This window comes from Rheinheimera sp. KL1 (assembly GCF_001275035.1).
Classification (GTDB): domain Bacteria; phylum Pseudomonadota; class Gammaproteobacteria; order Enterobacterales; family Alteromonadaceae; genus Pararheinheimera; species Pararheinheimera tangshanensis.
The window spans coordinates 1-57671 of the sequence record NZ_LAMX01000023.1 but is presented as its reverse complement, the minus strand read 5'-3'; the positions used below and the strand labels follow the sequence as shown (position 1 = coordinate 57671).

Below are 57671 nucleotides of genomic sequence, written 5' to 3'. Positions count from 1 at the left end.
TGTACCAGTTGGAATTGGCCTTGCGCATCTTTTTTGATATGGGCCACAGTCACACCGTGTGCAGCCACTTCTTTGCGTACTTCATCTGCTGGGCGTGGTAAACCTGTAGGACCCATAGGATGCAAAACGTTGGCATCCAGGTATTCATGGTTAAATACCAACAAACCTTCGTCGCTGTTTTTATTACTGCTGCGGGCATCTAACGGGAAAAAGTGCATCCCATCATGATGTGCGCCCACTTGCTGTTCCATGTCAGCACCGCTGTTGCTGCCATCTGCCAGATAAGCAGGGTAGCGACCCAATAGTGGCGTACCCATAGGTAAAAATGGACGGGCTGTATAACCTGCAGGAACAGTTACTGTGTCTAAACGGTTTGCGGCTATCGCAGTAAAACCTAATAAAACCGGTGCAGGTTCAGGTTTTACTGCCACAGGGCCAGTTGTGGGTTCGGCGGTATCACTGCTGCAAGCCACTAAAGAGGTGCCCATAATAGTAGCTATGGCGGCGCCTAAAGAACCTTTTAAAAAGCTGCGGCGGGACGCTAATACCGACTGAAAATCCGGGTTATCGGAAAAGTTGGTTTGTGGATCTATACCTGAATTGTCGATCTCGAAATTTTTGTTATGCATTTTGACTCCGATGTCGGTTTAATTAAAAATCTGCACGCGACATTAGAGCTGTTGCTTGTTTCAGTAAGGTTACTTTTTATTGATAAAATAAAGACAGCTATTCGACATTTATGTGACAAGCGGCAGCTGTGAATTTAGTCTGGGAAAACGCAGTGTGAACATGGTCACACTGCGTTGCGGATTTTAGTGATGGCCTTTACTGACTCCACCACTGGCGTTCGGCAGGCTAATCCGCACATTTTGCATCATGCCCTGATCCTCGTGATCCAAAATATGGCAGTGTAAGACAAAATCACCTATATAACGCTGGTATTTAGTGCGGACTATCACAGTGTAAGATTTGCCCATGGCATTTTTCACCCATAAAGTGTCCTTCCATTTTCCTTTTAAGCCTCTGTATTGCGGATCTGGGAGTTGTTTCGTGGTGTCAAAATCGTCCACTGCATCGTCGGTGCTGACGTCTTTGTTATTCGGATCCAACACCGCCACGACCTGAAATGGATTCACATGAATATGAAAAGGATGACTTGCCAGTTTTGACGTTAAAATCCACTCGTCGGTATTACCTAAAATCAACTCTCTGTCGATACGACCAGGCTGATAAGGTTCGCCGTCAATTTCAAAGCGGACAGGGCTGGCTTGGGTATCAATATTAAACTCCAGTTGCTGCTTATTAGGCGTGTCTGGCAAATCCTGATGTGGCACAAAATGACTTAGTTTCAAACCGGCCTGTAAGTCGTGTATCACCGCATTTTGCATATCGGGGCTGATATTTACTTTGGCGCTTTGGATCAGTTGCTGCCCTATAGTGGATGTGACTGGTCCGGCAGAGTTTTCTACTTGTACTATGCCCAGTAGTTGTGGTTCTGACGGGGTCTGATCGACGTTGGCTGATGCTGCTGCTGCATCGTCTATAACGCAATATTGTCCGCCTTCAGGAAACATCATTAGCGTATCCCAGCGGTAACCCGGCTGGAATACAGTGACTTCTGTGGAGTCTATTTCGCTGAGCGTTAAACCATCTGCTGCAATTTGATGTTGTGGCACTAAAGCGCCGGTGCAGGATTTTTGTAGTAGCTTTTGCTCACCAACAGCCGATACTGGGCCTTGTAATGGTTGGCCAGTCAGTTTTACCACTTTTAAGTTGATACTGTCGCGCACCCCGGCATGCACCATACGCCAGCGTTCGACCTGACCTGCCTTGGCATCGGCAAAAAAAGGCTGCACTGCGCCATTGATACTGGTGTAACGGCCAGATTTACTCCAGCCACCCGGGCCAAAACCTGAGTAATCCAGTATCTCACCGACATCGGTTGGGTCACAGATATAAGCACCATTAGCATCCATTTTCAGTACAGGTTTTTCACCCGGTTTGGTCGGTTTGGTGTAACAGCCGTACTGAATTTGCTGAAACACCATGGTGCGCTCTTTAAAGCTTTGGTTAGCAGAACTGGTTAACAACAGATCGATATCCCCAGTGCGCTCTTTTGTCGGCTGTCGGGTGCCCTGAATAATTAAAGCTCCGGCCATTCCGCTTGCCACCTGAATAGCGGTAGAGCCATGACGATGCGGGTGATACCAGAAAGTACCTGCCGGATGGTCAGCCGGAATATTGTATTCGTACTGAAAAGACACTGTCGGGTCTATCGATATCAGCACGTTGTCACTGTTACCGGCCGGGTTAATCCACAAGCCATGGGTATGCATATTGGTGCCGTTAAAACAGTGGGGGACATTGACGCCTTTCTGATGACTGATACAACTAGGATCGGGCAGGAGCTTGTTATTTAAGGTGGCTCTGATGGTTTCGCCCGGAAATACCCGCAAAGTAAGGGCAACAAAAGGTGCGTTAGTATCAGTCTTGCTGCCTCGATAGCTGCGTAAATTCACCTGATCCCAGCTGTTGGTATTGGGATTCCATAATTGACTGCGGGTAAACACAACATCCCAGTTCAGACTGGCTTCATCAGGTTGAGGCGCTCCGGCTTGTTGTTGGGCTTTGGTCAGTGGAGCATGTATCGCCCTTTTAATCTCCAGCAAAGGGGGATCTTGTAGCGGACGGGGTTGAGCTACCACAGCAGCCTCACTCGCTGTAACCGTTACGAGCAGTGTCAGAGGGATAATACGACGAGAGATAAAGTCAGACATAGGGAAGTCCTCACTAAAAGTCATAGGATAAAACCCGGAGCATTCCGGGTTTTATTTGGGATTTCTATTGGCGAGTTGGTGTAGTTTCCAGTCGGATTTGACCTACGGTGACGCCAGTTTGACGGGGCTTTTCTGCGACTTCTGTCGTGGTTAAATTGGTTGGGACAAAGTGCACCATCAGATCTGCAGCATCAGCGTGGCCCAGTTGTTGCGCCAGATCTGTCACTTTATAGACTAAGTCTCCCATATCTCCCATCGCATGGCCGGCATGCGCATGGTCTGTTACACCAAAGTAGTTGATAGTCGCGACATACAACTTTTGCTCAGGCTGTTGTTCAGTACTCAGGTAGATTTTATAGGTAGTAGCAGGGGCTCCGACCATTTTCACATCTTGCAGGACCAGATAAGTATCTCCTGTGCTCTGAGACAGCAGCTCTATTTTGTCTGAAGCCTGTAATTGAGCCGGAACTTGTGGATCCAGTGCCACTTTGGTCGTCGTGCCGCGTAAATCCACAGTTTTATTGCTGCTGACCGGGGCATGAGCTTTAAACTTAGTAAGGGTTTTCTCAGGTTGAGCTTTGGCCAGTTGCTGTGGTGCGACTTTTTGTATGTCGCAGGCGGTTTCGTTGCTATAACGTACCGGAATTTTTCCTGGCGTAAATACATCTGCGATGGTCATGGTTGCCTGATTACCATTTTCATCAGCAAAGCTGTAGCTGGTTTGATACCAGCTTTCCGGCATACCAAGGTTGGCTTTAGCCCATGCCAGATCAATGGTTTTGCCCGCGGCTTTTTTATTCAGCCAGCACTGCCATAAACGGTCTATATTGGCATGATGCATATAAAACACTGGGTCTAAACCAGCAATAGGCACAAAGCCCATATTAGGTGTGGCACAGCCTGTCCCTACAGCACAATGCATAGCCCCATGGGGCTGTCCTTGCAGCTGGTTAGAGAAATGAGTGAAATCTGTAAAAGAAAAAGCCTGAGCTGCACTGGCACTGTCTGGATCTATGGCTGTTTTATTGTCATTTAGCCCCGGAGTGCGGAACTGGTCGTATAGTGAGCCTGCAGCTTGCCCTCTGACCAGTTGCGGTAACGCTAAACCCTTGCCGTCAGGGCTGCGCTCCTGAAAATAGTCCCAGTAGGGTAACGAAAAGTTCGGATCGCCTACATGTTTTCTTAAGGTTTTTTCGTAAAAAAATAAAAACATCCTGTGCCAGGGTAAAAAGTTCAGGTTACCGTGCTGGCAGGTTCCCCATACATTGTCAGTAAAGCCATCGTTAGGCACTGTGGAGTTATTCATATGCTGGTAGTAAGCATCACAGGTGGCTTTATCCAGCACTTCTAAACAGCCCGGCATACGATACGCTATGTAGGCTTTCAGATCTGTGGCATTTTTCCCTGTACCAAAAAAACCATGGGTATTCGACCAATAGGCAAAGCTGGTACGAAAATCTGCTGACATGGGATTGGCCTGACTTTTGGCTTTCATCCGCTCTATGCCTTGTTGCAGAGCTTTTACTTTGGCCGGATCGGAGGAGAAGTCTTTTACGCTAATGCGGTAAGAGGCTTCGGCCAATGCGTAACTGCTGCATAACAGCAAAGAGAGGGCGATGGTAAATGTTTTTTTGGTATGGGACGATTTTTTGGACAGAGCGGCTGGCATACAAGGATCCTTTTTGTAGTCTGAACAACAGGCTGTAGTTCTATATTCGAGATTTATTCAAACGGGCTACACAACCATAGTCCCTTTTTTAGATAAATCAACGTCGGACCAATTTATTTTGGTTATGGTGCTGGCGTGCTATGACGGAATTAAATGCAGAGGCAGGCCGGAAGATGAGTGGCAGCGAAAGAGGGGGACTGCTTTTGTTGCAAGCTGTCAGGGGCCGCTGAAAAATCAGCTCAGCTTAGTTTAGAAAGATAAGCGGGTACAATTTTTGCAGCCGGACCGTAATACCCTTCAGCAAAATCACCCCGGGTCGCTTCCATATTCAGCTCCACGGTATGAGCGCCTGATTCTGCGGCAATCTTTACAAAACCAGCCGCAGGGTAAACCTGACCTGAAGTGCCTATAGAGATAAATAAATCTGCTTGCATCAGCGCATCTACGCAGTCATCCATCAGATAAGGCATTTCACCGAACCAGACAATATCGGGTCTGAGTGGTTGTGGATTTTTACAGCAGTGACAAAGATCGGCTGCCGTTAAATCCTTTAGCCAGCTCAGGTTTTTCCCTGTAACTGGGCATTTTACTTTTTGTAATTGGCCGTGCATTGCAATCAATGACTCAGAACCCGCTCTTTGGTGCAGGTTATCGACATTCTGGGTGATCAGTAAAAAACGACCCCCTTTGCTTTTGTGCTGAAGTTCAAATTGCGCCAATGCCTGATGAGCCGAATTAGGTTTTAATTTCGGATCCAATAACTGAGCACGGCGCTGATTATAAAATTGATGCACTAAAGCTGGATTTCGCTGATAGCCTTCAGGGGTAGCGACGTCCTCTATCTGATGGTTTTCCCAGAGGCCATTACTGTCTCTGAAGGTTTTAATACCTGATTCAGCAGAGATACCAGCTCCGGTCAACACTACTATGTTGTTAAATCTCATCGAACTAAACCTTTGTTACGACTAACACTATTGCCTTTGGGTCAGGCCAGCAGAGGTGCTGAAGCCACAAGTCTTCCATGCTACTGCGAACTATTGTGAAGAGCCAGTACATCTGTACTCAGATCCAAAAGACTACTTCAGTAACTGGGAGCATAACTTCCTAACCACCTCTCCTTTGTAACGGAATAATAAAAATGATGAATTTATCAAATTTATCATTTTTATTGATTTTTCGTTCACCTGCTGATATTCTTACAAAGTGGATTAGTAATACAGGCTAATTATTTTCTCGCCATATTGCCTGTTTTGTAAGGTCAGCAGGAACTTGATCAAAGCAAAAGCGTAAGTGGATTCATTATGTCGATATCGACATGGCTCCAACGTTTTATCTCAGCAAAGTGGGGTGACCTATGATTTTTGGCCGCAAAACGAAAGAACTGATTGAAAGCTTAGCAACACGTGTCAGTTTAGCTACTGCTGACCTTAGCGCTATAGAGCACTACTTAGCAGTGATTGAGTTTAGTCCCGAAGGCTATGTGCTCAAAAGCAATGCTTTATTCAACTCAATGATGAGAGTGCAGCCAGAATCCATTATAGGACAGCATCACAGTAAATTTTGTAGCAAAGACTATGTAAATTCGCGTGAATACAGCCAGTTCTGGTTAAGGCTAAAACAAGGAGATTGTTTCGGCGGTCAGTTCCCAAGAGTGCGTGGAGATGGTCAGGTTGCTTGGTTAGAGGCAACTTATTTCCCTGTCAGAAATAGTGATGGAATTGTTGAGAAAGTGATCAAAATTGCATCCGATGTAACGGCCTCAAAAATAGAGCTTGATACAAAAAACGCCGTTTTTGATGCCATAAACCGCTCTATGGCTGTTATTCACTTTGACCCACAAGGCAATGTGCTGGAAGCCAATACTAATTTTCAGCAGGTCATGGGGTATAACGAAACTGAGCTGGTTGGCCGGCATCATCGAATGTTTTGTGATGATGAATTTTACAAGGATAACCCACGATTCTGGACTGATTTGGCGGCCGGTAAACATTGTTCGGGACGGTACAAACGTTTCGCTAAGAATGGGCAGATTGTTTGGATTGAAGCAACCTATAACCCTATTTTTGACAGCAGCGGTAATGTAGTCCGGGTGATAAAATTTGCTTCAGATGTGACGGTCGCCGTGAATAAAGAGCATGCAGTGCGGCATGCTGCAGATATGGCGGGTAACACATCCGAAGAAACTTCGGTTATTGTCGCCACAGGCGTCGAAAAGTTACAGGAAACGGTCAGCGTCACCAACGCTATGGTAAGCAAAATAGGCAGTGCTTACCAGCAAGCTGAAACCTTAACTTCACATGCAAAAAACATAGGTGCGATCGTAAGTACTATCCGCTCCATTGCTGAACAGACTAATTTGCTGGCTTTAAATGCTGCTATTGAGGCGGCCAGAGCCGGAGATTTGGGGCGAGGTTTTGCGGTTGTTGCGGACGAGGTTCGCAGCCTTGCTTCAAGAACCGCGAATTCAACATCGGAAATTGCGACTGTGATTTCTGCAACTCAGCAGATTGTGGACTCTATGATGACTGTGATTACTGATGTAAATCAGTCAGCTCAACAGGTCAACGAGCGTATCAGTGAAGTTGAAGATGTTATGTCTGACATCAAAGCCGGAGCTGATAATGTAGTTAGCCAGATTTCTAATGTGATTCTTACCTCGTAAACTGTAAGTGGTCGTCTAACTAAATTAGATTTTGTATCAGATTTGGATGAATGTGGTAAGTATGAAATAGCTAAATACCAGGACAAAGAAACTACTATCAGTTTCTTTGTCTGAAAAAGCTTTGCCCACCTCAGTTTGAATTTGTTTCACTTTTATCATATTTGTTGTGTCTTTATTTTGACTCTGCTATTTTCTTGCTAATGAGCACAGAGGCTGACCTATAGTTACAAAGCTTTAAGCAATTTTGGCTTAGCTTTTAAAAACGTCTGACGTTACAGATCAAGCAGGAGTTGTATGCCAAGCCCGTCGTTAGCCTCGTTAAGTGATTACATTGATCAGTTACTTGAAGCTATTTGTGTGGTGGATGCCAATGGCCACTTTTTGTATTTGAGTTCCGGTTGTGAGCGGATTTTTGGTTATCAAAGCAGCGAAATGATTGGTCGTTCTATGATTGAGTTAGTGCATCCGGATGACAGAGAACGCACTTTGTTGGCTGCCAGCGAGATTATGTCGGGCGATGAAAAAATTGATTTTGAGAACCGTTATATCCGCAAAGATGGTCAGATTGCTCATATTCAATGGTCGGCACGTTGGTCTGAAGATCATAATGTACGGGTCGCTGTGGCCCGAGATATCACTAAACATAAACAGTTATTAGAGCAGTTACAGCATATTGCTTTTTACGATCCGCTGACGCAATTACCCAACAGAGCTTTGTTTGAAGACAGGCTACAGCAATCACTGGCGCGGGCCAGACGAGAGCAGGGAATGCTGGCTTTGTGTTTTGTTGATTTGGATAAGTTTAAAGAAGTGAATGACCGGTATGGTCATGCTGCTGGCGATTTATGTTTGAAGAAAGTAGCAGAGCTTCTGTTGTATTCAGTGCGGGAAACCGACACTGTAGCCCGTTTAGGTGGTGATGAGTTTGTCATTGTAATGGATGCGGTAGCAGAGCAATCAGCTGTTATGGGCACCTTACAGCATCTTTTAACTAAACTGCAGCAGCCGTTTTTATTTGAACAACATCAGCTACAGCTCTCGGCCAGTATAGGCATAGCGTTGTTCCCTGTGCATGGTCAGGACCAGGTTAGTTTGTTAGCTGCGGCTGACCGGGCTATGTATAAGGCTAAACACGCCGGTGGTCATCAACTTGCTATGGCTGCTGAGCTTTCACGTTCAAGCGGGAAAAATTACGGTTAATTTTGCTTTTATAGCTGTTAAACTTTTGTTTTCCATGCAGTTGAGCTCTGTATTCCTATGTCCTTACCCCGTCGTATCCATCGCTTTTTGGGCTGGTGTTTGATTCTGCCATTTTTTGTCTGGGCTTCCACTGGCCTGGTGTTTTTTATAAAACCCGGTTATCAGGTTGCTTTTTCCTACCTGACGGTCAAAACCTATCCTATCAGCAACGCAGTTCAGCTCATTCCACAACCAGAGTGGCAGGAAATCAAATTACTGCAAACCGTGCTGGGACCACATTTGATGGTGAAACAATCAGATAGCTGGCAGCAGTTAAATCTGACGGATTTTACAGTGCGACCACAACCTTCGGCTGATGAGTTACAACGGCTGATTAAAGACGCAATGAGTGTCAATTCGAAGCGATATGGCGAACAATTGCTGAAAACAGAGCAGGGTTTTGTCACTGATACCGGAGTGCAAATTCAGCTGGATTGGGCCAGCTTAAGCCTGTCGCAACAAGGTAAAGATACGGAATTAATTAACAATTTATACAAAGCTCATTACCTGCAATGGACAGGACAAAAAACTCTGGATCAGGTACTGGGTGTGATTGGCTTAGTGCTGTTGATGTTGACCACAGTAGTGGGAGTCAGGTTACTGATCCGTCGTCGTTAAAGGCGCTTTAATTGCTTCATCGCAGGAGATTATAAAAAAGTTCCATCTCAATGAAAATTGTTTGCAAATAAGAATGATTCTCGATAGCATGCGCAGCAGGATCAGCGCCGATACCGAAAAACTTGTTGTTAACACTCTATTTTCATTAGAAGGACTTTATTCGATGGCTTTTATCACCGCTAAAAAACATCAGCAGGTGGCCCGTTTTAATACCACTTTGTTAGCTTCAGCTTTCGCTTTGGCGTTACCGGCAACAGCAACTGCTGATCAACAAAATACTGCAACGCAAAATGACACTCAACTGGATGCTGTGGTGGTTACCGCTGATGCAGTGGAAGCAAAATACAAAGCTGAAAAAGCCAGTTCAACCAAGCTGACTCAGCCTTTAGTGAACACGCCACAAACTCTGGTTGTAGTGAAAAAAGAGTTGTTCCAGCAACAGGCTGCAACGACTTTGTCTGATACCTTACGCAATACACCTGGTATCACTATGTTGATGGGTGAAAATGGTAATACAGCCACTGGCGATTCCATTTTTATGCGTGGTTTTGATACCCAAGGCAGCATTTTTGTCGATGGTATCCGTGATTTAGGCACCATCAGCCGTGATACCTTTAATACAGAGCAAGTTGAAATCGCTAAAGGCCCTGCAGGCGCAGACAATGGCCGTGGCGCATCCTCTGGTTATATCAACTTATCGAGCAAGCAGGCTACACAAGAAGAATTCACGACAGGCAACCTGACTTTAGGTTCTGGCTCGCACAAAAGAGCGACTGTCGATATGAATCGTCAGTTATCTGACACTTCTGCCATTCGCGTGAACCTGCTCAAACAGAATTCAGGCGTCGTTGATCGTGATGAAGTGGAAGACAATAAAACTGGTATTGCTACCTCTTTGGCTCTGGGTTTAGGCACAGCAACCCGCGCTTATTTAAACCTGTTTCATGTTGACCAGAAAAACCTGCCGGATGGTGGTACTCCAACTGTAGGGTTAGAAGGTTACTACAACGCTGCTTTTGATGCGGACCCAAGTACTAATTTTCCCAATGGTGGCCCTAACGCCGGTAAAACACTGGCCCCTGTGGATACCAGCAAGTTTTACGGCTCAAGAAATGACTTTGATGACGTCAAAGCCACTATGGTTACTGCAAAAATTGAGCATGATTTAGGCGATAAAACCACTCTTCGCAACACCTCACGTTTTGGCCAATCCACGCAGGATTACTTGCTGACGGGTGTGAATGCTATTACCACTACAACAGGCATCGGTGCTGCTGCTGTTGCCATCCCGGATCCAGCCAACTGGACTATTTCCCGCAGCCGTCAGGGCAAAGATCAACAAAACCAGATCTTAACCAACCAGACCCAGTTAAATTCTTCTGTTGAAGTGGCTGGTTTGACCCACGATATCAGCTCTGGTATTGAGTTTATTTATGAGAGTCAGCGTAACAATACTTTGGCTTTACCTGCAGGTACCACTCAGGTAGCGGCTAATTTATATAACCCAAGCATGGATGATGCTTTTGTTAATCCGGTTCATACTGGCGCCAGCACAGATGGCAGTACTTTAACCTCTGGCGTTTATCTGTTGGATACCATTCATTTAAGCGAGCAATGGCAATTAAACGCCAGCGCCCGTTTAGATCATTACAAAACAGAAACCGATACAGTCACTATTCAGGGCACCTCAACACCACAGATTATTCCTGTAGGCACTAAGTTAGGTTCGTCAGTAGAAGCATCAGACAACCTGGCCAGCTACAAGCTGGGAGCCTTGTATAAACCTGCAGCAAACGGCAGTGTGTATTTGTCCTACGCTACCAGCCAGTTACCACCAGGCGGTGCTAATTTCACCTTAAGTGAAACGGCTGGCAACATCAACAATCCAAACCTGGATCCACAAAAAGGCACCAATTTAGAGTTGGGTACTAAGTGGGATCTGCTGGATAACAAACTGGCGTTTACAGCAGCAGTGTTTGAAAGCACCAATAAAAACGAAATTGCCACTGATCCGGATGGCACTGCACTGCAAGTCGGTGAGCGTGAGGTACGTGGCGTTGAGTTAGGTGTGGTCGGAGCTATTACTTCAGCCTGGCAAATCAGCGCTGGTGCTGCTTACATGGACTCTGAGATCACCCGGGGTAATCAGGCTGGCACCAACCCTACAGACGGTGGTGTGATCCAGTGGACCCCTGAAATCACCTTTACCCTTTGGAATACCTACGAGTTGCCACTAGGTCTGACTTTAGGTGGCGGCGTGCGTTATGTCGATACAGTGGTTCGCTCCAGCAGCACCACCTTAAATCTGGCAAAAACTGCTGTGGTTGAAATGCCGGATTATTGGGTGGTCGATGCTATGGCCTCTTACCCTGTCACCCCATATGTCGACGTACAACTGAACGTCTATAACCTGTTAGACGAAGAGTATATCGCCAAGTTGAATAACGGCGGCTCACGGTATTTTGCCGGTACTCCACGTTCGTTCCGTTTGGGTGTCAATGTACAGTTCTAAATAACAATACCCTTCCTGCGTGAAGCTGCAGCTTTGTTGACTGCGCTCACTCGCCCCAGTCACATAGGATCTCTATGCTCCTGGGGGCTTGCGAGCTTGTCGCCGCCCTGCAACATCACGCAGTTTGGGTATAAGCCTCACTATTGTGAGGCTCTTTGCAGGATTTTTTATGCTAATCCATATTCCGCAAGTATTAACCAAAGACCAGGTGGCGCAATTCAGGCAGTTGCTTGATGCCGCAGACTGGACTGACGGTCGTGCTACTGTTGGGCCACAAGGTGCTTTGGTTAAACAAAACAAACAGTTAGCTGTCGAATCCCCGCTGGCGAAACAACTTGGAGCTGTGATTTTACAAGCCCTTTATCAGCACCCGCTTTTTATGGCAGCAGCTATTCCGCTTCGCACCGTGCCACCGCTATTTAACAGCTATCAGGGCGGTGAACATTATGGTTTGCATGTAGATGGCGCTATCCGCGGTTTGCCGGGTTCTGGTTTAAGTTTACGAACAGATCTGTCTTCGACCTTGTTTTTGTCTGAACCTGATGACTATCAGGGCGGCGAGTTACAAATCATGGATACCTTTGGTTTGCATGAAATTAAGCTGCCAGCAGGGGATTTAATTTTATATCCGTCCAGCAGTTTGCATCAGGTATTGCCTGTCACGAGTGGTGAGCGGGTATGCAGCTTTTTCTGGACCCAAAGTATGGTGCGTAACGATCAACAGCGTTCCATGTTATTTGAACTGGATCAGACCATACAGCAGCTACGATCACAGCATGGCGACACAGCAGAAGTGCTGGCGCTCACCGGGCATTACCATAACTTAGTGCGTTTATGGGCTGAGCTGTGAAACGATCCGCCTCGTTGTTTTTGCTGGTGCTGATGGTGCATCTGAGTTTGATTGCTGCTGTGGTCAGTCAGACCAGCGAACCTCAAGCCAAAGCGGTCGAAAAAGCCATTGAAGGGGTTATTATTCCAGCCCCTATAGCGCCACAGCCAGAAAAACCTAAACCTAAGCCAGTTCAGCCAGAACCTGTGAAAAAGCCAAAAACCAAACCGCTGAAACGACAAAAAGCGCAAGCGAAAAAAGCAGTAGCGAAGCCAAAACCTGTGCCGCTAAAACCAGCTCCAGTGGCTGAAGCATCACCTACAGCGGTTAGTGCCCCAGAACCTGTGGCGCAAACGGCAAATAACAAAGCTGTAGCCAAAGCATCAGAGCCTGAACCAGCGGCAACACCGCCTGTGGCCTCAGCCAATAAAGCTCTGAACAAGGCACCACTTTATCCGACTTTATCGCGCCGTCTGAAAGAGCAGGGCACAGTCTATTTACAGGTGTTGGTGCTTAAAAATGGCAAAGTAGGGCAGCTAAAACTGAAACAAAGTTCGGGTTTTGCCCGACTGGATCAATCGGCATTAAACGCAGTACGCGCTTGGACCTACCAACCTGCGCTGAAGTTGGGACAACCAATCGACTACTGGTTTGTGCAGCCTGTGGTTTTTAATTTAAATTCAATTCATTAGCGAGTAAATCATGCAAGAAAATCCCTATGGTATTGCCGCACTCTGGGCACAAGGTGACTTTGTTATCAAAGCCGTGGCCGTGATGCTGCTGTTGATGTCTGTCGCCAGTTGGTCTGTGATTGTGATCCGGGCTATTAGTTTATGGCGCTTAAAACGCATCAGCAGAGCCAGCAATGATTTTTGGCATGCTCACAGTTTTACTGAAGGTTTGCGGATTTTAAGTTCGGCAGACTCAGCAACAGGCCCGATGAACCCGTTTCGCTACATGGCTGATGAAGGCCAGGCGGCTTTGGATCATCATCAGAGTCATCAGCAAGATTTACATGGTAATTTGCCTTTAGCCGAATGGCTTACCTCTTGTTTACGCGGCGCTATTGATGAAAGTGCTGAGCAGATGCAAAAGGGGTTAGCCATCCTGCTTCTGTTGGTTCCACTGCGCCTTTTGTCGGTTTATTTGGCACTGTCTGGGGGATTTATCATGCACTGGTGGGGATAGGTGTTTCGGGGCAAGCCAGTATCGACAAAGTTGCAGGCCCTGTTGGTGAGGCTCTGATTATGACCGCCTTTGGCCTGGCTGTGGCTATTCCTGCTGTACTTGGTTACAACGCTTTGCAGCGTGGCAACAAAGATGTGTTGAATAAAATGCATCGGTTTGCCCATCAACTACATGCCTATTTTCTGACCGGTGCAGCACCAAAAAGCAGCAAAGTGGTAGTGCCATTAAAGGAGGCAAAATAAATGGCTTTTGGTGGTGGTTTAGATTCAGACAATGAAGTGATGAGCGAAATTAATATGACACCACTGGTGGATGTGATGCTGGTGCTGCTGATTATTTTTATTATCACAGTGCCGGTATTAACCCATAGCGTAAAAGTCGATTTACCCCGGGTCAGCAACGAAAAGCAGGAAATTAAACCTCAAACTGTCACTTTAACAGTCAAAGCTGACGGCGCCGTATTTTGGGACGACACGCCTGTTGATGCAGCTGCACTTGAGCTCAAACTTACTGAACAAGCTCAAAAACAGCCACAACCCGAGGTACATATTCGGGGAGATAAAGCAGCTCCTTATGAGCATGTATTGAAGACAATGGCCGCTGTGCAGCAGTCTGGTTTACTGAAATTAGGCTTTATCAGCGAACCTGCGGCTTAAACTTTGTTGTTCGGTTTTTTGCATAAAGTACATCGATAAAATTAAATTGCATGCAATTTAATTGTTAGGCATTATGTTTGCACTTTGGAATTATACCCCCAGTAATTGTAATTGCAGCGAGACGACAAGAGTGAGCGGCCTCAGGAGCATAGTTTAGCTATGTGAATGAGGCGAGAGCTCGCGGTCAACAAAGCTGCAGCTTCAAGTACGACGGGTATATCACTGAAACCAGAACAGCAGAGGAGCAAATAATGTCGAACCCAATTTTTGATTTAGCTGTGACCAATATCAAAGGCCAGCAGGTAGAGTTAAAAGACTATCAGGGTAAAGTGCTGCTGATTGTCAATACGGCCAGTAAATGTGGTTTTACGCCGCAGTACAAAGGCTTAGAAGAGTTGTATCAAAAGTACAAAGATCAGGGCCTGGAAATTTTAGGTTTCCCTTGCAACCAGTTTGGTAAACAAGAGCAAGGCAATGAAAGTGAAATCAGCCAGTTTTGTGAACTGAACTACGGTGTGTCTTTTCCAATGTTCGCCAAAATTGACGTCAACGGCCCAGAGGCTTCGCCTTTATTTAAAAACCTGAAACAACAAAAACCAGGTTTATTAGGCTCAGAGTCGATCAAATGGAACTTCACGAAATTTCTGATCGGCCGCGACGGCAAAGCGATTTTACGCGCAGCACCACTAACCAAACCAGAAGATTTAGAAGCAGAAATTCAACAGGCGCTAGCAGCAAAATAAGTGCAGAGAAAAATTGTAGGGGCGACCTTTATGGTCGTCCTTTTTTATGCCAATCTGCTTTTTGCAGAAGTGTAAAAAAGCGCCTGAAAACAGGCGCAAAATACACAAGGCTGGGATCGGTTGCGAAAAGACCTGCTTTTGGACAACCAGTTCATCCTACTGTGAGAACGAAGCTCAGTGTGCGCCAGTTCTGCTGGCCTTGCCTTGATTTAAAACAATAAAAAGCCAAGCTTTGTTTTTTAGCTGTCTTTATTTTTTCCTTTCATCTTTAGCTCTGCTGCGGTTAAAAAAGTAGGACGCAAAAGCTAACTGTATTTTCTTTCGCACTGAAAATTGCGGTAGCCACCAACTTTTTCGCACAACAGATTTGCATTGCTGCGCCAACCTGACCGGAAAACTTTGCAGGCTTTTATTATCCAGCTGCAATTTATAAAGCAAATAGGCCAGATTCAATAATAAGATATGCCGCCACTTTGGCTGCAAAGCCGGATATGCCTGCTTTTGCTCTAACGCTGTGAAGAAATTATGCAGTTGCTGCTGATGCTCAGCTTTGACATTAAAAGAGGCACTGGCCTGATGTTCACGATACCCATAAAGGGGTAAACGCAGGTGGTACAAGCGCTGCGCTGCCAGATATAAATCGGGTAATGCCATTACATCTTCGCAAAAGGCGACCCCCACAGGAAACTGAAAATTCATGGCTATTTTTTTACGATAAATTCTCAACCACGAAAACCATTGATTTATTTTAAACACATTCGTCACTGCTTTGTCTTTTGCTAACCAACCAGAATTCTTATGCAGGTAACGGGCTTTACTCTGTGCTATGGCGGCCTCATCTATAAATCTTTTATAACCTAGTTCAATCAGGTCAGGCTGATGCTGTTGGATGACCTGTAATACGGCCTCGACATAACCTGGCAGCAGCACATCGTCCGCATCAACAAAACCAATATAGTCACCAGTTGCATGCTTGATACCGTTGTTTCTTGCCACACTGACCCCTGAGTTGTGCTGACAAAGCAGTAAGTAGCATTCCGGCATTGCAGAGCTGGCCATATGCAGTTTGGCGATCTCCAGACTGCCATCGGATGCACCATCACAGATCAGCACAATTTGTACCTGCTCTGTTAGCTGAGCTTCGATAGAGCCCAGTAACTGAGCAAAATAGTCTGCTACATGATAAAAAGGCACAACAAGTGACAATAAGACACTGGATTGCATAAAAGGAAGACCCGCTGGCGCTATATAAAAATGACTTCCATTTTATCAGGATCGATACGCAACTCAGCAGCAGTTTTACATGTAGTAACAAAAAGCCTGAAGATCTGGAATCATTGAGTTTCTGTTTGAACTCTAATAAAACGCTGATTTTCGAGGTTTTCGGCTTGCTTTCATTGAGGAATTTCTAAAGACTGACGCCAGTTCATTCTGTTGTTCAGGTTGTTATAGGACCTTATGAAAAGTCTGGCGCACTCTGCTTCTGATCATCCCACGAAAGGGATCCTTTTTATGTTGCTGGCGGTTGGTATGTTTTGCGCTATGGATGCTTGCATGAAGCAACTGACAAAGCACTATGGCCCCATGCAAATTACCAGTTTGAGGGCTTTATTTGCCTGGCCATTAATAGTGTGCTGGTTAATAACAACCAACAGAGTGCAGCATTTACTCAATTCACGCTGGTCTTTGCATCTGCTAAGAGCTGTGCTTGGCATAGTGATGTTGTCCGCTTTTGTCTATGCCATTCAACCCTGTCGCTCTCCGATGCTTACGCTATCTTTTTTGCTGCGCCGCTTCTTATCACTGCTATGTCAGTGTGGTTTTTAGGTGAACATGTACAGCTGCGGCAATGGGTGGCTATAGGCATTGGCATGCTGGCTGTGGTCTTTATGCTCAAACCTGAAGGCGATCAATTACTGAGTTTAGGCGCGCTGGCTGCTTTGGTGTCGGCACTTTGTTATGCCATTTCGGCTATTACGGTGCGGGTGTTATCCCGCACCGACAATAGCGGCAATATGGTGTTTTGGCTGATGACCATGATAGGGGTGGGGGCCGGAGCTTTGGCTTATCCGGACTGGGTGGCTTTATCGTCCGATCATCTGTGGTTATTTGCGCTGATGGGATTAAGTGGTGCTGTAGGTCAGGTGTTTATTACTGAAGCCTTTCGTTTAGCTCCGGCTTCTGTGATTGCGCCTTTTGAATACACTGCGCTGGTTTGGGGTTTAGGTTTTGACATTTTGTTGTGGCAGTTGTACCCGGATTTCTCTTTGCTAATTGGTGCAGGGGTCATTATGGCCAGCGGTCTTTATCTTTGGGCACAAGAGCGGCGTTGATTTTCCCTTCGTGAAGCGGCCGCTTCACGAAGGGCTGAAGAATAGGTTGTCTGTTGTCATGCCAGTGTCATTCAGGCAGTTTAGGATAAGACTTTTGCAAAAGGTATACATACTATGCTGAAACAAAAAGGGTTTTTCCTGCTGCCTCTGAGCCTGCTGTCTTTGACTATAACCCCTGAACTGGCTGTTGCAGCAGACAACTGTGCAACCCCACCTCTGGTGATCGCGCATCGTGGTGCCAGTGGTCATTTGCCTGAGCATACGCTGGAAGCTTATCAGCTTGCGATGCGAATGGGTGCCGACTTTATCGAACCGGATTTAGTGCCAACCAAAGATGGTCAGCTTATCAGCCGTCACGAAAATGATTTAACCAACACTACTAATGTGGCTGTACTAGCGCAGTTTGCCGATCGCAGAACTACCAAGCGTATTGATGGCATTCCCGTCACCGGCTGGTTTAGTGAAGACTTTACGCTGGCTGAAATTAAGCAGCTCAAAGCCCGCGAACCTTTGCCTGCACTTCGCCCTCAAGGTGCGGAGCATAACGACCAATACTCTATTGCTACTTTGGCTGAAATTGTCAGTCTGGTGAAGCAATTTGAAGCGGATACAGGCCGTAAAGTCGGGCTTTATATTGAAACCAAACACCCGACTTATTTTCGTTATGAAGGCCAAACTCTGGACGGCAAAGCCATAGCGCTTGATACCAGCAAAAAGCTGATCCAGCAATTAAAGCAACTGCAGTTTACCGACCCAAATCGGGTGTTTATTCAGTCCTTTGAAGTGCAAAATCTGCTGGAGTTAAAGCAACACTGGATGCCGGCTATGAAGCTGAAATTTCCACTGATCCAGCTGATAGGCGATACAGAAAAAGCCTATTTACCACCCAAAGACAGCTTCTCTGTGCCTTATGATGTGTTTTATCACCAGCAACAAGGGACTGATTTAAAAGCTATCTATCCACAAGACACTGACTTTTTATCGGCCGCAGCTAAGCCTTTGGATTACTCCGCATTACTGAATGAGAAAGGACTTAGCTTTGTGCACAGCTACGCCGCAGGTATAGGGCCATGGCGTAGCAGTATTTATCAAAAACACAGTCTGACGTTAAAGCCTTTTGTTAAAGCTGCACAGCAGCAGGGCTTAAAAGTGCACCCTTATACCTTTAGGGCTGAAGCCAATTATTTAATGGCCAAAGACGCCAAAACTACATTCAGCTTTGATGAAGAAATGCAGGACTTGTTTAAACAGGGCATAGACGGCGTATTTTCCGATTACCCTGATTTAGCGTTGAAAAACAGAGCTTTGTTTCTGCAGGGGTGTAAACACTAACCTAGCAGTTTTGTGATCCAGCGAAAACCAACCAAACTGCGCATCACTTTGATGACGCTGTTGTGGCGTAGCTGAAACAGGCAACCGACGCTAAAGCTCAGTAGTAAGCCTGGTGTGGAGCCGATAAATGCCAGGGCATTTTGCGACAGTTGCTGTTTTCTGAGCAACAGTTCCTGCTGCTGCAGCTGGCTTTGTTCTGTCAGGGCCGCCAGCTGTACTTGCTGCTTTTTAATCAGCTGTTGAATTAGCATTTTTGTCCTCCGGTTTGGCTGCAAAAAACAAAAGACGTAATTGCTGCAACGTATTTGAAAAGCCCACTTGCGACAACACATAACCCAGGCTGCGCCAACACCAATACAACAAGCCAAACTGCAGCAACACTAAGGCACCAGCTGTGACCAAGATTGAGCTGCTTAACTGAAACAGCAGATAACCCAGCACTAATAAAATGCTGCCCCAGAGCAAAATCAAACCAGCACCAAAACAGACGACCAGAGCAGCAGCTATGGTCAGGCTGCGTCCGCTCAGTTGCCATTCTGCGTTAGCTATTTGTCCTGTCAGTTTCAGCTGACCGGCGTAAACCTCTTTGACTGAATGGCCAAGAGCTGCCAGATGCGCCAGTTGATCTAAAGCCTGTTCTGCGCTTTGACTAAGGGCAGCCGATGCAGGCTGCCCAGGTTTTTGTGCAGGAGCTTCAGAGCTCTCGCGATGTTGCATAAATCCGCCTTGCTCGAGTCAGGTCTGTTGAAAGGCTTAGTTACGACGTAACAGAGCTGTCAGCAGTACACCAGCAGCAAAAGCTATACCAGCGGTAGCAAGCGGGTTTTGCGCTGCCAACTCACGGGTTTTGCTGTATGACATTTGCAGTTGCTGTTTAATTTCTTCCTGCTTATGCGACAGCGTTTCCTGTGAGCTGGCTGCTGTTTTACGAAGCGTGTCTTCAGCTACAGCGGCTTTACTCGCTACGGCGTCCACTGCATGATGGGCAGCTTCAACCGCTTTTTCCGTCACTGGCGAATTTAACGCGCTGTTGCTTTTTGCCTTCGCTTGTTCTGTTGCACTTTGTGAAGTAGCCATAATAAATCTCCTGAGGAAGAGTGTGAAATGCAGCAAGACGCTACACTTTGCATCTTAATTAAAGCACTTGCTGTGCCAAATAGATATAAATCAATAAAAACAATAATTTATCAGTTTTTCACTATTGGTGAGGCTTTGGGTTGGCTGTAGAACTTACCCGTTGCTGGTAATTTTTACATGCCTTGTCTTCAGGGCATGATCTATGAAAGAAATGAAAAAGCCGGGGCATTTGAAACCCCGGCTTTGTGTCACTCTGAATTTTGTTAGAAATCCAGTTTTAACGTCACAGTTGCTGTACGTTCAGCACCTAAGTAATAAGCCCCTTCCTGGCCGCCTGCTAAGTAATCTTCGTCGTTTAAGTTATTCAGCACTAATGAAAGATCTAGGCCTTTAAACATGTCTTTAGACGACAAATCTTTACTGTAACCGACGTAGAAATCCATCACAGTAGAGGCTGGGATTTCATCTTTATTGCCACCTAAAGCAGCGCCAAAGTAAGTGTCAGTGCGCTTGGCGGTTAAACCTGCACGGTACGCTTCACCCTGATAACGCAGTGACAAGCTCAGCATAGTTTCTGGTGAGCCTGCGACTTTATCGCCCTCAAAAATAGCAGCAGGGTTAATGGCTGGTTTACCGTCTGGGCCTGTCACTACATTGCCATCGTCATCCAAAACCAAGGTATTAATACTTTGGCTGTATTCGGCGTTATTGCTGGTCAAAGCACTGTAGAGGCTCCAACCTTGCATAAATTCCCAGTTTAAGCTGGCTTCTAAACCGTTCGATTCGATACCACCTACGTTGACATAAGTACCGTCTAATTCGTTCAGATAATCCGGGCCAGCGCCATTGGCACCGGGTTGCAGGAAGGTAATACGGTTATCAAACTGGACGTCGTAATAAGTCAAAGACAGGCTTAAGTCATCGCCAAAGTAGCGTAACCCTAAGTCGATATTCTCTGCAGTTTCAGCCTCCAATGAACCAAAATCCTGATCGGTTTCTAAAATCGCATCGCTGATAGCTTTGAAGTTTTCGGCGTAACCACCAAAGACTTCGTAGCTTTCGTTTAAGCGATAAACAAAACCCAGGCTTGGCAATAAATCTGAATCGCTGTCGAGTTTACCTTCGTTACCTGCCACTATATTGTCTTTGCGGCTGACATCGACATAAAACTGCTTCACGCCCAAAGTAACAGTTAAATCGTTCCAGCTGATTTGATCCTGCAGGTAAATTTTCTGAGTGTCAGTTTCATAAGTCCGATCGTAGTGCACCCAGTACGGTTGATTGTCGAAGTAGTGATACTGTTTCGGGTCAATCACGTTGTGCCAGTCGCGGCTTTCGTCACGGTCTTGCTGTTCCAGCCAGGCACCTAAACGCAGCTCGTGGTTTTCCATCGCCCATTTGAGTTCTGACGTCAGACCGTAACGGTCTTTTTCATAGTGGGTATGGCGGTAAGAGGATACGCGGGTGGCACCTGTTAAATCGGCATTTGGATCCAGAATCGGCTGACCTTCCGCATTGACGTACTGATAAGGCGTTAAAGTACCGTTACCTGTACCACGACTGACGCGGTTACCGGCAGCATCTTCCACATAGACCTGATACGGCGGCATCCAGTCACCACGGCCAGATTGCATATGCACATAAGGCGTTACAGTCAGATTCAGGCTGTCGGATAAATCAGTGTCAATTTTCACGTAGGTGAAGCTGTTTTCGCGCAAGGTCGACCAGACTTCAGCAAAGTTTTGATCGACATCCGGGTTACCTGTCCACACATTGGTCAGACGATCCCACTCCGGGTTTTCGAAAAACTGAGCTAAAGAGACGGTGTTGTAGTTGTCTTCTTCAGCGTCATCGTAAGAAAAACGCGCGGTGATAGTGGTGTTTTCCAATTCGGTCACAGTTTTAACTTCACCGTGCAGACGGTCAGTAAAACCATTGCTGCCTGAACCTATCCATCTGTTGTTAAAGCTGTCTGACAAGCTGAAATAGGCTGTGGTATTGCCACCTATCTGGCCTGTGTCAAAACGGGTGTAATAACGACGGGCATTATGATCGCCGCCTGTCACCCCTACAGATAAGTTTTCTTCGGCCAGCGGGTTGTTGGACACAAAGTTTAAAGTACCGCCCAACGCATCTAAAGAAGCAGAGGCGATATCGGATGTGCCTTGGCCTACTTCGACAAAAGCGGTGTTTTCTGTGTCCAGGTAACGGTTGGCTTTACTGCCACCGCCATAACCAGAGCCACCATTAGGTAAACCATCTACGGTAATACCCAGTTGTTGCTCGTTCAGGTTGACGTTAAAACCGCGCATTGAAATAGTTGTTGACCAGTCGTCACCACCAAAAGCGTCGCCTTGGCCGACGCTAATGCCAGGCAGTTGGCTGACTAAATCAAGCACATTGCCTATTGGCGCTTTGGTATTTTTAATGGCTTCGTCTGTGCTGTTATTGGCGTAGCTAATACGTTTGCCGGTAATGGCCAACACTTCGACTTCCTGCTCTTCAGCCGCTGCCGCTGCGGCTTCTTCTGCGACAACAGGTACCGATAAACCCAGGGCTGAACTCACTGCCAAAGCGAGCAGATGTTTGTGATGTAATGCCACGTGAAACTCCATATTGTTGTTTGAATTGAAGAAAATGCCATCATTCTGGAGTGGTCTGATGACATTGCAGTGAAAGGGCGATGACAAAATGAAGTAATTGATATGTAAGTTTTATGAAAGGCTAAGTGGCTGTTTTGTGAACAGTTCAAAGAAAAAACTGGAGTTCAAACAAGAGTTTGGCCTATGCTGAAGTGAGGTTGTAGAAGGTGAAGTCGATGCAACAACTGCTGTATTTAGGAATGCTCTGTGTGGCCTTCATGGCTGTTCCTGCAAAGGCGCAGCAGCTACAGCTTTTAGTTGGGGTGGAAAAACCTCCTTATATCAAAGTATCGACTCAAACCGGCTACGAACTGGAATTACTCAGTGCTGTGGTCAAACGTATGGGCTTTGACTGTCAGTTTATTCATGTACCTAATGGTCGATTACTGGATGTATTTAACGAAGGCCAGGCTGATTTAGTGTCACTGCAACGTAGTGCCCCAGAGGGGCTGTTCGCCACCGAATCCTACATCAGTTATCAGAATATTCTGATAGTACGCCAAGACTTGTATAAAGAGATCCTGAGCTTAAGCGATTTGGTGGGGCTTAGAGTGATGGCTTTTCAAAACGCCCTGAAGTTTTTGCCGCCAGCTTATGCCGACGCCATTAATAAAACCAGCAGTTATCTCGAAGTGGTGGAGCAACATCAACTGCCGGCTTTATTATTAAAAAACAGGGTGGATGTATTGGTGATGGACAGAAATATCTTCTGGCACTATTACCGCCTGACAGCCCCTGATGACAGGAGTCTGAGAGTCCTGAGCTTGTTCCAGCCGAATCACTATCATATGTTAGCCCGCACTCCAGAGGTCGCTGAACGTTTTAATAAAGCACTGATGGAGTTGAAACAGTCGGAGTTATTTAGCCAACTGCAGCTAAAGTATTTTGCGGAGTTGAGTCAGTAGCTGGAAGGCAAGGATGGACGGCAGTTCACTGCTAAAAACTGTTGAAATCGGTGCACCTTAGGCATAACTTGATAGATGGGCGCACCATAAAACAAGGAGAACAGCTGTTCGACTTGCCAGACGAACATTGTTTGCATAGACGCTGTTATTTAATGTGAGGGCATGGATATTCTTAAGGTCATTTTTTGGCTGCTTTTGATATGGCTTTTGTTCACTTTAGCTACCCGGATTTATTGGTATAAAAAAGAAGGCTATGGTTATGCAAGCTGGTTTTTCGAGTGGTTATTAGCTTGCTTTTCTTGTGCTGGCGTTTACGTGGTTGCCTATGATACTCCACTGCTCGAGCAAAGAGTGTGGTGGTTTGTCCTTTTCTTGGTTCTCGTGTCAACAATCTATAGATTAAGAAGCCAACGGTTCAACGCCCAAATGATACAACTTAATAGGGCACAAGTTCTTTTGGTTAAATCGCTTATGGCTCTTTTTACTGTACCAGTAGTCGCTATTCTGTTAGTAAATGCCAGTAACTTGACTGGTGTATGGACCCCAGGATCTTGATATCCTCTTGAGCTGCTGGCTGATCTGGTCCTACTGGAGCAACTTATTTTCGCTTCACTCAGTGAAAGCTGAGCTTTAGCTCATTTAGCCTGCAGAGCAAAAGAGTTGTCGGCCTGACGGAGTGAGTATGAAATACCTTGTCATTATTCTGCAGCTTTGTTTTAGTCTCTGTGCTTATAGCAATCAGCTAACTCCGTTATCCGGTTTTGAAGCGTTGCAATGGCAGCAACGTATTATTCTGGTCAATAACCTTCAAGACCAGCAGAGCGTATTGACTCTTTTTGAGCAAAACAAAACTGAAATTAAAGAGCGGGATATTATCTGGTTTGTGTTTAGTGCAGATGAAATCCAGACAAATTATCAAGGTGTGTTGTCAGCAGATTTTATAGCCAGTACAAGAACGCGGCACCGGCTGAAGCCTGGACAAATTATGTTGATAGGTAAAGATGGTGGCGTGAAAATTTTGCTTAACCGTATGGATTTAGAGGCGATATTTAACGAAATTGACGCTATGCCGATGCGACAAAACGAGATGGTGCATTAAGTGTGGTGACTTGTGGTTGAATGCTTTGATGTGCGCCCGGCATTAAAAAAGGACCCGAAGGTCCTTTCTAAACAAGGTCAGATCAATATTTAGCAGCTTGATCCGGCTTAGGTAAAGTTGCTTTGATAAAGTCACGTAAGTCCTGGTTCGACTGACGTAAATCGTCGTAACGCAGGTACATCATATGACCGCTGCGGTAGCCTTTGAAGCTTAATCTGTCTTTCATTTTGCCACTTGGGTCTAACTGCCACATATTGTATTTGGCATCAAAATAGTTGGTGGCGCCGTCGTAGTAACCCGATTGCGTCATCACATGCAGGTAGGGGTTTTGCGCCATGGCCTGACGCAGGTTTTCACCAGTATTGTCATTACTTCTGTCCCATGGATGTACGTTACCAAACATATTGTATTTCACGTCGGTTTTGTAATTCAGCTCGTTTTTCAGATAGTTATTAATAGCTGGAGTAAAAGAGTGCAGCCATGACGTCAGCTCGGCGTTGTAATCCGGCTCTGAGCCTGCATCTTTTTTATCTATACCCAAATAACGTGAGTCTAAACGGCCAACGGTCTGGCCACGCTCACGCAGCAACTCTTTCCAGAAAAAGTCGGTATTGATATCCAGATTATTTTGCAACACAGCTTTGACTGATAAACCTGAATACTTCGCCACTTGCTCAGCAATCTGTTGTTTTTCAGCTTGAGGTAAAGAGTTGCCTTTGGCTAAAGCAGGTAAGTAAGTGTTCAGGGTAAACTCTTCGACTTCTGGCAGATAGTCGGTTAAGTCTTTTTGCTGTAAATCGCTAGAGAGCACTTTGTGATACCAGGCTGTGGCGGCAAAGTAGGGCAGACGGTTAGCCACATCAACAGGGCCATCACGTTTAATACCTATCTCAGTTGGGGACACCAGCACTACACCGTTTAAGTACATCCACTGCTGGTTTTGCAGCGCTAAAGCTAAACCCGACACCCGTGTTGTGCCATAGCTCTCGCCAATCAGGTACTTAGGCGATTCCCATCTGTTGTAGCGGCTGACAAAGGTGTTGACCCACTCGGCCAGGTATTTGATATCCGCATTGACACCAAAAAACATTTTTTGTTGCTGATCCGGGCTTGGCATTTTGCCATCTTTACCAGGCAATACGCGGGAATAGGCGGTGTTCACTGGGTTTACAAAGACGATGTCTGCAGTATCCAGCACTGAATAAGGGTTTTGTTTTACGCCATAAGGTTGCAGCGGGTAGCCTTCGCTGTCGACATTCAGCGCTTTGGGGCCTGTGTAAGCAATTTGCATCCATACCGATGCTGAACCAGGGCCGCCGTTAAAGGAAATCAGCAAAGGGCGGCTTTTTCTGTCTTTTACATCCTGACGTTCGTAATAGGTATAAAAAATGGCGGCCGTTGGATTGCCTTGCTCATCCCATACCGGCTGAGTGCCAGTGTAGGCTTTGTAACTGAAATTCTGATCCAGCACTGTGGTTTCATGTTCTGTCACCACTACTGAATCCGCGTCTATTTGTACACTGGCATTTTTTGCAGTTTTGGCATCTTCAGCCTGAACAGCAAAGCTTAAACTGGTTGCACTCAGGCATAAGCTGAGCAACAGAAGTGGACTGATTTTCATAGAGTTCCTGCTAGTTTTTGTTGTTTATAGTGCTGGGGATTGTCATTCAGCTTACTGTTTAACTCACAAAACACAAAATAACCATCTGTGTTGAGACTAATTCACCTGAACTTGGGATACCGTGCTTTGTCTGTTGCTCCGCACTTCTTGCCTAAAAGTCCAGCAGGCTGATTTGAACGGTGCAGGGCTGTTGCTTTGCTTTTATACTGGTTTTAAACATCTGTGAAGGAGAACGTAGTGAGTATTGAACTGCAACTTGAACAACTCAAAACCCAGCTTTCGTCTCATATGCCTGCTGATGGTGTTAAAGAATGTATGATTCCTGACTTGCATTTATACCGCACCGAAGTGACTACCGACGTGACGCCGGTGGTCTATGACCCTTCTCTATGCATTATGCTGCAGGGCGAAAAAGAGGTGTATTTAAACAATGACAAGCTGGTGTATGACCCCTTAAGTTATTTGCTGGTGCCTGTGACTGTGCCTGTCAGCGGCAAAGTCACCAAAGCTAGTGTCGATAAACCTTATCTTGCACTGAAGATGACTATTGACCTAAAAGAGTTGGCTGATCTGGTGATTGATTTAGGTGGCAGGGTCGAACGTAGTCAATATCAGGTGAAAGCTATGTCGGTTGGTCGGGTGGATGAAGCTTTATTATCTGCGGTCAGTCGTATGGTTCAACTGTTAGATAAACCGTCCGATATACCAGTGCTTTATCCGCTATTAAAACGCGAAATTTTATACCGTTTATTATTAGGCGATTTAGGCAGTCAGTTACGTGATTTTATGCTGCTGGATAGTCAGGGACACCGGATCAGCAAAGTGATTGAAATACTCCGTAAAAAATTCAATGAGCCACTGCGAATTAAAGATTTAGCCGATGAGGTACATTTGAGTGAGTCCGCTTTGTTTCAGGCTTTTAAAGCGGTGACTACTATGTCACCTTTGCAGTATCAGAAAAAATTACGCCTGAATGAGGCGCGCCGTATTATGTTGCAAGAAGGCATTGAAGCGGCCACTGCCAGTTATAAAGTAGGTTACGAAAGCCCTTCGCAGTTTAGCCGTGAGTACAGCCGATTATTCGGTGCTCCACCTAAAGCTGATATCGAAAGAGTGCGTTTACAGGGCAGCTGATGGCTCAGAACTTGTGTAGCTGCTAAATCCTCTATGTGGGTCAGGGCTGACAGCTCTGACCCACAGTCGCTTACTGCTGCAACCACATCCGTGCACTGCGGGCCGGAATAGTCACTTTTAACCACTGCGTATTGACCTGAAAGCTATTGCCACTGATCACATCAGTGTAGTTGACATACCAGTTCAGCTCGTTGGCGTAGGTATCGACCCAATACTCCTGTGGCGTATCACATTTGTTAATGCCGACTATGCCCTTTTTGTCACGTTTAAACAGCAGGAAGCACTGGCCGTGTCCCAGCACCTGCATACCGCTGCCTTGGGTGCTGTTATGAAAACGGATCATATTTTTAATATCTGCTCTTTTATAAAAATCCTGCCAGCGGTAGCCATCTAAATTGGCCGTCTCACCGTGATCCGAATAAATCATTGGTGTGCCACCGTTTCTTCCCAGAATGTAAGCATGAGCCAGCGTCTCATCTGTGCTGTTCATGATCTGATAACGAAAACCATCGTTGGTTGGAATGTCATGAGTGATGGCAAAGGTTACGGCTTTGTTCCATGCCAGTGCCTGACCATAAGCACCTGGGTCGACCAGTACGCTCATAGAGCCGCCAAAACTGAAGGCATTGCGCATAGAAGCAAACAGCGGGAAGTCATAAGCACTGTGGCTGGTATTGTCCAGATAAGGTTTTAAAAACAGTTCGTACTCCTGATTGCCTGAGCCGCCAGAGGTAATAACTTCACCAAACACATGCATGCCACTAAGTAAAGCCGGAGTAAACACAGCATTAATATGGGCATTGGTCATATGTTTCACAGCATCCACCCGGAAGCCTTTAATACCCATATCTTTCAGTGCCTGTAAGTAGGCTTGCTGCTGAGCTATGACCCAGTTGTTATTATCCAAATCAGGTAAGCCGGTATCGCTGCCACCGCCACAAAGCCGGTAATACTGTACTTGCCAGACGTCCAGATAATTACTGATACAACCAGGCGCATGAAAGTCTGAACCGGACAGAAAGTTCTGTGTTAAATCGCCATACAGCTTCTGATTATTGACGTAGGTCCAGTTGGCCTGATAGCTGCTGAGTACTGCTAAACCTGGGTAGTTCAGATCACTGCGCTGAGCGCTTTCATTCGCCATATGATTCAGCACCACATCAGCATAGACCTGAATGCCTTTGCTGGTCATGGTCTGGATCAGCGTTTGCAGCTGCTGTTTGTTGCCGCGTGGATGATCTATCAGGCGTAAATCCTGTGGCTGATAACGGGCCCACCACTGCTCGCCGCTGGATTTCATTGGCGGTGCTATCAGCACTTTTTTATAACCGGCCTGCTGAATTTCAGTGGCTTTGGCGGTGATTTCGCTGTAGTTCCAGTTAAAGGCATGCAAAATTACATCGGCATACGCCGGGCTTGCAGATAGCAGGCTGACGCCCACTAACAGTGTCTGTAGTGATAATTTCATTCGTTTTACCCTGTCATTTTTTAATGGGCCACTTTGACGGCGAGTTTTTGCTCGTCCTGTCTGTGGTTGTCTTTTTGTACACCGGTGACAGATAAAAGTTATGAAAGGCTGATTGATTTGTAAATAAAGTTGCTCAATTGTTTATTAAATGCATACGTATTCAGTGCGAAATAGTATTTTTTAATGCATAGCCTGCCATTGCTCCAGCCATAACCAGACTTGTTGTTGCTGTTGCTGGTTAAACTCATGGCGTGCTTCAGTCCAAATTTCAGTGCGAAGCGCTGATTCTGCGCCAAAGGCCCGCCAGACTTTTTTCAGTTGATGCTGCCCTTGAATAACACCTTGAACTGGCATCAAGGGATCTTGTCCGCCATTGATTAAATACAAAGCTTTGGGCGCCGCTAAACTGACCTGATCCGGAATATCCAGCTGACGGGCTAGACCCGGATGCAGCATATAAAAGGATGACTGGCCTTTGGTTAAATTGGCATCAGGTTGCAACAGTTGCTGGTAAGTATTAAACCAACAAATAGCAGCTGCGGCCTGAATATGCTCAGACAGCGCAGCTACTTGCCATGCACGGTACGCGCCCATCGAAAAACCTATGGCAGCAATTTTTCCTTCAGGAACCTGCGGTCTTTGTGCTAAAAACTTCGCTAGTTGCATATCTTCATAGGCAGCTAACCCTGCCAGTGAATAGCCTGTTGCGATTAGATTCGCTGCCAGTTGTTGTTGCTGTTCGTACTGAATGGGCCCACGTTCACCAAAGCCTGAGGTATCAGCGGCCAATACCAGATACCCCTGAGCGGCCAGTTCGTCTCCAATAAACTGGCCACCGTAGTATTTATTTACCCACTCTTTGGCTTCTTTTTGCACTGGAGAGTCTGCAAAAGGCCGGATCATTTTTTCTTTGCCGATGACAAAATAAGCGCCGTGATCATGCAGCAATAATACCGCTGCTTTGATGGGCTGATTTTTTGGAGTGAGCATCAGTGCTTTGCTATGACTGATGCTGCTTAACGGAATTTGCCACAGCTCAGCATTGTAACTACCTCTGTCTTCCTGTTGCAGCAACGCTGCTGGCGTCAGCGTCGCTGCTACCGGAGTCAGCAGGGTGTCCAGGTAAAACTGACGTTGCTGTTGTTGCCAAACTCTGATGGGAGTTTGTTCCTGCCAGCTACCTGAGTAGGTCGGCGCTGGTGTGGCAGGCAAAGTCACTGAAGCTTCTGCGAAAACACTGCTGAAAATCAGCCAAAGCACCCGACATAATCTATTCATAGTCACTATCTCAACTGCATTTTGTTTAGCATATAACACAGTCAAATTTCAGGTTGAACTTAGGGAGGAAAATTCCATAAAACGAACAGGCAGAGTTATTAAGCGCATCTAGATGAGCGTTAATCGTAAAGGATGCGTTGAGTAAACAGTTTTGTTATGCTCGCTTACGAATTTTATTAGCACTTACCTCTTCTTCATTGAAACAAGGGTTTCAGACGAAGAAGGGTACAAAATCCGGGGAACAGGATAGATGAAATACGCATTAAGCGCCGTGGCTTTGGCTTTATTAACAGCCTGTGGCCAACCAAGTGATACCTCAAAAACACAAGAAACTCTTATGACAGAAACTCAGGCTGCTCACCCTTTTACTTACCCTGTCACTGCTAAAGGTGATGTGGTTGATAGTTATTTTGACAATAAAGTCGCAGACCCTTACCGCTGGCTGGAAGATGATCGCAGTGAACAAACTGGTAACTGGGTCAAAGAGCAAAACAAAGTCACTTTTGCTTATCTTGACCAAATCGGTTACCGCGATCAGATCAAACAACGTTTAGAAGCGCTGTGGAACTATGAAAAAGTAGGCGCGCCTTTTATTGAAGGTGACTACACCTACTTCTTCAAAAACGACGGCTTACAAAACCAGTCGGTTTTGTACCGTAAAAAAGGCGATGCTGAAGCTGAAGTCTTTTTAGATCCAAACACCTTCAGCAGCGATGCTACGACCTCTTTAGCTGATGTGTCTTTTTCGGAAGATGGTAAAACTCTGGCGTATTCCATTTCTGAAGGTGGCAGCGACTGGCGTAAAATTATCATTATTGATGTAGAAACCAAAAAGCCAATTGAAGAAACTCTGGTGGATGTGAAATTCAGCGGTGTGTCGTGGAAAGGCAATGAAGGTTTTTACTACTCCAGCTATGACAAACCAGAAGGCAGTGAGCTGTCGGCCAAAACCGATCAACACAAGTTGTATTACCATCAATTAGGCACAGCGCAAAAAGATGACCCCGTGGTGTTTGGTGGTGTGGATGCGGAAAAACACCGTTATGTTGGTGGCGTAGTGACAGATGACGGCAAATACCTGATTGTGTCTGCTGCCAACGCGACGTCTGGCAACAAAGTATTCTTAAAAGATTTAACCAAAGCCGACAGCGCTTTCGTGACTTTGTATGCTGAAGGCAATGCTGACTTTGAGTTTGTTGATAGCCGCGGCGATGCCTTGTATTTCGTCACTAACTTAAATGCACCCAACAAAAAACTGATCAAAGTTGACGCCACAGCGCCTGCTGCTGACAAATGGACAGATGTGATCCCAGAAACCGCAAACGTGCTGGATGTCAGCAAAGGTGCAGGTTTCTTATTCGCCAACTACATGGTGGATGCGATTTCTCAAATAAAACAATACGACTACGAAGGCAAGCTGGTGCGTGATGTGACGTTGCCAGGCTTAGGCACCGTCTCTGGTTTTGGCGGCAAAACCAAAGACACTACCTTGTACTACAGCTTCACCAACTACAACACAGCACCCAGCACTTTTGCTTTTGAGCCAAAATCTGGCGAAACCAGCACTTACTATAAAGCGGCTGTGAAGTTTAACAGTGACGATTACGAGTCGAAGCAGGTGTTTTACACCAGCAAAGATGGTACTAAAGTGCCGATGATCATTACCCACAAAAAAGGTATTCAACTGGATGGTAACAACCCAACCATGTTGTATGGCTACGGTGGTTTTAACGTCAGCCTGACGCCAGCTTTTAGTGTGGCCAACCTGGTGTGGATGGAAATGGGCGGCGTGTATGCGGTGCCTAACCTACGTGGCGGTGGCGAATACGGTAAAGCCTGGCATGACGCTGGTATTCAGCTGAAAAAACAAAATGTGTTTGATGACTTTATTGCAGCAGGTGAATACCTGATCGCGCAAAAATATACCTCCAGCAACAAACTGGCGATACGTGGTGGTTCTAACGGTGGTTTATTAGTCGGTGCTGTGATGACGCAGCGTCCTGACTTGATGAAAGTGGCTATTCCACAGGTCGGTGTACTGGATATGCTGCGTTACCACACCTTCACTGCTGGTGCAGGTTGGGCTTACGACTATGGCACGTCTGAGCAAAACAAAGAGACGTTTGATTACCTCAAAGGCTACTCACCAGTGCATAACGTCAAAGAAGGCGTGGCTTATCCAGCTACTCTTGTGACTACAGGCGATCACGATGACCGCGTAGTACCAGCGCACTCCTTTAAGTTTGCTGCTGAACTACAGGCTAAAGCAACAGGACCTAACCCGCAGATGATCCGCATTGAAACCAATGCAGGTCATGGTGCTGGTGTGCCGGTCTCCAAGCAGATTGAATTAGCTGCAGATATCTTTGGTTTCACCCTGTTTAATATGGGTGTAAAAGAGTTACCTAAGCAGTAAACAGAGGCGACCCAATGATGTTGGGTCCTCTATCCGCTGAGAACAGCCAGAGTCTGGGGACTCTGGTTTTTTTACACCTCTGGCCCTGTGCAAAGCGATACTGCTGCATTACTATGTCGCCGTTTTAGCGGGGTTGTTGTGTGAGTTCAGTCGCCGTTTGCAAGACGGACTCCTTGAGAGTCACAGATACAGGAGATATCGTATGAAGAAGTGGTTAGCAGTGGCTGTATTGGGTATTTCGCTGGCAGGTTGTAGCTCTGTGCCGGATAACTGGAGCAATATGACACAAACTGAAATACAAAGCTGGCAAGCCAGTGGCTTTACTGCAGAAGTTGCCCAGCAGTGGAAAGCCAGTGGTTTTAATTCAGAAGCCGCAGGCCTTTGGAAAACTGCAGGTTTTAACCTGGAGTCTGCAACAGAGTGGTCAGCACAGAAATTCAGTGCTGATGAAGCGAAAAACTGGGTCGCTACAGGTTTTGAACTGGATGACGCTGTAGATTATCGCGCCAGAGGTTTATCACCTATTCACCGTGAACAGGCGGTTGAATAACCTCAGCGTCTGACACCATGTGTTAAAACAGAGCCCGGTTTTTACCGGGCTTTTTGTTGCGGCTGCTTTTCGAGTGCCCCACTGTATTTTTATTTCGCAGTTCTTATTCAAACTGTCGTTTTGTACTTGAACAGAATTCGCTTCTGCGCTCTGATGAGGTTAACTTCAATGGAGACTCTCGATGACAGATTTTCGCAGTGACACAGTCACCCAGCCTACAGCAGCAATGAAAGCCGCTATGCTCTCTGCGCCTTTAGGAGACGATGTATTTCAGGACGACCCGACGGTCAATGAGTTGCAACGTTATGCCGCAGAACTTTTAGGTTTTGAAGCGGCGTTATTTGCGCCCAGTGGTACCCAAACCAACTTAATAGCACTGATGGCACATTGCCAGCGCGGTGATGAAGCCATAGTAGGGCAACAGTGGCATACCTATCGCTGGGAAGGTGGTGGCATGGCAGTATTAGGTTCTATTCAGCCGCAACCTATTGAACATCAGCCTGATGGTACGCTAGCGCTTGAACATATCCGCGCTGCAGTAAAACCAGACGATCCACATTTTGCCCGTACTAAATTGATTGTGATGGAAAATACCACAGGCGGGAAAGTGTTGCCTTTGTCTTATATGAATTCAGTGGCTGCTTTAGCTAAAGAGTTGGGATTAAGTTGCCATATTGATGGCGCCAGACTGATGAATGCTGCTGTGGCTTTAGCCACAGCAGATGGCTCAAACCCACTACAAAAAGCCAAAGCGCTGTGCGCTGGTTTTGATTCAGTGTCTTTGTGTTTATCCAAAGGCTTGGGCGCCCCTGTTGGTTCGTTGTTGTTGGGGAATCAGGCTTTTATTCAGCAGGCAAGACGGCTGCGTAAGATGCTCGGCGGCGGCATGCGTCAGGCTGGTGTGCTGGCTGCAGCTGGTTTATATGCGCTGCAACATAACATAGATCGTCTGGCGGAGGATCATCAGCATGCGCAGCAACTGGCCGAAGGTTTACAGCGGATAGCAGCCGAACATCCGCTGCTAAAAGGCAAACTGGAGCTGGTATCGGTCAATACCAATATTTTATTTACCGATATAGCGCTTGATGTCGCGGAGCCGTTATTGGCTTATTTGGCACAGCAGGGCATTCAATTAACCAGCAGTAATTACAATAAAGCCGATCAGCACTTTAAGCGAGTGCGTTGGGTCACACATCTGGATATCAGTGCTGCGGATATTCAGCATGCACTGTCGGCGGTGCAAGGCTTTAGTGGCTAAGACTAAGCCGCTGATTTCTGAGATGGCCCGCTCTGTTTTTCTTTGCTGAAGCTGTTAAGGTAAAACAAACAACCCAAAAGTAAAAACAGAAAATCCGGGGCTATCTATGAAACTCACTTTCGTCGCTTGTCTGACTGCTGCACTTTTTGCCAGCAGTTATGCCGATGCAGCTTATTATCGCTCGCCTTCACTGCAGCAAAACCAACTAGTGTTCACCGCAGAAGGTGATTTATGGCTAAGCTCTGTCAATAGCAGCGAGGCCAAACGCCTGACTACGCATGCTGCTGAAGAATCTCAGGCACTTTTTACCCCGGACGGCAAAGCTGTGGTGTATGTAGCGGCTTATGATGAGACGCCGGATATTTATTATTTAGCGTTAGCGGGCGGTGCGCCAAAGCGTCTGACTGCGCTCAATGCCAAAGTGAAATTACAAGGCTGGAGTCTGGACGGCAAATTGTTGTACAGCACAGATGCCATGACAGGGCCTGTAAACAGCTGGGTGCTGAAATTGCTCGATTTGGACACTCAGCAGACCGAAACTTTACCGCTATTGGACGCCGTTGAAGCTGTGCTGGATGAACAAAACGGTTATGTCTACTTTATCCGTTATGGCTTGCAATTAACGGGGGATAACGCCCGTCAGTATCAGGGCGGCGCTAAAGGTCAGCTCTGGCGCTGGAAACTGGGCTCACAACGTGAAGCTGAACGTTTGGTGGCTGATCATCAGGGGTCAATACGTCACCCTATGATCTGGCAAGGTAAGTTAGTACTGGTCAGTGATGCGGGCGGTAATCCGAATTTATGGTCTTATGACCCGGTATCCACCGAACTGAAAGAGCTGACCAGCCATCAGGATTTTGCAGTTCGCTCAGCTCGTATGGATCAGGGCAAAGTGGTGTATCAACTGGGCGCTGATATCAAGTTGCTGGATTTAGCCTCAGGCCAAAGCAGCAGACAGGCTCCGGTATTGGTCACGGACTCACCACAGCAACGTCAGCGTCTGTTAAGTGAGCCTTTAAAGTATCTCACATCCGATTCAGTCGGCTTCGCTAAACAAAAGTTGGTATTAACCCTGCGTGGCAAAGTGCAGGTATTATCCAAGGCGCCTCAGCGTATAGTCGAGCTGGCAGTGCCTGAAACAGCACGAGCCCGCAGTGCTGTTGTCAGTCAGGATGGTCTGTGGGTGTATTTGATTTCCGATCAGTCCGGTGAACCGGAAATCTGGCGATATGCTGCCGATGGTTCGGACCAGGGTAAACAGCTGACTAAAGATGGTCGGGGGTTTCGCTGGAATTTAAGCTTATCCCCAGATGGGCGTTATGTAGCGCATGATGATAAACAAGGCCAGCTCTGGTTACTGGATGTCAGCACTGGCAAAAATCAGTTGTTGTATAAAAGTGGTTCAGGTTTAAGCCCTTACAGCGATTTAAACTGGAATAAAAACAGTAATTTACTGGCTTTTACCACGGAAAAAGATGGCGTGGGTCGTCAGCAAATTGGTTTGTATTCCATCAAAGAGCAACAAGCCAAATTACTGACCACAGATAAATACAACTCCTACAGCCCTGCTTTTCATCCCGATGGCGACTGGCTGTATTTTTTATCTGAACGTGAATTAAAACCCACCCCGGGCGGCCCATGGGGCGATCGCAATATGGGGCCGGCTTTTGATAAAAGGGCGCAGGTGTTTGCTTATGCACTCAATAGCACAGCTGTATTCCCATTCGCAGCTGAAACCGAGCTGACGACAGGCTTAGAAGGACAAGCTAAAGCCATCGCATTTGAAAATTTACCAGGCCAGCTATGGCAAGTACCAGTAGCGGCCGGCAATTATCAAAAACTACAGGCCGGGGCCGATTATTTGTATCTGCAGGAGTTTGAATACAGCGGCGATGCAGGGGCTGTCAGAGCAGTAAAAATTGAACCAGACAATAAAAAGCTGCTGAGCTTTGCCGGTAAGGTGAGGGATGTACAAAGCAGCGCTGATGGTAAGTCATTGTATTTACGCTATGAAACCGAACCTGGTCAGTACAGGTTTTTCTTAGGTTCAGCCACAGCCAAAGCGCCGGAGGGTGAAGACGCCGAACCATGGGCGGTGGATAAAATCAGCCTGACCCTAACGCCTAAAGCTGAATGGCAACAAATGTTTCATGATGCCTGGCTGATGCATCGTGAATTTTTATTCGACCCAGCTATGCGGGGTGTCGATTGGGGCAGTACCAAAAAGCGTTATCAGCCTCTAGTCGACAGAGTGACAGACAGATTTGAGCTCGATGATGTACTGGCGCAACTGATTGGTGAATTGTCGGTATTGCACTCGCAAGTGCGAGGCGGTGATTATGCCAAAGCCAGTGAAAGCAGCAAAGCCGCCAGCCTTGGTGCTGAATTTATCAGCCGTAATGGCAAACTGATGCTGCAGACTATTTATCAGACAGACCCGGATTTACCTGCTGTAGCCAGTCCACTCAATAGCGCTGGAGTGGAACTCAAAGCAGGCGATAGTGTAGTGGCTGTGAACGGTAGAGCGGTCGCTACAGTGTTGGATCTGCATCAGGCCTTACAGCAGCAACAAGGTCAGCAAGTACTGTTGCAGTTCGAGCGCGACGGCAAAAGCTTTAAAAAAGTGGTAGTCCCCGTCAGCCCACAACAAGAACAAACATTAAGGTATCAGCACTGGGTACAGCAGAAAAAGCAGCAGGTAGAGCAGCAAGGTCAACAACAGCTGGGGTATTTGCATTTGTACGCCATGACCGCCGGCGATATTAGCAACTTTGCCCGTGAGTTTTATGCCAACGTGGATAAACCCGGTTTGATTATTGATGTGCGCCGTAACAGAGGCGGCAATATCGACAGCTGGGTGATTGAAAAGCTGTTACGTAGGGTTTGGGCCTTCTGGCAACCCACTCAGGGCAAAGCCTATGGCAATATGCAACAGACATTCCGTGGCCAGTTGGTGGTACTGACCGATCCTCTGACCTATTCAGATGGCGAAACTTTTGCCGCTGGTGTGAAAAGTTTAGGGTTGGGTCCGGTAGTTGGACAACAAACTGCGGGTGCCGGCGTCTGGTTGTCGGGCCGTAACTTATTGGCTGATATGGGCGTGGCACGGGTTGCAGAGACAGCACAGTTTGATAGAGACGGCCGCTGGATCATCGAAGGCCGGGGTGTCAGTCCTGATGTGTGGGTCGACAACCTGCCTTATGCCAGTTTTAACGGCCAGGATGCACAGTTATCTTATGCCATCAGTCTGTTGCAAAAACAGTTGCAGGAAAAAGCCGTATCAGAACTGAAAGCCGAACCCGTAAAACCCGGCATAGCCAAAGATGCACAAAAGCTAAGCTGGTAATATACCCGTCGTACTTGAAGTTGCAGCTTTGTTGACAGCGTGAGACCCCAGTCACATAGGTAAACTATGTGACTGGGGTCTCACGCTGTTGTCGCCTCCCTGATATTCCAGGTTACTTGGGTATAAACTCAAAATGGGGGAGAAAGCAGGTTACGAAAAAACGTAATGGGTTTTTGTCCTGCCGTTGGATGTAAGCGCTTTACATTTTTCGGTTTAACTGGTATCCAATTGAAATAATTCATTATTGGATAAAAGTCATGAAACTTAAACTGCTGTGTTTTTCTGTCGCCTTTTGTAGTTATGCCACGCTGGCAGCCGACTGGCAGGCTTTGCTGGATAAAAATTTGAGTCAGTGGGATACCTACTTAAGTTATAAACACAAAGAGTCGTACGATGGTTCAGTGCCCAAAGATGAGCAGGGTAAACCTATTGCGCCTATAGGTTTAAATACAGGCAACGATTTATACAAAGTATTTACCATGCTTGAGGAAAATAATGAGCCTGTGCTTCGAGTCAGCGGTGAAATTTATGGTGCTGTCACCAGTAAAAACTCTTACAAAAACTACCACTTAAAACTGCAGTTTCGCTGGGGGGATAAAAAGTGGCCACCTCGCCTGAATAAACTCAAAGACAGCGGTATTTTGTATCATGCTGTAGGCGAACATGGGCAGGAGTATTTCCGTTCCTGGATGATGTCGCAGGAATTTCAGATCATGGAAGGTCATAATGGCGATTATTGGCAACAGGCCAATTCAGCTATTGATGTGCGCGCTTTTATGCCTGAGTCCATTATGAATGCGGTAGCTGATGAAACTCAGCCTTTTCTGAAAGTCGGTAAAGGCGAAGAGTTGCAGGGGTTTGTCTTACGTAAAGACAACCATGAAAAACCAGCAGGGCAGTGGAATACGCTGGAGCTGATTAGTTTTGAAGGCCAAAGTCTGCATATCGTCAATGGTCATGTGGTGATGGTGTTGCGCAATTCCCGGTATGTTACACCGGACGGTAAAACCAAGCCTTTAGTCGAAGGTAAAATTCAGTTGCAAAGTGAAGCAGCAGAAATTTTTTACAAAGACGTGCAAATCAAAGCGCTTGATCAGATGCCAGCTGAGTATGCCCGGTTGTTTTTGTAATGTTTTAGCAAAAAGAGGCCGCCACAGGCAGCCTCTTTGATTTGAGAAAAGTTGTGGCCGAACTAGGGGTCAGAATTTGTATCCGACGTTCAATACCGCCACGGTTTTGTTATCGCCTTCACGACGCCCGTTCTGATGCTCTGCAGTGCCTAAGCCGCCACCTAAAGTCCAGCCTCGACCATTAAAGCCGTTAAAGTGGTAGTCATAAGTCGCCAGCAGCAAACTATCTGCATCAAATACATCGGACTCTGACGCATACTGCGCACCAAAAACGTGCTGACTGCTGACCGATGGCGCCAGATGAAAACCGACAGCAGCGCCATTTACGCCGACACCGACATACAGAGCCATATTGTTTTCGCGATAGATAAACTTACCGCCTAAATCGCCATACTGTGAACCAAAACCTGCCGCCGGGATAAATTCGCCCGCCTGCACTGTGGCTGTGAACGCCGCAGTAAGTACCAGCGCTGTGAGCGCTACTTTCATTTTCATTGGTAGTCAACCTCTGTTGGATTTTGTATCTGATGTCATGGAGTGACAAAACGGCGGCAGTCTATCTTTGCGAAATGAACGGTAGCTTACTGGTATTGAAAAAGTATCTTGAGGCCGATTTGGAAAAATCTTCTGAGTGAAAAAGTAAAGATTCAGTTCAGCCAGCGCTCATTTTTCGTAGGTTAGGCTTGCAATTCGCCTGCTGTTGGGAAGTCCGAACCTTACCCGGCAGTGTCAACCAAAAGAAGACAGGAGTGCATCTTATGAGTGCAATCAAACAACAGCAAAGTGCGCAACCCTATGACTACAGCGCCCGAACCATCAACGAAGCATTAACTCAACAGGAACGCAGAGCATTAAGCCTGATTTGGCGGGATGACGACAGTGACGTTGTAAACACAAAACGTCGTGAAACTGCGGTTGAGCATTGCGCTGAGCTCGGCTACAACTGATTTTTTAAGCGCTGCAGGACATCTGCCCGCACTGAGCTAAAGCAGGGGTAGCTAAAGCATAACCCTGCTACTCCCGCTATTTTGCCTGTGTCCTGGCGTTCACCACTGTGCACATCTGGCGTTTGCCTGCTGAGTATCACTGCGGGTGATCACGGGTGTGCTCCGTCAGCTTGGTACAACTTCAGTTGCTGCATCAGTTGCCAGACGCTTTGTGGTTGCTCTGTGGCCTGCAAATAATCACCAACTTTTTGCCGCTGAGCGGCAGATTTATTTTGCGATAGTTTCATTTTTCCAAGCCAACTGCTGACATCGATCCGCACGCCACAGATAGCATGCACCAGCTTTTGTTGATACTCAGCCGCTTGCTGCAGATCTGGCGCAGAAAAACTTTCTTGCCTGCGCACTAAATCCAGCGTTTGCTCCGTATTCAAGGTAAAGGCTGTGCCTTTGAGTTCCACCAGACTGTAGTTCCAGGTGGACACCGCATCTTCTTCGTCATAACAGTCAGCGGCGACAAACGCATGTGGGCCCATAATCACAACCTGTACTTGCTGTTGATCAAGCTGCTTTAACTGTGGATTGTTGCGGGCTAGGTGACAATAAGCCGTAAGTCGTTGCTCTTGCCAGTCGAATAAAAAAGGCAGAGGGCTGTACAGCAGTTCCGGCTTGCTGCTGAGCAGTAAACCAAAATAGTTTTGCTGCAGAAAAGCCTGGATCTGTGGCTGATCGTCAGTGTGAAAATGTTTAGGCAAATACATGATTTTTAGAGTTCTCTTTTGATCACAAAGGCATTGTGACATAACTGATAGCCGACTTTGGGGTAGTACCGCATTGCACTTTGCGCACTGTGCAACAACTGCTGTACTTCAGGTCCTGTGACGTGTTGCACCTGACGTAATAATTCTTTGCCAATGCCTTGATGTTGCGCGCTTTTATCCACCAGCAAATCACAGATATAAACCACCCAGGCTTTGTCCGTCATACAGCGGGCTAAGCCCACCAACTTGCCCTCTTGCCGTGCAGTCACCAATAAATTGGCGCTGGCTAGCAGAGTCGCCATCCGGCTTGGATTGTCTATGGGTCTGTTAATGCCAGAGGCTTTATATAAAGCCAGCATTTCTTCCAGATCAAAACCGGACTCTACTTGATAACTCAGCATGCAAACTCCTCCTGTGCTTGTGTTGGTTGCTGTTTTATCGTTAAACTGGTCCTGTTGAAAGTGCCAGTTTTGTTAAAGTGAGAGATCCAGTTTGCGAATTGAGCTTGGAAGTTTTTTCCTGTCCGGTCAGGGGACTTTGCAACAACAGTTGTATCAGGCACTGCGCGAAAAGCTATTAACGGCGCAGTGGCCAAGCAGTGCCTTGTTGCCATCCAGCCGGCAGTTAGCCAATGAACTGAATCTAAGCCGCAACACTATTAATCAGGTGCTACAGCAGTTAGTCGCAGAAGGTTATCTGCAAGGACAACCAGGGCGAGGTTATCTGATTGTATCTACAGCTCCTGATCAGTTTTTTCAGGCCAGCAGTGGGCCTTTCAAAGCTGCCGAAACCGAGATGGAGCTGTTTGATTATGGCATCCGCCTGAAGTCCGGACCTGCATCTGGTTTGTTGCAACCAGGAGTGCCGGATTTAGCTGCTTTTCCTTTTGCGTTGTGGCAAAAGTTGACTCAGCGTCACAGTGGCAGAGCCGCCTTGGCGGGTATGGCTGATGTGATGGGGTATTTGCCACTACGTCAGGCACTGAAAGATTATTTGCGCCAGTCTCGTCAGGTGTTGTGTGACGAGGACAGTATTCTGATCACACCCGGTGCTCAGGCCGCTTTGTTTGTCGCAGCAAAATTAGTCAGCAAAGCCGGAGATAAAGTGGCGATGGAGTCACCGGGCTATCCGCGTCTGCATCAGGCGTTGCAGTTATCCGAAGCCGACATTCACTACATTGATGCCAGTTCAGATCAGGGGATTGCAACCTCAGCACTGCATCAGCTTCAGGGCTGCAAAGCTTTGTTTGTCACCCCAGCCCACCAATACCCTATGGGTGGCATTATGCCGCTGACAGAGCGGTTACAGTTATTGGAGTGGTCGAGACAACAACATTGTGTATTGGTCGAAGATGATTACGACAGTGAGTTTCAGTTCAAACACAGGCCTATTGCCAGTTTACAGGGGTTAGCTCAGGGGCAGGGCGTGATTTACGTCGGATCCTTTAGTAAAACCTTATTTCCTGCACTGAGGTTGGGATATCTGGTGCTGCCTCAACAGTGGATGCCTAAAGCGGCAGCTTTACTGCAGGCTCTGTATGGTGATGTGGCTTTAGTGCCTCAGGCCGTGACTGCAGATTTTATACTGGAGGGGCATTTTGGCCGGCATTTACGGAAAATGCGGCAGTTGTATCAGCACAAACAACAGTATTGCCTCAACCTGATCAGAGAGTTTTTACCCGACGCCATCTTGCATGCTCGATATGCAGGCTTACATCTGTGTATTGAGTTTCCTTACAGCATAGCGGATCAACAATTAACTGCTGAACTGGTAAAGCGCGGTTACAGAATACAGCCTTTAAGTCGTTATGTGTTTTCAGGTATCAAGCGTACAGGTTTAGTCATAGGGCTTGCTCATACCACGGAGCAGCAGTTAATAGTGGCTGTAAAGTTGATTGCACTGCTAGTGCCTTGCTACAAAGATGCTGGTGAACTGGAATAGATTGCATAATTTGCAAATGGGAATTATTATCATCTAAGTTGTTTATTTACGCTGTTACATCTGATGATAAAACCTGAGCAAAAAAATGCAGCCGCCAAATTGATCAAAACCACCCGACAGTGGCTTGGGCTTTTTATTGTAATAACCGGAGCTGTACTACTGATGTTGGAGGGGATTGCGGTCTTACCGCTCTAATACTCAAGCCTGGCCTGAACCTGGCAAACTAACCAGACGAACCCCGCACTGTGTTCAGCTCTCTTGTTGTTCTGCTGTACACTGATTACAATCGCCGCCATTTGAGTGAATGAGTTGGAGTTGTGATGAATAAAAGTCTTTTGACCAATCTATTGTCTTTGATAGTGATGGCCTGTGGCTGGTTTTTCGCGCTGCCCTGGTTATGGGCTATGGGATTGTTCGCATTTTCAGGGGCCGTAACCAACTGGCTGGCTATTCATATGTTGTTTGAAAAAGTGCCACTGCTGTATGGCTCAGGCGTCATTCCGGCGCGTTTTACTGAATTTAAACAGGGCATTTATGATTTGATCATGGGGCAGTTCTTTAGCAAAGAAAATCTGCAACGTTTACTTGCAGAGCAGCATGAACAGGACGCCGTGAGCTTAAAACTTGCTCCGGTGATTGAAGCTATCGACTTGTCTCCAGCCTTTGATGCCCTGCTTGAAACTGTGCAGAAGTCCTCTTTGGGTGGCATGCTGGCTATGTTTGGTGGTGCTCAGATGTTAGTGCCGTTAAAACAACCTTTTATTGAAAATTTGAGTCGTTCTTTAGTTGAGCTGGCGGACAGTCCGGACGTACAACAGCAGATTAAAAATCAGCTGCATCAGGGTGATACTATTGATCTGCTGCAACCTAAAATTGCTGCTGTAGTAGAAGCTCGTTTAGCGGAGCTGACGCCTGCGATGGTCAAAGACATAGTGCAACAGATGATCCGTCAGCATTTAGGCTGGTTGGTGGTATGGGGCGGTGTGTTTGGGGCCTTGATTGGCTTGTTAAGTAGTATTGTCCCTGCGATTTAATGGCTTAGACCGCAGGGGAAGCCTGAACTTTGCCCTGCTGTTCTTTTAACCACCATTTCAGGGCGGTCAGGGCAGATAAATTTCGCCTTTTAAATACAGCCTGGCCTGACCGGATACCTGCACCCGGTCTGACTTGAGTTCACAGCGTAACACTCCACCCCGTGCCGAGGCCTGATACGCCATCAGTTGGTTTTTCCCTAACCTGTCTGCCCAGTAAGGTACTAGACCGGCGTGAATGGAGCCTGTGACCGGATCTTCATCGCCACCATTGGCGGGCCAGAAATAACGGGAGACAAAATCGTAGTCTGTGCCTGCTGCCGTTGCGACTACATCGTAAGGGGCGAGCTTTTTAAGCTCTGAACTGACTGTGCAGAGTTGTTTTACCTGCTGCTCGTTATCATAAACGGCAAAATAAGCCTGCGCACTGCGCAATACTAAAGTCGGAGTAATGGATAAACCAGTAAGCAATGCTTCTGGTGCATCAACAGCACTGGCCAGACGTTTGGGAAAATCCATTTGGATCCAATTATCTTTTTGCTTGCTTACCATTAAGTCACCTACAGCTAAAGTACTGAATTTAAGCTCAGTACTGTCAGTTTGACTAAACAAGACAAAAGCGGCAGCTAAAGTGGCGTGACCACAAAAATCAATTTCAGTGACTGGAGAAAACCAGCGGATCTGATAGTGATCCTCAGCAAGCTTTAGTATAAAAGCCGTTTCTGACAAGTTGTTTTCAGTGGCAATCTGTTGCATCAGTTCAGGACTGATGGCTTGAGATACAGGCACTACCGCCGCATAGTTCCCCTTGAACAACTGATCGGTAAACGCATCGACCTGATAAATGGGCAGTTTCATCTGTGTCTTCCCTCGTTTGAGCTTAAGTTGCTGCATCATAACTCAGAAAAATGCAGCCTGATGGCTGAACTTGCTTATAATGGAGCCGTTTTTTTATGAGGGGGTTTGATGAAAGTTATAATGTCAGTGTTGTTGGCCGGTCTGTTCGTTTGTGCCTCTGTCTCTGCCAATGAGGTGGATATGGAAAAAACCATGAAACAAATGGCGCTGAGTTTTAAACAAGCAAAAGATGCTCAATCTGTTGAACAAATGACGGTTGCTATCGCAAGTTTTGAAGCGCAGGTCCAGCTGGCACAGCAAGCCAGCTTCGCACCTGAAAAAGCCGAGTTGTATCAAAAGGGACTCAAAGAGCTGGCACTTGAGGTGGATCAAACCCAATTATTGTTGGAAAAAAATGACTTAGTAGCGGCACAACAACAACTGCAAAAGCTGGATGAGCTGCGCAAACAGTATCATAAGCACCGCAAGCCAAGTTTCTGGCAGCTGATTTTTGGCTAATGCTGCGCAGTAGAGACTAAATACAGACAATGAATCACAGATTGTTATTATCACATGCAGCAGACGGGCGCTTTTGAGGAGCTATCACCATGCGTTTATTGTCTATCGCGATTTTATGTTGTTCCTATGGCAGTTGGGCCGCTTGTCCTGGTCAGTTTGACAGCAGCACTGACCAGCAATGGAATCAGTTTCGTTTGCACTCAGACGTGAAACGTCTGGGTCCCTTGCTGGCTGAAGAGTTTGTATTAACGCATTCGGATGGCCGAGTGGAAAACAAGCACAGTTATTTACAGGATTTGGCCAGCAGCAACAGGGTTAACAGCCAGATTGAAAACTTTGATGTCCAGATCCGTTGTTTTGAAAATACAGCAATAGTCACAGGAAGAACTCTGCAGCAAGGGATATCTGCTGGCAAAAAATGGCAGGGTGAATTCCGCTTCACCCGCCTTTGGTTTTATCAGAATAATCAATGGTTGCTGCAGGCTTCACACTCCTCTCGTTTGCGTTAACTGGTTTTTCCAACCCTATCTGAAGTATATTGCACACAATTCAATTGAGTCGGGTCAGATCATGAGTGCTGAAAAAGAAGATTATTTAGTGCTGGAAAAACAGCTGTGTTTTTCGTTGTACAGTGCAAGCCACAGACTGGTGCGCAGCTATCGACAGTTACTTGAACCTCTGGATTTAACCTATCCACAGTACTTAGCCATGTTGGTGCTGTGGCAGCAGAGCGAACTTAATGTCAAAGAATTAGGCGAAAAATTGCATCTGGATTCAGGCACTTTAACTCCTCTGTTGAAAAGGCTGGAAAACAAAGGCTTAGTTAGCCGAACCCGCAGTCAGCTTGATGAGCGTGTGGTACACATCCACTTGACTGAACAAGGCAAGGCGTTAAAAAACCAGGCCAGCCATATTCCTGTGGCTATATTTCAGCAGTCCGGTTTGCCTTTAGCGCAGTTACTTGAGTTGAAACAAAGCTGCGATTTGTTGTTTCAGCAGCTGGACACCTTGTAATACTCTGCTGCATCCCCATCTTATATTGCAGATCCTTGCAAAGGGCAGGATGATTTCAATGAGGCAAAGACTATGAGTTTATCTTTTTACAGTGCGTCAGTTCCGGTGTTCAAGCAGTTTCTTACCAGCTTAAAAGATTTATTAGCTAAAGCCGAAAAATTTAGTCAGCACAAAGAATTAGACGATGCAGTATTGCTGCAGTCGCGTTTGTATCCTGATATGTTTCCGTTGGTGCGTCAGGTGCAAATTGCTGCCGATTTCGCTAAAAGTGTCTCAGCTCGTTTAGCTGGCGTTGATGTACCAGCCTATGAAGACAATGAGCAGACTTTTGCACAGTTACAGCAACGTCTGGATAAAACTCTGGCTTTTCTGGACACTTTAACTGCAGAACAATTTGCCAATGCTGCAGACAAAGAAATTGTTTTGCGTCCGGGCACGGCCAAAGAAAAACGTTTTACTGGCACTCAGTATTTAGCTCACTATGGTTTGCCACAGTTTTATTTTCACGTCACCACAAGTTATGCCCTGCTGCGACATAATGGTGTTGAAGTCGGCAAAAAAGATTATATGGGGCAAATCTAAATTTCCTCAGGCCATCAGGGGGGCTGCGTTGTCTCTATGCAACGCTGATTTGTCGGGATCCTAAGAGAAACAGCGGCGACTTAAAAAGCTGCTGTTTCTGTATTTACTTGAAGTATAAAATACCTTCCACGGCTTCCGTATTGATATTGTGGTAATGCTTTAGAATCATTTGCCACTTCTCCGCGATAAACTGTTGTTGGCCACTGCGCCTGAATTTTTCTGCTGCTGTTTTCCAGCGTTGCATCAGTTTTGGGTTGGTGCCTGATTTAGACATTAATAAATACACGTCAGAGCTTTTCAGGGTGTAAACCGATTTTACATCTGTGGTTTCGAGACCTTCCTCCCACAATAAATGCTGAATTCCCTGGCTTTCATAGGCAATTAAATCCAATCGGCCTGACCGTAATCTGTGGATATTTTGTTGATGATTCACAGAAGGATGTAAATTACCAAAACCCTGCTCAGTCAGCCATTCCTCTCTGATATCACCACGCACCACTCCTATGGCCTGTACTTTACGCAATTGTTCCAGTGACTCAATGTGAACAGGATTTGAACTTAACGCATACACTGACCAGGCCTTAGTACTCAATTGACCCAGCCAATAAAACTCATCTTCTCTTTTTGGGGTTCTGGAAAAACTAAACAGCACTACATTAGGTTCAGTGCGGGCTATATGAATGGCCCGTGCTTCGGGCAAAACTTCGATTATAGTTTTGTCGTCCAGGCTTCGCTGAATAGCCTGCACCACCTCAACAGAAAAACCAGTAAGTTGGCCATGACTATCCAGATAGCTGGCTGGAGGCTCGACGACTGTGATAATACGAAGGGGCTTGCCGTAAAGTGCAAAGCTGGTTAGAAAAAAGAAAATAACGCCAACAATCCATCGCATGTTTTGCGTTCTCGAAAAAAATACTACTCTAGGTATAGTCAGATTTATTAGCTCTGACAACTTATGAAAGTTTGAGGAGACGTTTAAGTTGTGCTGTTGGCAATAAGATAATCACATTACCTAACGCCACTATAGAAACACCAATCAGTGCAAACCAGCTCCAGTGGTAATTTTCAAAAAGAGTAGAGATACCTAAAGCCACTATAGGAAATAGCACCATGGTATAGGCGGCTTTAGCTGGGCCAATACGTCCAACTAAGGTAAGGTAAGCGCCAAAAGCCAAAACGGAGCCGAATAGCGACAGATACAACAAGGACAAGTTAAACTGAAGACTGGTATCAAATACAGGCATAATACCTTGCACTAAAGCCAAGACCGCCATCATAGCTGCGCCGTAAGTCATGCCAAATACATTACTCTGCACCACTGGCAGCTGTTGCTGTTGGTTTTTCGATGAGAGCATATTGCCAAGTGATGCAATATAAGTCCCAGCGATACTCAAGACTAAACCCCAGAACGCAGAGCCGTTGCTCTCCAACCCTGCCAGTTCAGGCCAGAATACAAAAGCTATACCGAGGATACCTAACAAAGCCCCCAGTAGTGTTTTCATTTCAATAGGGCGGCCAAAAAACAGAGCGCCATTGAGAATATTCATCAGCACTATGCTGGAAAACACCACAGCTATCAGACCGCTGGTCAGGTCTGAAGTCGCCAGGTAAATCAGCAGGTAATTTAAACAGAACAAAAACAATCCCTGCAGAGCCATCCAGCCATGCTGGCGGCGACTGAAACGCAGCGGCAGTTTGCGCCACAGGCACCAAAACCAGAGCAAGAGGGCAGCTAAACCAAAACGATAGGTAATGGACCACATTTCCGGCACATCGCCAAGCTGAAACTTAATTGCAAAAAAAGTCGAGCCCCAAATCAACACTGTGGCCAGATACAAAGTAATGGAATGGGTCAACATACAGCCTCAGGAAAATCGGAGTTTAATCAGCGTGTTGAACAGTTTTTGCCAGTTTCTTCTGGAAGTCGCGTTGTACTATAGCCAGGGCTGACAAGACTGTTTCTGTAGGCAAATCCTGCTGCTCTAGCAACAGGATCAGTTCTACAGCCAGTTGCACCTCAAAAGGGGCATCAGATAAAGCCGGAGTCTCAGCTTTTGTCACGTTGGGTATCTAAGAAAGCTTTGGCTTTGGTGACCGCTTCGCGTACTTTCATCACCATTTCAAAACGTTCAGTCTGAGGTAAGTAAAACGCCATGTCGACTTCATAACGAATATATTTGGGCGGCAACTGATTTAGCACTATGCAGCACAAGTCAGCCAGATATTCAGTGTCGTATTCATCATCCAGACGCAATTCAACCAAATGATCAAGCAGAAGTTTTTCGTAATAGTTATGGATATCGTCATCTAACTTCATCTGTTACTCCTCGTGTGCCTGAACCTTGTGCTCTGGCCCCTGATTATTTTCACTTAGCATAATCAGTTCAGGTATAAAACGCTACCAGCAGATGTTAACTTCAGGTCCTACTGATAGAATAGCGCGGTCAAAACAACAGGCTGTGGCCTAAGATTAAAAAAATGCAAAAGAATACAACCCCTTGTTACTACGGTGACTATCTGCAACTGGACAAGATTTTAACTGCCCAGGCGCCTGAAAGTGCGAAGTATGCCAATGAAGCTCATGATGAAACTTTATTTATTGTGGTGCACCAAGTCTATGAATTGTGGTTTAAGCAGGTACTACATGAACTTAAAGCTGTACTTGGCGTGTTTGCCGGCGACGAAGTCAAAGATCAGCAACTGACAGGTGTAGTACATAAGCTGAAGCGGGTTATTACCATCCAGCAACTGATGAATCAGCAAATTGGCGTGATGGAAACCATGACTCCTCAGGACTTTATGTCGTTTCGTGACTATCTGGTGCCAGCTTCCGGTTTTCAAAGCGTGCAATTTAAAATGCTGGAAATTGGTTTGGGTTTAAAAAGCGAATATCGCATCGACTTTGATAAGAATTCCTTTTACAGCAGATTAAATGAAAAAGACCGGTTGTTTCTAGAAGGCTTGGAAACTCAGCCAAGTTTATTTGAACAGGTGGAGAAATGGCTGGAACGTATGCCATTTCTACAATTTGGTGATTTCAGTTTCTGGCAGATGTACCAGAGCGCGACAGAAATAATGCTGAATGAAGACGAAAGCACTGTGTTGTCGATAGAGCAGATTGCTGAACACGAACGTGAAATGCAGCTCAAAGAAATCATCAATACCAGAGCCAAATTTGCCGCTTTGCTGGATAAAGACAAATATGCGGAACTGCAGCAACAAGGCAGTTTCCGCTTAAGTCAGCGTGCTATGCTGGCGGCCTTGTTTATTACCTTGTACCAGGAAGAGCCTGTGTTTAACCTGCCATATCAGGTACTGACCTGCCTGACAGAGATCGATGAAAATATGACGATCTGGCGCTACAAACACGCCATGATGGTACAGCGTATGCTGGGGACTAAGATTGGCACTGGTGGTTCGTCTGGCCATGACTACCTAAAACGCACTACAGAAAAGAACCGTATCTTCACCGATTTATTCCATATGGCGACGTTCTTACTGCCAAAATCGGATTTACCTGAATTGCCTTTGGCAGTACGCAAACAGCTGGGGTTTTATTTCTCAGGTGCACAGCAGATTTAGAATCACCAAATCTGTAGCTTCAGGTACTAAGAATATCTGCCCAAAGTAATTGATGTTGCAGTGAGGCGGCAAGCGAGTGAGACCCCGGGAGCATAGTTCACTATGTGACTGGGGCGAAAGCGCGCTGCCAACAAAGCTGCAGCTTCAAGTACGAAGGGCATGAAACCAGCGGTTTGTATTTGGTAACGGCAAACCGCTGATTTTAAAGGCCGCATAAAACAGCTGCAGATGAATTTGAGTTAAAGCCTCGAGATCACGCTGATAACCGCCGCCAATCACAGCCGCTACCGGAATGCCGCGCTTGTGACATTCGTTGAGTACATACCAGTCCCGCTCTGCCACTCCTGCTGTACTGATATGTAAAAGCCCTAAATCATCCTGCTGATGAATGTCGATACCTGCATCATAAATCACTAAATCCGGTTGATGGATGCGCAGTAAATAATCCAGACTTTGCTGCACTGCTGCCAGATATTCGTCGTCTGTGCAGGCTGTGGGCAAGCCTAAATCCCAGCTCGATTGCTGCTTGCGGGCAGGGAAGTTTTTTTCACCATGCAAAGAGGCTGTAATGATGGCTGGTTCATTTGCAAAAATTGCGGCAGTGCCATCGCCCTGATGTACGTCACAATCAAAAATCAGCACCTTATCCACGCCCTGAGTTAAGGCATAACGTGCCGCCACAGCTAAATCATTAAATAAACAAAAGCCACTGCCTTCACCAGCAAAAGCATGGTGGTAACCGCCACTTAAATGCAAAGCTAAACCTTGCTGCAGTGCAAGCTGTACCGTTTGCACTGTGCCGCCAACCGAGGTTAATGAGCGTGTTACCAATTGTTCTGACCAGGGGAAACCTATACGGCGCATGGCCTTGCTATCAAGCTGACCGGAGATGAGCTGCTCTGTATAAAACGGCTCATGCACTGACAATAACCGTTCAACGCTGGCGATTTGAGATGACGTGAATTGATCAGCCGGCACACCCAACTCCAATAAGGCCTGATACAAAGCCTGATATTTGCCTATCGGATAACGGTGTTTAAAAGGCAAGTCAAGCTTGCTGTAAATAGGGTGATAAATCAGCCCCAGCGGTTTTGTTCGGACCACTGAATTTCTACCTCTAATTCACTGATGGCTTTGCGACAACGACCTAAACGGGCGTGAATAGCCAGCACTCTGTCGGCACTTGTATCCGCAGAACCGCCGGACAACTGACGTTGCTCCAGTTCCAGCATATCCAATAAGCGTCTTTCATAACCCTGATACTCAGACAGTTGCTGATAAAGCTCTTGCGTTGAGCGACGTAGTTGTCCCACCATAGCCTGAGCTTGTTCTGATGCATTAGGTGAGGTGGGGCGTTTTTTGCTTTTACCCGGTAAATAACGTAAGTCTTTGGTTTGAAAAGCCCGACTTAAGGCTTGAATTTGGGCGCTGAGTTTAGCCGCTAAAGCCTGAGCTGAGCCAGTGCGCTGTTCTGAGCTGGCTTTGAGGCGTTTGAGCATAGCTTCAGCTTCCAGCACATAGTCGGTTAAAAAAGGCGAATGGGATTGAAACAAGTCACTATCAAACCAGGCTTTTTGTTGCCAGCTGCTTTGTTTACCGTCAATCACTTTGGCTTGTTCAGTCAGTTGCTTTAGTTGTTGCTCAAGCGCTGCCAATAAGTCTTTCATCCATTGCTCCAGGCTTGCCATAACAAGCGGGCCGTAATAGCCAATACCATAGTTAAAAACAGCGGCCGGATAAATTTACTGCCAAAACGTATCGCTGAACGGGCACCAAAATAAGAACCGAGCATTAAACAAGCACCCATCGCAAGGCCCAATGCCCAATAAATATGGCCAAGCCAGGCAAAAGTCACCAGCGCAAAGATGTTGCTGACACAGTTCATCGAACGCGCGACACCGCTGGTGAGCAGTAAGTTAATTTTATACAGCGCCATGGTCGACACCATCCAAAACGAACCTGTGCCTGGACCTGCCAGACCATCATAAAACCCTAAGGTAAAGCCCTGAGCTCTTTGCTGCCAGAAATGTTTAGGCGTCTGCTCTGGTAAGGTGAGTTGATCGTCTGGCTGCATTTTTACCAGCAGGCTGTACAAAGCAGCAATGACAATAAAAAACGGAATAATACGTTCCAGCCATTCTTTGCTGATTAAATCCACCACTAAAGTGCCACAAGTTGCACCAATAGCAGTGAATATCAGAGCAGTACGCCAAAATTGTGGGTCAAACAGTTTACGCCTGTAATAAGTAACGGATGCGGTAATAGAGCCAAAAGTGGCAGCCAGTTTGTTAGTGCCTAATACCAGATGAGGCGGTAAACCTGCAGTGAGTAAGGCGGGGACTGTCAATAAACCTCCGCCTCCGGCCACTGCATCAATAAAACCTGCAACTAAAGCGACTGCACATAAAGCAGCGACTACCCAGAGGTCTAAACCTAATTCCATTGTTATTCTTCAATAGTTCGTGAAAAAGGGGGCAAGGCGTTGAGCATGGCTTTGCCATAAGTTTTGGTTACCAGGCGTCTGTCTAAAATAACAATGCGGCCATGGTCCATCTCCTGACGTAACAGTCTACCACAGGCTTGCACTAGTTTTCGTGCTGTGGCTGGTACAGTCATTTGTAAAAACGGGTTGCCACCGCGTTTGGTAATAGCTTCAGATAAAGCTTCTTCCAAAGGTGAGGAGGGCACGGCAAAAGGCAATTTGGTGATCACCAGATTGGTTAGCAAAGCCCCAGGTAAATCCAGACCTTCGGAGAAGCTTTGGGTACCACATAAAATACTACCTTCGCCAGCTTTGACTTTCAGCGCGTGAAGCTCCAGTAACGACTGACGTGAGGCTTCTCCTTGTACTAAAAAAGACCAGCCTTTAGCTCGGAGCGCCTCTACGACTTTTTGCATTTGCCAATACGAAGCAAACAGCAGCAGGTTCCCTGCGGTTTTATCTATGTACTGTGGCAGTTTTGCTATTAATTCATCAGTAAAAGCATCACTGCTGGGGTCCGTTTGCATTTTTGGCAGCAGCAGACGGGCTTTTTGTTGATAATCAAATGGTGAGTCAACTTTGAGTGTTTGCAAACCCGGATGCTGGGAAAGTCCCAACTCCTGTTTGATATAGTCAAAACTATTCAGGGTGGTTAAGGTGGCAGAACACAGCACTGTGGCAAAGGCCTGACTGAATAATAAATCGTCCAGTAAAAAGCTGACAGACAAAGGACTGGCATAAGCGCTGCTTTGCTGATGTTCTTTTTGATCTTGTGTGACCCAACGCGCCTGATTGACATGTTTTTGCTGCGGTACTGAATACAGTCGCCAAAGTTCCGATTGCTGCTCAAATCGGTGTTCTATAGCGGTGAGTTCGAACTGCAGCGGCAGGACCAGCTTAGTTGCGATTTTATGTTCAGTCGCAGCTTCAGATAAAAACTGTTGTAATTTCTCAACAGCAGATAGAGCTTTGCTACTTAACTCGGCTAATTGGTCTGCATTGGAGGCAAAAGTCTCAGGCAATACCGCATCGGCAAAACGATAATGTGGTTCTTTAGCAAACCAAGAACTTTGATTCAATTCAATCTGATGTTGCACAGGTTTGAGCTGCTTTAAAAAGTCGCTCGCTAGCTCATCGAGTTTTAACACTTCGGTCATAGCACCATGTTGCGGTAAGACTCCTGCCAACTGCTGCGTGGTCTTTTTTAGCTTTTCCAGATACTGGACCGGGAAACTCAGCGGCGCATGTGCTGAAAAGAAATCACGACCGCTGTCGGGTAAGTGATGGGCTTCATCTATGACATATATACAGTCGGCGGGCTCTGGCAATATTTGCGATCCTGCATCTAAATCAGCTAGTAACAAGGCATGATTGACGACCAGCACAGTGCTGCCCTCTATCTCAGCACGAGCTAAATGAAAAGGGCATTGATGGTGCACTGAGTTCGCTTTGCTGCAATGCGCAGGATCAGAAGCTATGGCATACCAATGTTCATCTGCTATTGGTTCCTTTAAGCTGTCTCTGTCACCTAACCAATGACGTTGCTGCCAGTTGCTAAGTAACTGCTGTAATAAAGGAGCTGGCGCCGTGCTTTGAAATAAAGGCAGTAAATCGGGTTGTTGTAGTTGCTGACGAATTTTTTCGACACAGGCATACCTTTGCCTGCCTTTCACCAGACAAAATTCAAATTTAAGACCGCTGTGTTTCAGGAAGAAAGGTAAATCTTTTTGCACCAGCTGTTCTTGCAAAGCGACAGTTGCTGTTGCTATCACCAGTGTTTTCTTTTGCTTTAATACAAAAGGAATAGCAGCCATCAGATAAGCCAGAGATTTACCTGTGCCAGTGCCTGCTTCTACTAATAGGGTTCTGTCATAGCTGTGATAACTTCCGGCCAGAGTGTTGGCAATCTCAGCCACCATTTTATTCTGGCCAGGTCTGGGTTGGTAATTCGTCAGATTGCTTTTGAGCTGTTGATGAATTTCACGAATTTGGTTTTTTAAAGCATCAGTAAGCATTAAAACATCTGGATAAAAAGACAGGGGTTTATGATAAGGCAGCTGTAACTCGAGCGCAATATCGATATCGAGGTGAAAATTTGAGCTTTTCGGTGCTAAATAAATGAAAAAAACTAATTTATAGGTGTATTGATTAGGTTTACGAAATTTTGCATTGAATCTTACCAGATTTCTATTTTGACCAAAAAGTGAGCGGTAATTGGGGGGGGATTGAGCTGTTTGGTACTGAATTTGAGACGAAAACTCAAAATATGTCCATTCTTTTCATCATGTCCGATGTAAAAAGTCTGGATCATCGGGCTCGTTGACAACAGTTGACGTAATCTGTTCCGTAAAAGCTGTTGACCACGCTGAAAAATTGCGTTTATTATCGAGTCGTTGTTTTCGGGGTCCGCCTCGATTGCGAAAAGTTCCGGAGTTCCAATCGCCGTAAAGGTTGGTCATCGTAAAAATAGAATCACTAGATAGTGGTCCAGGGAGAATAAAACATGTTTACAAATAATAAATTATCGAAGGCAGTGCGTTTAGCTGTTGCTTTTGGTGCAGCTTCTACAGCTGTTTTCGCCGGTGCAGTCGTTGCACAGGAAGCTGAAGAAGCAAAAGAAGTTGAACGTATTGAAGTTACTGGTTCACGTATCAAACGTACTGATATTGAAACTGCAAGTCCTATTCAAATTACTTCTGCTGAAGAGATTAAAGCTGCTGGTTATACCCGTATTGAAGATATGCTGAACAGCCTTCCTCAAATCGAAGCTTCAAGCACAGCCTTCACTGCTAACGGTACTTCTGGTACAGCTACATTAGATTTACGTGGTATCGGCGCTAACAGAACATTAGTGTTAGTAAACGGACGTCGTTTACAACCAGGTGGTCTGTACTCAAGCTCTGCTGACGTTAACCAGATCCCTGCAGCATTAGTTGAGCGTGTAGAAATTCTGACTGGTGGTGGTTCTGCAACTTATGGTGCTGACGCTGTTGCTGGTGTTGTTAACTTTGTAATGAAAGATGACTTCGAAGGCGTTGAGTTAAATGCCGGTTACTCAGGTTACCAGCACAAAAATGATAACAGCTTTATCCAAAGCAAAATGGATGCTGCTGGTTATGATTATGAAACAGGCAACTCTGGCTTAGACGGTAAAAGCAAAAGCCTTGACCTGACTGTTGGTGGTGCTTTTGACGGCGGTAAAGGTCATGCGACAGCATACGCATCATGGCGTCAGGTTGACGAGATGCTGCAAAAAGAACGTGATTACGCGTCTTGTGCATTAGCTGCCGGAACAGGAAACTGTGGTGGTTCTTTCACCAATGCCGTCCCTAACTTTGATATTTACCCAATTTTCAATGGCGAAACTGATTTTAACCAAAACGCGTTTTGGACCATTGAAGATAACGGTGGCACTACTCAGTTCTCTGAGGATGTTGGTGTTTATAACTTCGCTCCAGTTAACCACTTCATGCGTCCGGATGACCGCTTCACTTTAGGTTCCTTTGTACGCTACGAATTGAACGAACATGCTAACGTTTACACAGAAGTTAGCTACATGAACAACAGAACTATCGGTCAGATTGCTGAATCAGGTTTATTCTTCGAACCATTCGTTTTCGACGCTGATGCTGCTGTGTTCTCTGATGCACAGCGCGACCAGTTAGCTGCAGCTTTCCCTGGTGCAGACCAGTACTCAATCAGTATTGCAAAACGTAACGTTGAAGGTGGTGGTCGTACTGCTAACCTGGAACACAACTCTTTCCGTATCGTGACTGGTATGGACGGTATGATCAATGATACATGGTCTTATGACGTATCTTATCAATACGGTTCTGCAAGTTCGTCTGATGCATACAAAAACGACTTCTACATCAACTACGCTGGTACCCGTGTTGGTGCTTCTGGCGAAGAAGAGTGTGTTGGCGATTGTATCCCTTACAAAGTGTTTGAATTCGGTGGTGTAACGCCAGAAGCTGCTGCTCAGATGGCTGGTGCTGCTATCGCTACTGGTTTTACAACTCAGAAAGTATTTAACGCTTTCGTAACTGGCGAAACTGGTTGGACAGTTCCTGGTCACTCTTTACCTGTTGCTGCGGTAATTGGTGTTGAGAAACGTGACGTGTTCTTTGACCGTACCGTGGACACTATTTATGCTGAAGGTGCTTTATCTGGTCAAGGCGGTCCTACTCTGGATCTGCAAGGTGGCTATAAAGTAGAGGAAGTATTTGGTGAATTATCTGTTCCATTAGTTGAAGATGTCGCTGTTGCTGAGAACATTACTCTTGAATTAGGTGGTCGTTACTCAGACTACTCTACTTCTGGTGGCGAAAATGCATTCAAAACAGCAATCGACTGGTCAGTAAACTCTGAATGGAAATTACGTGCTAGCTACAACAAAGCTGTTCGTGCACCAAACGTGTCTGAATTGTTTGCAAGCCAGGGTCTTGGTTTGTGGTCTGGTTCAGATCCTTGTGCTGGTGACGATCCTGCTTTAAGTCAGGCTGAATGTGCTAACACAGGCGTAACAGCAGCTCAGTACGGTAATATCACTCCAAGTGCTGCTTCACAATACAACCAAATTGCTGGTGGTAACCCAGAGCTGACTCCAGAAGTGGGTAAAACGCTGACAGTTGGTATCGTTGGTAACCCGTTTGAAAACTTCAACTTCAGTATCGACTACTGGAACATTGAATTAAGTGATGTTATTTCAGCATTAGATCCTGAAGAAACCATCACTCAGTGTGGTAAAACAGGTATCGCTGCATACTGTAACCTGGTAAACCGTGCTCCTAGTGGTAGCTTATGGTTAAGTGACGAAGGTTTTGTCACTGCAACAAACCAAAACTTAGGTAACGAACATTACCGTGGTATCGATTTAAGCATGAACTACAGCATGGATGTTGGTCCAGGCACGTTGTCTACCAGCCTGTTGGGTAGCTACAACATGAAGAAGTTCTTCGATCCGTTACCAGGTGTAGATGGTACTTCTTACGATTGTTCTGGTCTGATTTCTACTAAGTGTTTCCCACAACCAGAGTGGCGCCACACTATGTCGTTTAACTACACCACTGGCGGTGATTGGACTGCAGGTGCTAAATGGCGTTACTTCGGTGCTGTTGAATTTGATGGCACTTCACCAAACATTCTGATTGGTGACGAAATTGAAGGCGTATCGTTCTTTGACGTAGTGGGTTCTTATGCTCTGACTGAAAATGTAAGTGTTCAGTTGGGTGTGAACAACGTGTTTGACCGTGAGCCTCCATTAGTAGGAAGCACTTTGGCTAACACTAACACTATCGCAGGCTACTGGGACTTGTTAGGTCGTTATGTTCACATGAACGTAACAGCACGTTTCTAATAAGACTGTTGACTATTCGTTAAGTTAATTATTAACTTAACGGGCGATTTAAAAGCCGGCTGTATTTCAGCCGGCTTTTTTATTGTCAATCTTAAACCACCTCCTATGGAGGTGGTGATCGTTCGGTCGGGGCTATG

At 46.2% G+C, this 57671-nt stretch carries 53 protein-coding genes and 2 pseudogenes (1 of these 55 running past the window's edge); 31 read left to right on the top strand and 24 right to left on the bottom strand.

Going from position 1 to position 57671, the window contains the following annotated elements; translation table 11 throughout:
• The 4 genes from WH43_RS13410 to cobB all read right to left on the bottom strand — a co-directional run.
• Positions 1-629, bottom strand: partial view of a PhoX family protein gene (locus WH43_RS13410; RefSeq protein ID WP_053425114.1) — the 5' portion only. Its footprint begins 1375 nt before the window's first position; only the first 629 of its 2004 coding nucleotides appear in the window; the start codon lies at positions 627-629; its stop codon lies off the left edge, out of view.
• A 183-nt stretch (positions 630-812) separates the two neighbouring features.
• Positions 813-2777: a multicopper oxidase family protein gene (locus WH43_RS13405; RefSeq protein WP_053425113.1), complete on the bottom strand. Its 1965-nt coding sequence runs from the start codon at positions 2775-2777 to the stop codon at positions 813-815.
• Positions 2778-2841: 64 nt separating this feature from the next.
• Positions 2842-4446, bottom strand: coding sequence for a tyrosinase family protein (locus WH43_RS13400; RefSeq protein ID WP_053425112.1), 1605 nt, complete (start codon positions 4444-4446; stop codon positions 2842-2844).
• 239 nt (positions 4447-4685) lie between these two features.
• Positions 4686-5390 carry a Sir2 family NAD+-dependent deacetylase gene (gene cobB, locus WH43_RS13395; RefSeq protein WP_053425111.1) on the bottom strand — a complete coding sequence of 235 codons (705 nt, stop codon included), beginning with the start codon at positions 5388-5390 and terminating at the stop codon, positions 4686-4688.
• A gap of 410 nt (positions 5391-5800) precedes the next feature.
• Here cobB and WH43_RS21225 point away from each other — a divergent pair.
• From WH43_RS21225 to WH43_RS13350, 11 genes and pseudogenes are all read left to right on the top strand, one after another.
• A pseudogene (locus WH43_RS21225) lies at positions 5801-6568 on the top strand (PAS domain-containing protein); the annotation flags it as partial.
• A gap of 36 nt (positions 6569-6604) precedes the next feature.
• Positions 6605-7108: a methyl-accepting chemotaxis protein gene (locus WH43_RS21220; RefSeq protein WP_502694042.1), complete on the top strand. Its 504-nt coding sequence runs from the start codon at positions 6605-6607 to the stop codon at positions 7106-7108.
• 294 nt (positions 7109-7402) lie between these two features.
• On the top strand, positions 7403-8308 hold the full coding sequence (locus WH43_RS13385) for a diguanylate cyclase domain-containing protein (RefSeq protein ID WP_053425109.1): 906 nt from the start codon (positions 7403-7405) through the stop codon (positions 8306-8308).
• Positions 8309-8365: 57 nt separating this feature from the next.
• A complete protein-coding gene (locus tag WH43_RS13380) occupies positions 8366-8965 on the top strand; it encodes a hypothetical protein (protein WP_053425108.1) in 600 nt (199 codons plus the stop codon).
• Between the two features lie 163 nt (positions 8966-9128).
• Positions 9129-11477, top strand: a complete 2349-nt coding sequence (locus tag WH43_RS13375; protein WP_053425107.1) for a catecholate siderophore receptor Fiu — start codon at positions 9129-9131, stop codon at positions 11475-11477.
• A gap of 169 nt (positions 11478-11646) precedes the next feature.
• Positions 11647-12327: a Fe2+-dependent dioxygenase gene (locus WH43_RS13370; RefSeq protein ID WP_053425106.1), complete on the top strand. Its 681-nt coding sequence runs from the start codon at positions 11647-11649 to the stop codon at positions 12325-12327.
• Complete coding sequence (locus tag WH43_RS13365; protein WP_053425105.1) at positions 12324-12998, top strand: energy transducer TonB; 675 nt, start codon at positions 12324-12326, stop codon at positions 12996-12998. The genes WH43_RS13370 and WH43_RS13365 overlap by 4 nt, the downstream gene beginning before the upstream one ends.
• Positions 12999-13008: 10 nt before the next feature.
• Positions 13009-13494 (top strand): hypothetical protein, encoded by a 486-nt coding sequence (locus WH43_RS21105; RefSeq protein WP_353504803.1) that lies wholly within the window; start codon positions 13009-13011, stop codon positions 13492-13494.
• A pseudogene (locus tag WH43_RS20720) lies at positions 13458-13736 on the top strand (MotA/TolQ/ExbB proton channel family protein); the annotation flags it as partial. The gene WH43_RS21105 and the pseudogene WH43_RS20720, both read left to right, overlap by 37 nt.
• A complete protein-coding gene (locus WH43_RS13355; RefSeq protein WP_053425104.1) occupies positions 13737-14150 on the top strand; it encodes an ExbD/TolR family protein in 414 nt (137 codons plus the stop codon). It abuts the pseudogene before it with no gap.
• Positions 14151-14401: 251 nt separating this feature from the next.
• Positions 14402-14893, top strand: a complete 492-nt coding sequence (locus WH43_RS13350; protein ID WP_053425103.1) for a glutathione peroxidase — start codon at positions 14402-14404, stop codon at positions 14891-14893.
• A 249-nt stretch (positions 14894-15142) separates the two neighbouring features.
• Here the strand turns inward: WH43_RS13350 and WH43_RS13345 are convergent, their stop codons facing one another.
• On the bottom strand, positions 15143-16117 hold the full coding sequence (locus tag WH43_RS13345; RefSeq protein WP_053425102.1) for a glycosyltransferase family 2 protein: 975 nt from the start codon (positions 16115-16117) through the stop codon (positions 15143-15145).
• Positions 16118-16447: 330 nt separating this feature from the next.
• On the opposite strand from WH43_RS13345, the gene WH43_RS20715 reads away from it, so the two are divergent.
• From WH43_RS20715 to WH43_RS13335, 3 genes are all read left to right on the top strand, one after another.
• Positions 16448-16720, top strand: a complete 273-nt coding sequence (locus WH43_RS20715) for a DMT family transporter (RefSeq protein WP_286049739.1) — start codon at positions 16448-16450, stop codon at positions 16718-16720.
• Complete coding sequence (locus tag WH43_RS20710) at positions 16702-17226, top strand: DMT family transporter (protein WP_286049738.1); 525 nt, start codon at positions 16702-16704, stop codon at positions 17224-17226. The genes WH43_RS20715 and WH43_RS20710 overlap by 19 nt, the downstream gene beginning before the upstream one ends.
• A 114-nt stretch (positions 17227-17340) precedes the next feature.
• On the top strand, positions 17341-18558 hold the full coding sequence (locus WH43_RS13335; RefSeq protein WP_053425101.1) for a glycerophosphodiester phosphodiesterase family protein: 1218 nt from the start codon (positions 17341-17343) through the stop codon (positions 18556-18558).
• Here the strand turns inward: WH43_RS13335 and WH43_RS13330 are convergent.
• From WH43_RS13330 to WH43_RS13315, 4 genes are all read right to left on the bottom strand, one after another.
• On the bottom strand, positions 18555-18809 hold the full coding sequence (locus tag WH43_RS13330; protein ID WP_053425159.1) for a hypothetical protein: 255 nt from the start codon (positions 18807-18809) through the stop codon (positions 18555-18557). The two genes, WH43_RS13335 and WH43_RS13330, sit on opposite strands and share 4 nt — an antisense overlap.
• Positions 18787-19275: a hypothetical protein gene (locus tag WH43_RS13325; RefSeq protein WP_053425100.1), complete on the bottom strand. Its 489-nt coding sequence runs from the start codon at positions 19273-19275 to the stop codon at positions 18787-18789. The genes WH43_RS13330 and WH43_RS13325 overlap by 23 nt, the downstream gene beginning before the upstream one ends.
• A 36-nt stretch (positions 19276-19311) precedes the next feature.
• Positions 19312-19635, bottom strand: a complete 324-nt coding sequence (locus WH43_RS13320; protein ID WP_053425099.1) for a DUF883 C-terminal domain-containing protein — start codon at positions 19633-19635, stop codon at positions 19312-19314.
• A 263-nt stretch (positions 19636-19898) separates the two neighbouring features.
• Complete coding sequence (locus WH43_RS13315; RefSeq protein WP_082335780.1) at positions 19899-22238, bottom strand: TonB-dependent receptor; 2340 nt, start codon at positions 22236-22238, stop codon at positions 19899-19901.
• 215 nt (positions 22239-22453) lie between these two features.
• Here WH43_RS13315 and WH43_RS13310 point away from each other — a divergent pair, with 215 nt between their 5' ends.
• Positions 22454-23182: a substrate-binding periplasmic protein gene (locus WH43_RS13310; RefSeq protein WP_053425097.1), complete on the top strand. Its 729-nt coding sequence runs from the start codon at positions 22454-22456 to the stop codon at positions 23180-23182.
• Between the two features lie 682 nt (positions 23183-23864).
• Entirely contained in the window at positions 23865-24281 is a 417-nt protein-coding gene (locus WH43_RS13300) for a DUF4174 domain-containing protein (protein ID WP_053425095.1), read from the top strand.
• Positions 24282-24363: 82 nt separating this feature from the next.
• Here the strand turns inward: WH43_RS13300 and WH43_RS13295 are convergent, their stop codons facing one another.
• Positions 24364-25902: a S10 family peptidase gene (locus tag WH43_RS13295; protein ID WP_053425094.1), complete on the bottom strand. Its 1539-nt coding sequence runs from the start codon at positions 25900-25902 to the stop codon at positions 24364-24366.
• A gap of 237 nt (positions 25903-26139) precedes the next feature.
• On the opposite strand from WH43_RS13295, the gene WH43_RS13290 reads away from it, so the two are divergent.
• A complete protein-coding gene (locus tag WH43_RS13290; RefSeq protein WP_286049737.1) occupies positions 26140-27036 on the top strand; it encodes an AraC family transcriptional regulator in 897 nt (298 codons plus the stop codon).
• A 70-nt stretch (positions 27037-27106) separates the two neighbouring features.
• Here WH43_RS13290 and WH43_RS13285 read toward each other — a convergent pair whose 3' ends face one another.
• Both WH43_RS13285 and WH43_RS13280 read right to left on the bottom strand, forming a co-directional pair.
• Positions 27107-28504: an alpha-amylase family protein gene (locus tag WH43_RS13285; RefSeq protein ID WP_053425092.1), complete on the bottom strand. Its 1398-nt coding sequence runs from the start codon at positions 28502-28504 to the stop codon at positions 27107-27109.
• Positions 28505-28684: 180 nt separating this feature from the next.
• Positions 28685-29782: a dienelactone hydrolase family protein gene (locus WH43_RS13280; RefSeq protein ID WP_152342855.1), complete on the bottom strand. Its 1098-nt coding sequence runs from the start codon at positions 29780-29782 to the stop codon at positions 28685-28687.
• Between the two features lie 250 nt (positions 29783-30032).
• On the opposite strand from WH43_RS13280, the gene WH43_RS13275 reads away from it, so the two are divergent.
• The 5 genes from WH43_RS13275 (at position 30033) to WH43_RS13255 (ending at position 38482) form a co-directional block, all read left to right on the top strand.
• Positions 30033-32198, top strand: coding sequence for a prolyl oligopeptidase family serine peptidase (locus tag WH43_RS13275; protein WP_053425090.1), 2166 nt, complete (start codon positions 30033-30035; stop codon positions 32196-32198).
• 202 nt (positions 32199-32400) lie between these two features.
• A complete protein-coding gene (locus tag WH43_RS13270) occupies positions 32401-32748 on the top strand; it encodes a hypothetical protein (RefSeq protein ID WP_053425089.1) in 348 nt (115 codons plus the stop codon).
• A gap of 181 nt (positions 32749-32929) precedes the next feature.
• Positions 32930-34006, top strand: coding sequence for a low-specificity L-threonine aldolase (gene ltaE / locus WH43_RS13265; RefSeq protein ID WP_053425088.1), 1077 nt, complete (start codon positions 32930-32932; stop codon positions 34004-34006).
• A gap of 106 nt (positions 34007-34112) precedes the next feature.
• Complete coding sequence (locus tag WH43_RS13260) at positions 34113-37352, top strand: S41 family peptidase (protein ID WP_053425087.1); 3240 nt, start codon at positions 34113-34115, stop codon at positions 37350-37352.
• A 257-nt stretch (positions 37353-37609) separates the two neighbouring features.
• Positions 37610-38482, top strand: a complete 873-nt coding sequence (locus WH43_RS13255; RefSeq protein ID WP_053425086.1) for a 3-keto-disaccharide hydrolase — start codon at positions 37610-37612, stop codon at positions 38480-38482.
• 69 nt (positions 38483-38551) lie between these two features.
• Here WH43_RS13255 and WH43_RS13250 read toward each other — a convergent pair whose 3' ends face one another.
• Positions 38552-38977 (bottom strand): hypothetical protein, encoded by a 426-nt coding sequence (locus WH43_RS13250; RefSeq protein ID WP_053425085.1) that lies wholly within the window; start codon positions 38975-38977, stop codon positions 38552-38554.
• A 263-nt stretch (positions 38978-39240) separates the two neighbouring features.
• Here WH43_RS13250 and WH43_RS13245 point away from each other — a divergent pair, with 263 nt between their 5' ends.
• A complete protein-coding gene (locus tag WH43_RS13245; protein WP_053425084.1) occupies positions 39241-39429 on the top strand; it encodes a hypothetical protein in 189 nt (62 codons plus the stop codon).
• Positions 39430-39578: 149 nt separating this feature from the next.
• Here the strand turns inward: WH43_RS13245 and WH43_RS13240 are convergent, their stop codons facing one another.
• A complete protein-coding gene (locus WH43_RS13240; protein ID WP_053425083.1) occupies positions 39579-40187 on the bottom strand; it encodes an FMN-binding negative transcriptional regulator in 609 nt (202 codons plus the stop codon).
• 5 nt (positions 40188-40192) lie between these two features.
• On the bottom strand, positions 40193-40588 hold the full coding sequence (locus tag WH43_RS13235; RefSeq protein ID WP_053425082.1) for a GNAT family N-acetyltransferase: 396 nt from the start codon (positions 40586-40588) through the stop codon (positions 40193-40195).
• Between the two features lie 91 nt (positions 40589-40679).
• Between WH43_RS13235 and pdxR the strand changes: the two genes are divergently transcribed.
• Both pdxR and WH43_RS13225 read left to right on the top strand, forming a co-directional pair.
• A complete protein-coding gene (pdxR, locus tag WH43_RS13230) occupies positions 40680-42128 on the top strand; it encodes a MocR-like pyridoxine biosynthesis transcription factor PdxR (protein WP_053425081.1) in 1449 nt (482 codons plus the stop codon).
• A 320-nt stretch (positions 42129-42448) separates the two neighbouring features.
• Complete coding sequence (locus tag WH43_RS13225; protein ID WP_053425080.1) at positions 42449-43162, top strand: DUF445 domain-containing protein; 714 nt, start codon at positions 42449-42451, stop codon at positions 43160-43162.
• A 66-nt stretch (positions 43163-43228) separates the two neighbouring features.
• Here the strand turns inward: WH43_RS13225 and WH43_RS13220 are convergent, their stop codons facing one another.
• Entirely contained in the window at positions 43229-44017 is a 789-nt protein-coding gene (locus tag WH43_RS13220; protein WP_053425079.1) for a PhzF family phenazine biosynthesis protein, read from the bottom strand.
• A gap of 108 nt (positions 44018-44125) precedes the next feature.
• Here WH43_RS13220 and WH43_RS13215 point away from each other — a divergent pair, with 108 nt between their 5' ends.
• The 4 genes from WH43_RS13215 to WH43_RS13200 all read left to right on the top strand — a co-directional run bounded on the left by WH43_RS13215 (position 44126) and on the right by WH43_RS13200 (position 46111).
• The gene (locus WH43_RS13215; protein WP_053425078.1) at positions 44126-44515 is read left to right on the top strand and encodes a cytochrome b562; all 390 of its coding nucleotides are present in this window, start codon (positions 44126-44128) and stop codon (positions 44513-44515) included.
• 89 nt (positions 44516-44604) lie between these two features.
• Entirely contained in the window at positions 44605-45024 is a 420-nt protein-coding gene (locus WH43_RS13210; protein WP_053425077.1) for a nuclear transport factor 2 family protein, read from the top strand.
• A 61-nt stretch (positions 45025-45085) separates the two neighbouring features.
• Positions 45086-45529 carry a MarR family winged helix-turn-helix transcriptional regulator gene (locus tag WH43_RS13205; RefSeq protein ID WP_053425076.1) on the top strand — a complete coding sequence of 148 codons (444 nt, stop codon included), beginning with the start codon at positions 45086-45088 and terminating at the stop codon, positions 45527-45529.
• A 72-nt stretch (positions 45530-45601) separates the two neighbouring features.
• Entirely contained in the window at positions 45602-46111 is a 510-nt protein-coding gene (locus WH43_RS13200; RefSeq protein WP_053425075.1) for a DUF1993 domain-containing protein, read from the top strand.
• A 103-nt stretch (positions 46112-46214) separates the two neighbouring features.
• Here the strand turns inward: WH43_RS13200 and WH43_RS13195 are convergent, their stop codons facing one another.
• From WH43_RS13195 to WH43_RS13180, 4 genes are all read right to left on the bottom strand, one after another.
• Positions 46215-47003 carry a substrate-binding periplasmic protein gene (locus WH43_RS13195; RefSeq protein ID WP_053425074.1) on the bottom strand — a complete coding sequence of 263 codons (789 nt, stop codon included), beginning with the start codon at positions 47001-47003 and terminating at the stop codon, positions 46215-46217.
• A gap of 61 nt (positions 47004-47064) precedes the next feature.
• Positions 47065-47970 carry a DMT family transporter gene (locus WH43_RS13190; protein WP_053425073.1) on the bottom strand — a complete coding sequence of 302 codons (906 nt, stop codon included), beginning with the start codon at positions 47968-47970 and terminating at the stop codon, positions 47065-47067.
• Between the two features lie 22 nt (positions 47971-47992).
• The gene (locus WH43_RS13185) at positions 47993-48172 is read right to left on the bottom strand and encodes a DUF2496 domain-containing protein (RefSeq protein ID WP_053425072.1); all 180 of its coding nucleotides are present in this window, start codon (positions 48170-48172) and stop codon (positions 47993-47995) included.
• Entirely contained in the window at positions 48159-48428 is a 270-nt protein-coding gene (locus WH43_RS13180; protein WP_053425071.1) for a late competence development ComFB family protein, read from the bottom strand. The genes WH43_RS13185 and WH43_RS13180 overlap by 14 nt, the downstream gene beginning before the upstream one ends.
• A 161-nt stretch (positions 48429-48589) precedes the next feature.
• Here WH43_RS13180 and WH43_RS13175 point away from each other — a divergent pair, with 161 nt between their 5' ends.
• Entirely contained in the window at positions 48590-49693 is a 1104-nt protein-coding gene (locus WH43_RS13175) for a tryptophan 2,3-dioxygenase family protein (RefSeq protein WP_053425070.1), read from the top strand.
• A gap of 144 nt (positions 49694-49837) precedes the next feature.
• On the opposite strand, the gene WH43_RS13170 is transcribed toward WH43_RS13175, so the two are convergent.
• Genes WH43_RS13170 through dinG form a run of 4 tightly spaced genes read right to left on the bottom strand, consistent with a single transcriptional unit; the run spans position 49838 to position 54190 of the window.
• Entirely contained in the window at positions 49838-50797 is a 960-nt protein-coding gene (locus WH43_RS13170; protein ID WP_053425069.1) for a histone deacetylase family protein, read from the bottom strand.
• Entirely contained in the window at positions 50770-51360 is a 591-nt protein-coding gene (locus WH43_RS13165; protein ID WP_053425068.1) for a primosomal replication protein, read from the bottom strand. The genes WH43_RS13170 and WH43_RS13165 overlap by 28 nt, the downstream gene beginning before the upstream one ends.
• On the bottom strand, positions 51357-52136 hold the full coding sequence (locus WH43_RS13160; protein ID WP_053425067.1) for a sulfite exporter TauE/SafE family protein: 780 nt from the start codon (positions 52134-52136) through the stop codon (positions 51357-51359). Before WH43_RS13160 ends, WH43_RS13165 begins: the two co-directional genes overlap by 4 nt.
• 2 nt (positions 52137-52138) lie before the next feature.
• On the bottom strand, positions 52139-54190 hold the full coding sequence (dinG, locus tag WH43_RS13155; protein ID WP_053425066.1) for an ATP-dependent DNA helicase DinG: 2052 nt from the start codon (positions 54188-54190) through the stop codon (positions 52139-52141).
• Positions 54191-54678: 488 nt separating this feature from the next.
• On the opposite strand from dinG, the gene WH43_RS13150 reads away from it, so the two are divergent.
• A complete protein-coding gene (locus WH43_RS13150) occupies positions 54679-57534 on the top strand; it encodes a TonB-dependent receptor domain-containing protein (protein ID WP_053425065.1) in 2856 nt (951 codons plus the stop codon).
• The last annotated feature ends 137 nt before the right edge of the window (positions 57535-57671 follow it).

Excerpts from the sequence above, each read along its gene's own strand:
- WH43_RS13210 (WP_053425077.1), top strand. The coding sequence starts at position 44,605 with ATGCGTTTATTGTCTATCGCGATTTTATGTTGTTCCTATGGCAGTTGG.
- WH43_RS13385 (WP_053425109.1), top strand. The coding sequence starts at position 7,403 with ATGCCAAGCCCGTCGTTAGCCTCGTTAAGTGATTACATTGATCAGTTA.
- WH43_RS13285 (WP_053425092.1), bottom strand. The coding sequence starts at position 28,504 with ATGAAATTATCACTACAGACACTGTTAGTGGGCGTCAGCCTGCTATCT.
- dinG (WP_053425066.1), bottom strand. The coding sequence starts at position 54,190 with ATGCTTACTGATGCTTTAAAAAACCAAATTCGTGAAATTCATCAACAG.
- WH43_RS13275 (WP_053425090.1), top strand. The coding sequence starts at position 30,033 with ATGAAATACGCATTAAGCGCCGTGGCTTTGGCTTTATTAACAGCCTGT.
- WH43_RS13345 (WP_053425102.1), bottom strand. The coding sequence starts at position 16,117 with ATGCAATCCAGTGTCTTATTGTCACTTGTTGTGCCTTTTTATCATGTA.
- WH43_RS13160 (WP_053425067.1), bottom strand. The coding sequence starts at position 52,136 with ATGGAATTAGGTTTAGACCTCTGGGTAGTCGCTGCTTTATGTGCAGTC.
- WH43_RS13355 (WP_053425104.1), top strand. The coding sequence starts at position 13,737 with ATGGCTTTTGGTGGTGGTTTAGATTCAGACAATGAAGTGATGAGCGAA.
- WH43_RS13165 (WP_053425068.1), bottom strand. The coding sequence starts at position 51,360 with ATGAAAGACTTATTGGCAGCGCTTGAGCAACAACTAAAGCAACTGACT.
- WH43_RS13150 (WP_053425065.1), top strand. The coding sequence starts at position 54,679 with ATGTTTACAAATAATAAATTATCGAAGGCAGTGCGTTTAGCTGTTGCT.
- WH43_RS13320 (WP_053425099.1), bottom strand. The coding sequence starts at position 19,635 with ATGGCTACTTCACAAAGTGCAACAGAACAAGCGAAGGCAAAAAGCAAC.
- WH43_RS13205 (WP_053425076.1), top strand. The coding sequence starts at position 45,086 with ATGAGTGCTGAAAAAGAAGATTATTTAGTGCTGGAAAAACAGCTGTGT.
- WH43_RS13380 (WP_053425108.1), top strand. The coding sequence starts at position 8,366 with ATGTCCTTACCCCGTCGTATCCATCGCTTTTTGGGCTGGTGTTTGATT.
- WH43_RS13270 (WP_053425089.1), top strand. The coding sequence starts at position 32,401 with ATGAAGAAGTGGTTAGCAGTGGCTGTATTGGGTATTTCGCTGGCAGGT.
- WH43_RS21105 (WP_353504803.1), top strand. The coding sequence starts at position 13,009 with ATGCAAGAAAATCCCTATGGTATTGCCGCACTCTGGGCACAAGGTGAC.
- WH43_RS20710 (WP_286049738.1), top strand. The coding sequence starts at position 16,702 with ATGTCAGTGTGGTTTTTAGGTGAACATGTACAGCTGCGGCAATGGGTG.
- WH43_RS13190 (WP_053425073.1), bottom strand. The coding sequence starts at position 47,970 with ATGTTGACCCATTCCATTACTTTGTATCTGGCCACAGTGTTGATTTGG.
- WH43_RS13405 (WP_053425113.1), bottom strand. The coding sequence starts at position 2,777 with ATGTCTGACTTTATCTCTCGTCGTATTATCCCTCTGACACTGCTCGTA.
- cobB (WP_053425111.1), bottom strand. The coding sequence starts at position 5,390 with ATGAGATTTAACAACATAGTAGTGTTGACCGGAGCTGGTATCTCTGCT.
- WH43_RS21220 (WP_502694042.1), top strand. The coding sequence starts at position 6,605 with ATGGCGGGTAACACATCCGAAGAAACTTCGGTTATTGTCGCCACAGGC.
- WH43_RS13280 (WP_152342855.1), bottom strand. The coding sequence starts at position 29,782 with ATGAATAGATTATGTCGGGTGCTTTGGCTGATTTTCAGCAGTGTTTTC.
- WH43_RS13295 (WP_053425094.1), bottom strand. The coding sequence starts at position 25,902 with ATGAAAATCAGTCCACTTCTGTTGCTCAGCTTATGCCTGAGTGCAACC.
- WH43_RS13255 (WP_053425086.1), top strand. The coding sequence starts at position 37,610 with ATGAAACTTAAACTGCTGTGTTTTTCTGTCGCCTTTTGTAGTTATGCC.
- WH43_RS13300 (WP_053425095.1), top strand. The coding sequence starts at position 23,865 with ATGAAATACCTTGTCATTATTCTGCAGCTTTGTTTTAGTCTCTGTGCT.
- WH43_RS13200 (WP_053425075.1), top strand. The coding sequence starts at position 45,602 with ATGAGTTTATCTTTTTACAGTGCGTCAGTTCCGGTGTTCAAGCAGTTT.
- WH43_RS13220 (WP_053425079.1), bottom strand. The coding sequence starts at position 44,017 with ATGAAACTGCCCATTTATCAGGTCGATGCGTTTACCGATCAGTTGTTC.
- WH43_RS13195 (WP_053425074.1), bottom strand. The coding sequence starts at position 47,003 with ATGCGATGGATTGTTGGCGTTATTTTCTTTTTTCTAACCAGCTTTGCA.
- WH43_RS13250 (WP_053425085.1), bottom strand. The coding sequence starts at position 38,977 with ATGAAAATGAAAGTAGCGCTCACAGCGCTGGTACTTACTGCGGCGTTC.
- WH43_RS13225 (WP_053425080.1), top strand. The coding sequence starts at position 42,449 with ATGAATAAAAGTCTTTTGACCAATCTATTGTCTTTGATAGTGATGGCC.
- WH43_RS13175 (WP_053425070.1), top strand. The coding sequence starts at position 48,590 with ATGCAAAAGAATACAACCCCTTGTTACTACGGTGACTATCTGCAACTG.
- WH43_RS13260 (WP_053425087.1), top strand. The coding sequence starts at position 34,113 with ATGAAACTCACTTTCGTCGCTTGTCTGACTGCTGCACTTTTTGCCAGC.
- WH43_RS20715 (WP_286049739.1), top strand. The coding sequence starts at position 16,448 with ATGAAGCAACTGACAAAGCACTATGGCCCCATGCAAATTACCAGTTTG.
- WH43_RS13350 (WP_053425103.1), top strand. The coding sequence starts at position 14,402 with ATGTCGAACCCAATTTTTGATTTAGCTGTGACCAATATCAAAGGCCAG.
- WH43_RS13370 (WP_053425106.1), top strand. The coding sequence starts at position 11,647 with ATGCTAATCCATATTCCGCAAGTATTAACCAAAGACCAGGTGGCGCAA.
- WH43_RS13240 (WP_053425083.1), bottom strand. The coding sequence starts at position 40,187 with ATGTATTTGCCTAAACATTTTCACACTGACGATCAGCCACAGATCCAG.
- WH43_RS13335 (WP_053425101.1), top strand. The coding sequence starts at position 17,341 with ATGCTGAAACAAAAAGGGTTTTTCCTGCTGCCTCTGAGCCTGCTGTCT.
- WH43_RS13400 (WP_053425112.1), bottom strand. The coding sequence starts at position 4,446 with ATGCCAGCCGCTCTGTCCAAAAAATCGTCCCATACCAAAAAAACATTT.
- WH43_RS13310 (WP_053425097.1), top strand. The coding sequence starts at position 22,454 with ATGCAACAACTGCTGTATTTAGGAATGCTCTGTGTGGCCTTCATGGCT.
- WH43_RS13215 (WP_053425078.1), top strand. The coding sequence starts at position 44,126 with ATGAAAGTTATAATGTCAGTGTTGTTGGCCGGTCTGTTCGTTTGTGCC.
- WH43_RS13325 (WP_053425100.1), bottom strand. The coding sequence starts at position 19,275 with ATGCAACATCGCGAGAGCTCTGAAGCTCCTGCACAAAAACCTGGGCAG.
- WH43_RS13375 (WP_053425107.1), top strand. The coding sequence starts at position 9,129 with ATGGCTTTTATCACCGCTAAAAAACATCAGCAGGTGGCCCGTTTTAAT.
- WH43_RS13330 (WP_053425159.1), bottom strand. The coding sequence starts at position 18,809 with ATGCTAATTCAACAGCTGATTAAAAAGCAGCAAGTACAGCTGGCGGCC.
- WH43_RS13235 (WP_053425082.1), bottom strand. The coding sequence starts at position 40,588 with ATGCTGAGTTATCAAGTAGAGTCCGGTTTTGATCTGGAAGAAATGCTG.
- WH43_RS13180 (WP_053425071.1), bottom strand. The coding sequence starts at position 48,428 with ATGAAGTTAGATGACGATATCCATAACTATTACGAAAAACTTCTGCTT.
- WH43_RS13245 (WP_053425084.1), top strand. The coding sequence starts at position 39,241 with ATGAGTGCAATCAAACAACAGCAAAGTGCGCAACCCTATGACTACAGC.
- ltaE (WP_053425088.1), top strand. The coding sequence starts at position 32,930 with ATGACAGATTTTCGCAGTGACACAGTCACCCAGCCTACAGCAGCAATG.